The organism is uncultured Duncaniella sp. (genome assembly GCF_910578445.1).
Taxonomy (GTDB): Bacteria; Bacteroidota; Bacteroidia; order Bacteroidales; family Muribaculaceae; genus Duncaniella.
Genome location: NZ_CAJTQC010000006.1, coordinates 57944 through 100616 on the forward strand (window position 1 = coordinate 57944; position 42673 = coordinate 100616).

The following is a 42673-nucleotide window of genomic DNA, read 5'->3' on the forward strand; positions in this document are numbered from 1 at the left end:
TTTCCCACATGCTTTGCAGGGATGTCCCGCTATAGACATCGAAACGCTCACCCCAGAAACCTCCGGTCCATTTTACAGAACCGATCGGAGTATTTACCATAACTGCATGCTTGCTTTCTGACATGTCAGTAAGTCCACCCCCTTGGGCAAATGCGCTCAATGAAATCGCCGCACAGGAAACAATGGTATTAAATCTATGAAACATAAATAGTTGGATTAGATGTAAGAATTGAGATTACAAAGTTAAAGAAATAATATCATACTTCCAACTTTCGGCCTCTTTTAATTTAAATTTTACAATAAGTAGCCGCTTTTCACTATCAATATTCCACAAATATCAAGACTTTCATATCTATCAGCAGATAAGGCACGTCAATGCGGCCGAAATCTCCTGCCACACCGCCGCAAAGCCGTCCCTATACATATATATTAATATACAAGAACGTGCCATCCGTCAATTCCTATTCCTGTCAATTACAAAAATTAAATTATTTCATAAACATCCAGTCCTCGTATGTCAGGCAGGTGACATGTTCCGTCTTATACCTTTCCGTCGCGCAACAATAGACCTCCGGGGATGTATGATGATAGACGAATCCACATTTTTCCTGCACTTTGCGCGACTGTTCGTTTCCATCGAAATAGCCACACCAGAGAGCCTTGAGCCCAAGCTCGCCGAAAGCATATCCAATAATTTCTTTCACTGCCTCCGGGACAATGCCTGCGCCCCAGTGTGGCACTCCGAGCCAATAAGAGATTTCGCCCTCACTGTCAGGCAAAGGAAAATTGCTTTTCGCGCCACATATCAACCCGACACAGCCTATAGCCTCATCCTCTCCGTTAAGCGTGATTGCAAACACCCCGTCCTGAGAGAAAATGTTCCTGATTACATCAAGGCTCTCCTCCTCGCTTCTGTGAGGAGGCCACCCTGCCACAGTCCCTACCCTTTCATCTTTGGCATATTTAAACAAGCTTCCGGCATCCGACTCATGCCAAGGACGCAGAGTCAGTCTTTCTGTTTTTAATATCATATTATTTTCAATGTTTTATAAACCGGTGCAAAATTACAATTTTCCAACCCTTGATGACTGGAAAAACCGAAGCCTTATCGGTACTTTCTTTAACCGACACGACTTTTATAAAAGTATTTTTCGTATGTTTGCACTCAAAACCGGGACTTTTACACACACTTCACCAAATGGAAATCACAATCACCGAAATACGCGCCGACATGCTCGACAGCCATCCGCAGAAACTGCCATACCTTTCATTGTTCGTGTGTACGGACGGTAATGCAAATGTCAGCGTGAACCTTAAGGAGTATGAACTTACTCCATCAGACTTCATGGTGCTCTACGAAGATTCTCTCACAATCTTCACAAAGGCATCCGACGATTTCAGACTTGTGTGTTTTCTCATCGACAAGGAGCTGGCCTCAGAGATAGGCCATAAACTTCCGGGACGATTGTTTTCGTTTCTCGCCCTTAATCCTGTGTTCAATCTGAATGCCGACGACAGAGCCGCACTCACGTCATGGCTTGACATCGCACTGTTTGCCTCACGGTCAAATCCGCCACTCAGATATCAGCTTGTATGCAATCACTTCCAGATTTTTTTCCTGTATATGTCAGGAAGGCTGTCAAACCGTATGGCCGACGACTCTGCTACCGACCGTTTCAGCAGAAAAGAAAATCTGTGCTGGGAACTATGGGAACTAATATGCAGGCACTATAAGACCAGACGCGAAGTGACATACTACGCCAGCCGGCTTTGCGTGACCCCGGCCTATCTTTCCCAGATAACCCGCAGCTTCCTCAACGAAACGCCTAAAAGCCTCATAGAGCGCCAAGTCGTCGCTGAAATAAAAAAACTGTTGCTGACAACCGACATGACAGTCAGTGAGATCGCCGACCATCTGAACTTCACTGACCCGTCATATATGTGCCGATTTTTCAAGCGTACCACAGGGATGGCACTGACCGAATATAAAACCGAAAGAAAGAGACTGACAGCCGAAAATCTGACTCAGAAACCAATACAGAGGTTGGAAACGTCTTGATTTTGTCGTCAATCCGGCTACGTTCTTGTTTCATTCCAAAAATATTCTTAATTTTACGCCAACCGACATCACCAGCTCAAACCAATCAGAATGAAACGCACCATTATTCTAATATCATGCCTGCTGACAGCGTTGTGCCAGATACAGCTGTCGGCAGCAGGGACTGATGTGACATACACTCCTTCGGCCGAAGTCATGAATTCACGTAATGAATTCGCAGCCGACCGTTTCGGCATCTTCATCCACTGGGGCATCTACAGCATGTTTGCCCGTGGAGAATGGTATCTCAACTATGGTCCAAAAGCCGACGAATATGCCAAAGCGGCCAAAGGGTTCTACCCGGCCGACTTCGATGCTGCCGCATGGATCTCGGCGATAAAGGATTCGGGAGCACGCTACATATGTTTCACTACACGCCACCACGATGGCTTTTCAATGTTCCACACCGCCGAATCGGACTATAATATAGTAGATGCGACACCATTCAAGCGCGATGTGCTCAAGGAGCTTTCTGACGAATGCCGGCGTCAGGACGTCAAACTCCACCTTTATTATTCACATATTGACTGGACACGCGACGACTATCCGTGGGGACGCACAGGCAGGACCACAGGCAAAGACTCTCTCAAGGCAGACTGGCCTCACTACTATGCGTTTATGAACCGTCAGCTGCGCGAGCTACTGACGAACTACGGTCCGATACGCGCAGTGTGGTTCGACGGATGGTGGGACCATGACGAAGACAAGACTCCGTTTGACTGGGAACTCCCTGAGCAATACCGCATGATCCACGAGCTGCAACCTGCATGTCTTATCGGCAACAACCATCACCAGACACCGTTTGAAGGCGAAGACATTCAGATTTTCGAACGAGACCTTCCGGGCGAAAACACTGCCGGGCTTTCCGGGCAGGCAATCAGCCGTCTGCCACTCGAAACATGCAATACGATGAACGGAATGTGGGGCTACAAAATCGAAGACACCAACTACAAAGACACGCGCACGCTCATCCACTATCTCGTGAAAACAGCCGGAATGGGGGCAAACCTGCTCCTGAACATAGGCCCGCAGCCAAATGGCGAGCTTCCGGCAGCCTCTCTCGACCGTCTCAGAGAGATGGGCAAATGGATGCGTGTTAACGGCGAAACCATCTATGGCACTTCGGCCGGGCCGTTCCCGGCTCAGGAATGGGGCACATGTACCGCCAAGGGGTCACGGCTTTTCGTACATCTTCTCACCCCCTCGTCGACGGACATTCTTCTCCCTGCCGACCTGAAAATCAAGAAAGCCGTAAACTTTGCCGACGGCTCGAAAGTGAAATTCTCCAAAAATGCCGACGGCATCACTCTTCATCTCGACTCTCTTCCCGAAAGCATTGACCACATCATTGAACTTGAGCTGAAATAACCGACAGCAAATGAGCGAGACAATCAACAACACGGACACAACCACATCAGAGACATCTCCACTGCTCGAAGTCTGCTGCGGAGACATCGCCAGCGTCCATGCGGCCATAGCCGGAGGGGCGCGACGCATCGAGCTTTGCAGCGCTCTGTCAGAAGGAGGTGTCACACCGTCGGCCGGACTAATCGCCCGTGCCGTCGGTTCGGGCATACAGACCGTCCATGTACTCATACGTCCGCGCGGAGGCGATTTCCTCTATGACGAGGACGAAATAAGCATAATGGAAACAGACATCCGACAGGCTGTCAGCGCCGGAGCACACGGAGTGGTCATCGGAGCTCTCACCACCGACGGGGCTATCGACACCACGGCCTGCCGACGTCTCATCAAAGCTGCCGAGGGACGTTCAGTCACCTTCCACCGCGCCTTTGACCTCTGTCGCGACCCTTACAAAGCCCTCGAAGACATAATCGCACTCGGCTGCGACCGCATACTCACCTCCGGGCTTGCCCCTTCGGCTCTCGAAGGAGCTGAAACACTCAGAAAACTCAACCGACAGGCCGACGGCCGCATCATCATCCTTGCCGGAGGAGGAGTCACGCCGAAAAATGCCCGTGAAATTCTTTCTGCATCCGGGGTGACAGAACTCCATGCCTCCGCCAAGACCACAGTCGGAAGCGGGATGCACTTCCGGCGCGACGCTGTCAGCATGGGCGTCCCCGACCGCGACGAGTACTCGCGTCAGGTAACAAACGCCGGAATTGTCGCAGAAATAATAAAAGTGATTTCCGAATGACGCGACCTTCCAACCGCCATTCTCAAACAATACCTTTCTGACATCATGAACACAAAAATCATATTTTCAATGCTTCTGGCGGCTGCCGGTGCGTCTCCGATTACATCCTTCGCGACCCCAAAGCCTGTCGACCCGATTGTCAGCAGCGATTTCAACTCCAAAGAGGCCTCTATAGGCGACGAATCGATAAACCGCTGGCTCTCATCAGCCCGGCTTAGTGCCGACGAAGAGGAAGCCATGAAATTTCTCTATGCCTACATGGTGCTTGCCGACCGCAACGGCTACACGCCTGAATTTTTCCTCACCAACGTCCGCTCGTCGCTCCGCGCCGCCGATGAGATGCCGTGGGGCAAGACCGTCCCAGAGAGAGAGTTCCACCACTTTGTGCTGCCGGTACGTGTCAACAACGAAAGCCTCGACCTCTCGCGTCCTGCTTTCTATGAAGAGCTGAAAGACCGCGTGAAAGGCCTGAGCATGAAGGAAGCCATACTCGAAGTCAACCACTGGTGTCATGAAAAAGCCACCTACCAGCCATCGGACGCACGCACAAGCAATCCGCTCAGCACCGTCAGTCAGGCCATCGGACGCTGCGGAGAGGAATCGACATTCACTGTGGCAGCACTGCGCTCGGTCGGCATCCCCGCGCGTCAGGTCTACACTCCGCGCTGGGCACATACTGACGACAACCACGCTTGGGTAGAGGCTTGGGCAAACGGAAAATGGTATTTCATCGGGGCGTGCGAACCTGAACCAATATTAAACCTCGCATGGTTCAACTCTCCGGCATCGCGCGGAATGCTCATGAACACCAAGGTTTTCGGCCGTTACGATGGGCCGGAGGAAGTGCTCGAGCGCAAACCGACCACCACTATTATAAATGTGACAGAAAACTATGCCCCGACACGCACGGTCAATGTCATCGTAAAAAACATCGACGGACGTCCGGTCGAGAACGCCACGGTCAACTTCTCGCTCTATAATTATGCCGAATTCTATCCCGTAGCCGTCAAAAAATCCGATTCCAACGGACACGCAAGCCTCAAAGGAGGCATCGGCGACTTCGTCATCTGGGCTTCTGACGGCAAAAACTTCGGCATAGCCAAAGCCGAAGGCTCAGACAAAAATGTGCAGGAAATCATACTTGACAAGAATTCCGACTGGACCGGTACTCTCGAACTGGACATCACACCGCCTGCCGCATCGGCCTCGCTCCCCTCGCCCACCCCGGAACAGCGTAGCCACAACGACCGCCTGACAGCCAAAGAGGACTCCATCCGCATGGCCTACGTAGCCACATTCGCCACGCCCGAAAGCGCATCAGCCTTGGCCGAACGCCTCGGCATTGACAAGAACAAGACTACGGAAATCCTGACACAATCACGCGGCAACCACTCAAACATCAGCAAATTTCTGACAGATATTCCTGCAAATCAGCGCAACAAGGCCCTGCGTCTGCTCCTCGCTGTTTCTGAGAAAGACCGCCGTGACATATCGGCCGAAGTACTCGCCGACCATCTCGCCACCCCCGACACGGACACGCCTCTCTTTGACCGCTACGTGATGAATCCGAGAGTCGAAAACGAGCCTTTGACACCATACAAGGCATTTTTCCGTTCAAAAATCCGACAGGAGGATGCACGCCACTATCGCTCCAACCCACAGGCATGGGTCGCATGGTGTCGCGACAACATTGCCACCGATACGGTCTGGAATCAACTCGGCATACCGATGTCGCCTGCGGCGGTATGGAATCTACGCACGGCCGACCGCCGTTCTCTCGACATATTCTTTGTAGCCTCGGCACGCAGCATGGGCATCCCCTCGCGTATCGACCCGGTGACAGGCAAAACGCAATATGCCGACGGCAACGGCAAATGGATTGACGTAAAATTGGCTGAAGAAGTCATTGCACCCTCCACCCCTAAAGGCCGGCTCGCTCTATCATTCACACCTTTAGGCCGTACCGTAGATCCAAAATATTACTCACAGTTCACCCTGTCGAAAATTGAAAACGGACTTCCCCGCCTGCTGGAATATGAGGAGACCGACACTTACAAATCCATCACCGACAACGGCCTCGAACTTGACGAGGGTCGCTATGCGCTCATCACCGGCCAGCGCATGGCCGATGGCGGTGTGCTCGCACGAGTCGACATTTTCAACATAAATGCCGGAACTACAGCCGAACGCCAACTTAAAATCCGTCAGGACAGCACCGAAGTTCAGGTAATCGGCTCGTTCAATTCCGAAAACCTCTACCACGACCTCGAATCCGACACAGACAAGAGCCTGCTCTCGACGACCGGACGCGGCTACTACATACTCGGTCTCATCCAGCCAAACCACGAACCGACAGCCCACAACCTCAACGACATTTCAGCACTTGCAGCCGAATTTGAGAAACAAGGCAACAAAATGGTGCTTCTGTTTGCCGACGAAAACGAAGCCGGGCGCTTCGACAAGAGCCGCTTCCCGTCGCTTCCGTCAAACGTGGTTCTCGGCACAGACCTCAACGGCACAATACTCCGTGAGGTCACCGCCAACCTGAATCTCCCGACCTCCGAACGTCCGATATTCATCATCGCCGACACATTCAACCGCGTGGTATTCCTCTCACAAGGCTACACCATCGGCCTCGGCGAAACTCTCACCGACATCCTCCACCGCATAGACTGATTCCCCACCTCCACTGAAATATCATCCAAGAGGCAGTCTAAAAGCCGCTATAGTTCAGAAGTTTAAATTGATTAACCCGAAGTTTTACAAAACATCCTCCGATTGCCCTACTTACAGGACATTTTATATTCTGCCGGTCCGATGCCATGTCTTTTTTTGAAAACCCTCTGAAAATACCGGGCATCTGAATAGCCGCACATAGCTGCAATTTCAGCCACGGATCTGTCACGCATATCATTGCTTCGCAACAGCTGGTCGGCCCGCTGCATCCGGGCTTCGATCAGCAGTTGTGCAGCCGAAACTCCAAGTTGCGACCGCAAGTGACGGTTAAGTGTCGAACGACTGGACGCGGCAGCCGCCGCCATCTCGTCAATGTTTGCGTCGGGATTGGCGATATTCTCCTCTATGTAGCGGCGCACCCGGTTGAGAAAGACCGCGTCCTCAGCTTTTTGACCCGGTGATATCGGCCGGATTTCCTCTTCCTGACATTCAACACTTCCATCGGTTGCATCACGCTCATTGAGCAGAGCCATATACTTGTCAAACAGCTCGGCACGTTGCAATCTCACATTTCTGACATAAAGCCAAATGGCTACACCACCGCCTGTTATCGCAATGGCCAAAAGGGCAAAAAGAGTCCGCGCCCACCATGTCTCATGCCAATACGGCTCGACTGTCACCAAGATTCTACCGGTATTTTCAACCCAGCGTCCATAACGGTCGGTAGACTGGACTTCAAGTTCGTGTGTCCCGGACGACATGTTAAAAAGAGTCACACTGCGATTGCGGTCAGCCGGAGTCCAAGGCGAACCGTCGACACGTGTACGGTAAAGAATTCCGCTATTGTCAACATAGTCTATGGCTGCAAAACCGACCGTGACGTTACGTTCAGACGCCTGAAGTTCGACAACCTTACGCCGCGCAAGACAAAATTCATCCGCGCCTCCGTTTACAGCGAGAGTGGTAAACACGACAGGCGGAATATAGCCCCGGGTATTGACCTGCTGAGGAGTGACCTGAAATGCGCCCTCGTCTGCGCCAAGAACCCAAGTTCCGTCTTCAAGAATCACAGGCGTTGTCTCCGCAAACCGACAGGTGTCAGCCCAAAAAGCATTGCCGAAATTCACCGTCTGTCCCGATTGCGGATTATAGGCCATGACATTGTCGCTCCCGACAATCATCAGCAGCGTATCTGCGACAAAAGTCATTGCGTTGCAGACATCCGACGGCAATGTCGACTCCTGACGGTTAAGATGGACAAACACGGGATGTTCGGAAAAAAGCGATTCCTCGCTTATAACGTCAACTCCCGAACTCCGTGTGCCGACATATATGTTTCCCGCCCCATCTTGAGCGAGACTCATTGTCGCATCACAACACAGGCTTCCGGCATCGTTGCCATCCCTACGGACACTTCGCAATTGTGTCTTCGAATAGTCCTGACTGTCAATATGCCCTATCATAAGCCCATCGTCAGTGGCGGCGACAAGATTTCCGGCCTCGGTGATAAGCAGTTTCCTGACCTTGCATCCGCCAAAAGACTCCGACAGATGCGGCCTGTCGGCATGCGGGTCAGGACAACATTTCACTCCCTCACCGAATGTAGCGACCCAAAGCCGCCCCTGACGGTCCTCCTTGATGTCATAAACAGCATTATCGGTAATGCTCTCTCCCCCTATCCGAAACAATGCACCCGGCTTACAACCGACCCACACATCGCCCTGCCCTGTCTGGAAGATGCAATATGGCGCTGAACGCAGAGGAATCACCTGCGACAGACTTCCATCTTCAGAATATACCCTTATCTCACGACTTTTGCGAAGCCCCACCCATAACCGTCCGTCATTACCGACGAGCAGCGAACGCGGATGACCGCCCTCTGTTCCTTCAATCACATGTGCAGGATGATGCGGTGAATAGCACTTGTATAGCCCGTAGAGGTCAGCCGTCCACCTGTTGCCCTGCCTATCGGTCAACCCATGCCATTTACGGCCCATCACTTTACGGAGTGAGTCAATGGCATGTGGCTCAATGTCATGAAACGTATATGTCGAAAGGTCAAATTCATGAATTCCTTCATCTGTCCGGCAGATGATATTTCCTCGCTCCGACAGCAGAATGTCGCGCAGGTGATTGGTGGAAATCGATGCGCCGTCGCCCGGACGGATTTTGACCCAATGGAAATCATAGCCGTCATAACAGTTCAGACCATTCCATGTGGCAAGCCACAGAAGTCCGCAACTGTCCGTCACCCCTCCGCCAACGAGGGTTGAGGCAAGTCCGCTGCGGTCGTCATAGCGCACCGTCAGCCGTTCCTGACCGGACAATATGAAACCAACGGTCAAGAGTACAGTAATAAGGATGGAGCGCATGAAAATCATTGGTGATATCAGGGTTATTTTGATTCAAAGATAGCGAATTTTTCCGATTCACGTCACTTTTGACCCGATTTTCATCTCGTTTGACCCGATTTTCAGCCATCATCGGACCAAGATACCATAACTTTGCATCATTAGAATCAACAAGAATTTTCTAACAGCATCCAACACCAAACCTTAAATTCAATCAAATTGAAACAGCAATGAAAATTACAAGAACCCTGCTGCTTCCGGCGCTGGCGGCTATGAGCCATCTTGCACTCGCGGCGGCCGACCAGACCACCGTAGCCCATTGGGAATTCACCACCGGCTACAATGAAACTAAAAACGGCACTACCGCCGTATATGTTCCCAATGACGCAGGCTGGACCGCTTCCGCCAACCAGAATTGGTCGAAGATTCAACCTTTTTTCCAGCCCAACACATGCGCCATGCTACCCGACAATTGCCTCGTCACACTTCACACAAGCGACGGTAAATGGCAACTGACATCAAGCGGATCGACCCCAAACTATCTGCTGCGCCTAAACACTGCATCGACCACAAACTTCACAGCCAAGGAGGACTACACAGACGGCACAAAACACGACCAGTTCTTTGAAATCTCCATGCCGACAGTCTCTCTCACCAACGTCAAACTAAATTTCGCTATCGGTGACGGTTCGGGGTCTTCGACAAAATTCGGCGTGGTCTATTCAACCGACGGCGGTAACACATGGACTATCCTTGACGACTACACTGCGGCAAACCACTGGAACAAGTATGAGGATGCGACCTACAGCCTCGATGCCGACAACCGCGAAAGTCTGATAGTGCGTATGCTCATCCAGTCAGCCACCAAAACGAGCAACTACAATCTGAAATATGTAAACATCCTTGCCGACGACTTCCAAGCCCCGAAGCTGGTCAGCATTACCCCTGCCAACGGCGAGACAGATGTCGTCACAACCGGCAAAGTGACACTGCTCTTCAACGAAAGCGTGACAGCCAAGGGCAACGCCAAAGGATCGCTCATCAACAATTCCACCAAAGTTTCTCAGGACATCATCCCGACAATCAGCAACAACAAGGTGACATACGCTTTCGATGAGCTTGACCTCACGACATCATATACGTTCAGCGTCGCCGCCAACTCGTTTGCCGACCTTGCCGGAAACGTATGCGACACACCGTTCAGCACCACGTTCACCACATCATCGTCGCGCCCGGTAGCGCCACCGGTGCTCAACAGCAAGAACCGTCTTTGGTACAACCGACCCGCCGCCTACTGGGAAGAAGCCCTGCCTCTCGGCAACGGACGTCTCGGAGCAATGGTGAGCGGCAGCGTCGCCATCGATACTCTCCAGCTCAATGAAGACACATTCTGGGGACAGTCGCCCAACTCAAACCATAACGACAAAGCACGCAACGTACTCTCGCAGGTGCAGGAATTAATCTTCAACAAGGACTACGCTTCCGCTCAGAAACTCGCAATCCCCAACTGGATGTCGAAAGGCTCACACGGCGCTCAGTATCAGGCTGCCGGATGTGTACTCGTAGGCTTCCCCGGACACCGTTATAATGATGACGAGTGGGGAGCCACACCCGACGCCAAAGATGTCCAAGGCTATGTACGCGACCTTGATCTTTCAAGAGCCGTTGCGACTACGACTTATGTGGCCGACGGCGTGACATATACACGAGAGGTATTCACATCATTCGCCGACAATGTGACAATAATGCGCATCGAGGCTTCCGAACCGGGCAAACTCGACTTTAACATCTGTTTCGCAGCCCCCATCAAGACAAACATGGAGAAACTCGGAGTCAATGAAATCACCCCCGACGGCATGATCAAGGCTTCGTTGATTCCGGCAAAGACACAGAGCGAAAACGTCGACAACAAGCTCAAATGCTATACATTCATCAAGGTTATAAACGAAGACGGAACCCAGAGCGCCACAACTAAGAGCAACGTGCTCCAACAGGGAATCGTGGCAGGCAACAAGGCCGCTCCTACCATCGAGGTCAAGAACGCCACAAGTGCCACTGTCATCATCTCGTCGGCGACAAATTTTGTCAACTACAATGACATCAGTGGCGATGCCGAAGCGACAGCCCTCGGATATATCACCGACTATCTCGCAAAGCACAAGGATTATGAGAGCTCACTTGCAAACCATTCCGACAAGTATGCCGACCAGTTTGCACGCGTCAGCCTCGATCTGGGTGAAAATCCTGAAAAAGAAATCAAGGACACCGAAAAGCGCATCAAAGAATTCTATACCGACGGCAATGACCCCGGACTGATTTCCAACTACTTCCAGTTTGGCCGCTACCTGCTCATCTGCTCGTCGCAACCCGGCACACAACCGGCCAACCTGCAGGGAATATGGAATCCTAATGCCCGCCAATATCCGGCATGGGATTCCAAATACACCTCTAACATCAATGTCGAGATGAACTACTGGGCGGCAGAAGTGGCAAACCTCACCGAATGCCATGAACCCTTCATTGAAATGGTCAAGGATGTATCGGTAACCGGCGCTGAGACAGCCGAAAAAATGTATGGCTCACGCGGATGGGTACTCCACCATAACACAGACATCTGGCGCACCACCGGTGCGGTCGACAATGGCCCTGTCGGCGTATGGCCTACATGCAACGCATGGTTCTGCTCTCATCTATGGGAAAAATATCTCTTCTCTGGCGACAAATCATATCTCGCCGAAATCTACCCTGTGCTCAAAGGATGCTCACAGTTCTTTCAGGACTTCCTTGTGAAAGACCCCAACACCGGCTACATGGTAGTGTGTCCCTCGAACTCACCGGAAAATCATCCGGGACTCGACTCATATATCAACGATGCAGGGTCGAAAGTCAACTGCGCCATGTTTGGCGGAGTCGCAATGGACAACCAGATGGTCTACGACGTTCTCAAAAACACCGCGGAAGCAGCGCGCATACTTGGTAAGGATGCTGAATTTGCCGATGAGCTTGATGCGCTCAAGACCCGGCTCACACCTTATAAGATAGGCAAATACGGTCAAATTCAGGAATGGCAGGAGGACTGGGACCGCGAATCGACTTCACACCGCCATCTCTCCCACCTCTGGGGCGCATATCCCGGCAATCAGGTGTCGCCCTATGAAAATCCGGTGTTATATCAGGGAGTTCACAAATCACTCGTAGGCCGTGGCGATGCCGCACGCGGATGGTCTATGGGCTGGAAAGTCTGCGAATGGGCGCGTATGCTTGACGGAGACCACGCTCTCTCCATCATCAAAAACCAGCTTCGTCTCGTATCGCCAAACATTACGATGTCTGACCCCAACGGCGGCACATATGCCAACATGTTCGATGCCCACGCTCCCTTCCAGATCGACGGCAATTTCGGCTGTTGCGCGGGCATAGCAGAAATGCTTCTTCAGTCCCATGCCGGATTCATCCATCTGCTCCCTGCCCTGCCGTCAAAATGGTCTGAAGGACAGGTCTGCGGTCTGCGCGCCCGCGGCGGATTTGAAATCACGGAACTGACATGGTTTAACGGCAAAGTCCAGACCGTAAAAATCAAATCGACAATCGGCGGAAATCTCCGTCTGCGTTCCAACACTCAGCTCATCATGGCAGATGGATCTACTCTGACCCCGGCGGAGGGCACAAACTCAAACGAGATAACCCGTCCCTACAACATGCCTGATCCGATTGTGGCCGACATGAAAAAAATACCGGAAACCATTCTGCCTCAGACATGGCTCTATGATATTCCTACAGTTGCCGGTCAGGAAATAACGCTCCGGCAAGGAACTTCTGGCATAGAAGAAGTAAGCGCCGAAAAGATGACAGCCAACAGCGACTGCTACAACATCCTCGGCCAGAAAATCTCCACCGAAACCAAGGGACTTGTCATAAGCAAAGGCAACAAGCACATCAAACGTTGATAGATGAAAACCCAAACTGTTGAATCAAGGCAAACTTACGATATAGACGCCTAAAACAGTCTCTAAACAATCAGGGCGTGGCCGATTCAAAATATCGGCCACGCCCTGATTGTTTATTTTTCATATACATGAGGGTTAATCCCGGTCATGCAATGAAATGTAATCTGCGTGATATATGATTTTATATGTCACTCCTCTATTGGCTTTTGACGGAGTGGTTTACTTTTTCTTCTTTGCAGGATCGCAGGTGAGACCTACGCCGAGTTTCTTGAAAATCTTATGGTCGACTTCGCCGAGCATCACTGTCGAGTGGACCTGACAGCCGTTGAGTTCGGGAAGTTTTTCAAGCGCGCGACGGCAATTCTCATCCTCTGTGCTCAATACTGACAGGGCGACAAGCACCTCGTCGGTGTGGAGACGCGGATTGCGGCTGCGCAGATAGTTGATTTTCGTATTCTGTATCGGTTCAATCATAGCCTGCGGGATGAGCTTGATCGAATGGTCAATTCCGGCAAGATATTTCACGGCATTGAGTATCAGAGCTGCACTCGGTCCGAGCAGCGAGCTTGTCTCGGCCGTGATGATAGTCCCGTCGGCAAGCTCGATGGCCGAACTTGGCACACCGCTGCGCTCGGCGCGCTCGCGGGCTGCAACTGTCGGGCGGCGATATGAGGTGTCAATCTTGGCCTGCTTGAACAGAAGAGCTATCTTGTTGACCTCAGCCTCATTGTCCTCGCCCTGTGCGAAACGGTTGAGAGCCGTGTAGTAGCGACGGATAATCTCATCTTTCGAAGCCCGGCAGCACACCTCATCGTCATTGATGCAGAAACCGACCATATTGACTCCCATATCAGTCGGCGACTTATAGGGGTTTTCGCCATAGATACCTTCGAAAAGCGCATTGAGCACAGGGAAAATCTCGATGTCGCGGTTATAGTTGATGGCCGTCTTGCCGTAGGCATCAAGATGGAAGGGGTCGATCATGTTGACATCGTTGAGATCGGCGGTCGCAGCCTCATAGGCGATGTTGACGGGATGCTTAAGAGGCAGACTCCACACAGGGAATGTCTCAAACTTTGCATAGCCGGCCTCGATGCCACGCTTGTGTTCATTGTAAAGCTGGCTCAGGCACACAGCCATCTTTCCGCTACCGGGACCGGGAGCAGTGACAATCACAAGCGGACGCGAGGTCTCGACATAGTCGTTGCGTCCGAAACCGTCGTCAGAGTCGATGAGATCGACGTTGGTCGGATAGCCCTCGATGGTGTAGTGATAATAGGTGGTGATGCCGAGTCGTTCGAGTCGCTGACGGAAAGCATCGGCGCTGCTCTGTCCGTTGTAGTGGGTGATGACTACCGACCCCACGAGGAAACCTCGTTTCTGGAACTCCTCGCGCAGGCGGAGCACGTCCATGTCGTAGGTGATGCCAAGGTCATTGCGCACCTTGTTTTTTTCGATGTCAAGGGCGCTGATGACTATCACAATCTCGGCCTGATCGCTGAGCTGGCTGAGCATACGGAGCTTGCTGTCAGGCTGAAAACCCGGAAGCACACGGCTCGCATGGTGATCATCAAACAATTTTCCTCCAAGTTCGAGGTAAAGCTTGTTGCCGAACTGAGCTATACGCTCTTTGATGTGTTCGGACTGAATCTTGAGATATTTCTCGTTGTCAAAACCGTATTTCATAACGGATTACAAAATTACGATATTTCAACGAACCGACAAAATTCCGACCAATCAAAATTATCCTAACCTATTTCCGCTCTCGTTCGCTGACGTGCCGCCTGCTTTGACTTTCGGCGAGCCAAGCGCCTGTCCTCACGCTCGATACGGCGTCGCTCGCTGCGGTTGAGCGTATTGACAGCCAAGCATCCGTTCTTATCATCACTACCTCTCAGACTCGATATTTTTTCGGCTTTTTCATTGCTGTGACCTTTCGACACCCTACGCTTGCGCGCCGCAGCCGAACGCGACATCACCTTGTCGATTTCAGAGCGCAACAATGTGAAAATCAACATCACTTCTGTTTCACAAGCCTGTCCGGAAAACTTATTTTCAAGTATATACCCGTCAATCACAGCCATCGCCCGGCCGAACAGTGACGGTTTGCCGATAAGACCACACGTATCCGCAACCCTTGTCCGCAAATCTTCATAAAACTTTTTCGATACCGGGAGTACATTGTCAGATTTTTTCGAACGACTGAGATGGCTTTTCATAGTTTGTGGAGTTCTGTATGTTGTGTTTGACATTAATTTTTCGCCTGAAGCTATTTTACTGCAAAGATAATAGCCACACCCCACCCCAAAAGTGCGATAATACAAAACTCCACCCCGACAAAAAAAGAAAAATCAGACAGTTAACTACTTATTAATCAAATGTGCAAGTTATTCATCAATTTAGTCAAACTCGACAGAAAGATTTTTAAGCGATTCGATTTATCTGGTGAGTAGCGTTTTTTCAACGTACTTTTTCTGAATATGCCTTTCGTAATAGCGCTTATATTTTAATTCGACACTACAATCAACCGCAGATATAGACTTCGTCAGAATAGATGCCACTTCCCGACAACCACAATCGCAAAATTTATTGGCCATACACAGTCTACAGTCCTCAGGTTGATAATTCCGACCTGTAAAGAGATTCCAATATTCGACATCTGTTATCAACGAAGGCTCAAAAATACTCCCTACCACTCTTGGCGAATGATTGCACACTCTTATGTGTCCGGATGCATCTACTACCATAAAATTACTTGCAGCCCCACATCTATATCCAATATTTAAATGCTTGTATTTCTGAGGGTCATCTATTGCGCAATATGGTATTTCAGTACCTGTATAACCTATGCGCCCTGAACGCTCAAGCACTTCCTCCGCAATATCCAGCATCTCATTAATCTCACTGACACTCAGACATAATTCTGACATATATTGCAGTCCACGTCCTCCCGGAAGAAAACGATTCAGCAATATATCATCCGCTCCATTAAGCAATGCCAACGCAATTGTCTCAAACAGTTCTGAGAGATTCTTTTTTGTAACTGTTATGTTGGCTGTGGTATGCAATCCAACTTTATTTGCCTTCTCAAACCATTCAAGCACATTATCCGCACCATCGACTCCCGTGTGCCATTCAAATGTCTCATAACCCGGTAGACTCATGCTCAGATGCACACCAAGTTCTTTAAATAATAATATCGACTCATCAGACATCAATCGTCCGTTGGATATAATTACAATCGGGTTATTCAATCCATGCTCTTTACCTTTTACACGTATATGACGCACAATTTCTTCCCAACCATCCTTTAACATAGCTTCTCCTCCTGACACAGAGAAGTATTCACATCCTTTTAAATAAAGCCTGTTTATTGTCTCTTTCCATTGGTGGACTGTCAGTTCTTTCCCTTTTTTATAAGTCGAAGATGGCGCATCCCAAGGGCAAAAACAGAATTTGCACTTATGATTGCATTTATATGTAAGTTCAAGAATTACGCTTTTGGGAAGATTTACCATTTTATTCAACTTTTATCCCTGTAAGATACTCAATAGCTTCAAAATCAAATTTTCCTGAATCTTTTATATCTTCAGGAAGTGTATATTCATGCTTTTCCCATTCTTCAAGAAAATCATATAAATTCTTCAGGTCGGATAGAAGAACCTGTTGTTTATCAATCACCGGATGCAGACTAAGATAGCTTTTTTCTTCACCTCGCTTACTATAAAAAATTGTAAATAGAGAATTCTTGTCTGCAACCTTGTCAAAATAATTTTTAGCAGCTTCGCTTATTCCCGTACATCTTGATTTTATAATGGATTTGATACAATCACCACATAAATATTGGATATCCATATCATATCCGAGCCTGTTTATTTTACAAATTTCTTCTGTTATTGATTTATATTCTCTTAATGTGACAATTATTTGGGGATGTGGTTCAGAACGACCATGATTCTCATAGTCCTCACAACTCCAAGACACAGTCTCTCCGTCTATTTTCACTGGGTCCATGGGTTCATAGCACGAGACAATTGCTATTCTATCTCTTATATCTCTGGCTTTCCTCTTTAAACCATTCAAAGCATCTTTTAATATATTTCTTGATAATTTATATTTAGTTCCCATTATAAACGATTATTTATTGGAATTTTTTTGGCTTATTGCCAATTTGACGAAATTCTCACACTTCGCTCTGTAGTCACTTTCGCTATAGAGATTTTCGACATAATAGGTCGGAATATTCTTATAGCCGAACTTGGCGCCAAGTATCGAGCAGGCAATTGCAGCGTTGGTGTCGGCATCTCCTCCCTCATTGACTACTGCAAGCAATCCATCCTCAAATGACGTGGAGTGCCAGTAGCACCACAAGGCACAGGCGAGTGTTCTTAACGTATAGCCTATTCCATGCGGTTCATCAAGACACAAGTCATCCAAACTGCCATTTTTAGCAAGTTCAATCCACTCACCAATGCGTGAATCATATCTTTCTGCGATTTTCAGAATTTCATCATAAGACAACTCTCTGTTATGCCAAACCAAATGATTGATAACTTGCGATGCGATTACACATGAACCAATGCAACGTGGATCATAATGAGTAACCATGCACGCAGTTGTAGCATTACTGTCAACATCGTCTTTCCACAGCCCAATCACAGAAGTTCTCATTATTGCGCCATTGGGCGCAGATTCACGATGAGATAATTCCCAATGTTCTTTAGCGACTTCAATAGGCTTGGCCGTATAATCTTGATGAGTAAGCACCTGATAGACAAGATTGCCACATCCGAAGCCATCGGTTTCAAGCCAATTTAAGAGACGTCGCGCCAAACTTTTATCTTCAATTTTACCGTTGGCAATCAGCTCATCCAAAAGACATAGCATCTGTTTGGTGTCATCATCCTGCCAGACCCCTAAACCCGACGGATAAAACTGATTGTAATAGCGCAACATTGGAGAAAAACGCTCTGAGACTTCCTTCTTGCTCATAAATTCGCTACATAATCCCAACGCATCTCCGATAGCCTGTCCATAAAGACAGCCCATCGTTCGGTCGTATATCTCTTCTTTGCTCATAATCCTATTATAAAAATTGCAGATAAAGATACCACTTTTATTTAAAAGGTAAAACGATTATCGGCTGGTATTTTTGTGATTCTTGGCTCTGTGGGTTGATCTGTGGTTTGATAACCACTGTTCGGCTTCCTCGTCAGAGGGCAATGAGACATAATAATCCTGTTCTTCCTTAGTGAGTTCGCCGCCAACAGCATAATTCAAATCTTCCCACATTTGGGCGATTCCCTTGTCATATTCCTCATTCTGTCGCTCGTATTCCGGAGTGCCCTCTTCAGGAAGTTCTACTTCAAGATGATGCTCACGAATCCAACGATTCATCTGTTTAAATGATACTGACATAAATTTTCATAAAAAACGTACCTTTTCCTGATTGGTCCTATAAAGTTGACTTTTTCAAGAAAAAGTACAAAAAGTACGGCCATTAAAAATCATCGATTTTTTAATGCCAAATTTATTGAAATGGCAAATGTGATAAAACACGCAATTGTGTTATCCCAATCAATGCCTGAAGATATTGGTAAAAATCTAACAAACAAATAGCAGACAAATGGCACGCTAAATCCAGACCATGTAATTTTATCGGTATATTTTTCATTTGCAAACACTGCGCATATTAAAGTCCCTATCCAACAAATTATATTATATATTATAATACGTGTGTGGAATATTTCACGTAAAGTCATCAATTGGATAATTTGAATAATATATGTCAGTGACTATTGCTCCGCACCCGACATATATGACAATCGCTAAAATAAATGCAACTATAATCATATTTAGATTTTCCTATTTAAAATTTATTCTAACTGTCTCTGAACCTTGTCTTTGTACTACAGTCACAAGATATATGCTATTCGTTTGAGCACTCCTATAGGCGGTAATTGACACATTTTTCCCTGAGATGCTTTTTGAAGCAGAATATGTGTCACCATTTCGTTTTTGTAAGGTTAATTCATCTCCACCCCAATTGATTACTACAAAGTTTTTCCTATCTGAAAGAAAAATTGATTGACAATCAAAAGAATGTGAAGTATAAGAACTTGAACCAGTTGTAATTGTGGCTTCTTTAGGCTTAAATACTTGTTGGGTATAAGATGATTGAACTTGAATTCTTAAAGGGACAACATCTAATTTTCGTTTAATTTGAGAATTAGTTTTATGCTGATTCGCCATAATATTATGAGACGAATAATGCGTATTATATTCATCAATATTCACACGATCAACTTCTAATAATATATCCCATGCTTTCCTTACTCTATTGTAGGCCGTAGTCAAATCTATGTTCTGTTCTCTACATTTGTTTTTAGCACTCGTATTACTCATATAGAAACTTAAATCATAAAGATGCAAATTTTTAGAGTTCAATCCGATAGTTAAAAAATCGCCAATGCTAAACTGAGGATTATAGAGTACGTTTAGAAAAAAATCATTATTTGCTGAAAATGAAGATGAATTTGATTGCGCCGATAAATCTTGACGTGGGAAAATTATCGCTACAAAAAATGATATTAAAACAAAAAGACGTTTCATATTTATATTTATTCAGTAGAAAATTCTATGTAATCACCATTTTTTATCATATAGTCAATCGCTCCATCAATAAAGGTTGCCACGTACCCCATTGCATCGAATTTGCCAGGCGTATTTTTAAGTGTCCCAGAACTATCGTTCAAAACTCGCCGTAAGTCCCTCCGAACAGTCCCTTTGGCAATCTGTTTTACTGCAATGGAATACGCTTCCATGAAAGCATCACGGTTTTTACCTTTTATCATTGTTTTCGCATACCCATTAACATTGTGCTCAAGCATCCTAATAAGCCTATTATTATCTAAGACATAGTATCCTGCGACAAATTCAGTTTTCGTTGAATATCTCGACTGAGCAGCGACAGACATAATCGACTGCAGGAAACAAAATAGGAATATGATTTTTTTCATAAACATATGTTTTTATAATTGTATTACTTTCTTTTTAATTCATAACAATATTTTTTCATATTGTAAATACTTTTAAGTATTTGTTCTGAATTAATAATTGTATCATAAATGTATATTATAGCACCTTTATCTCCTTTTAAATAACCAACTACTATTTGTTGAGTTGGATGGGTATCAAGTTCTCCCATAACTAAAATCATATTCTCTCCGTCATCACTCCATGTGAGATTTTTTACCACCTGAGCATTTTTTACGTTTTCATTCTCAAAAAGTACAAAAAGAATTTTTGAATCATGCTTCATAAATGCTAATTCATAATTATTCATTTTCGTGCCATCTTTTAATGATAGATCACTGAACAAAGTTATAACCTCTGCTGCCTCAGTTGTCATTACCGTCATAATTATCGCAATAAATATGCAAATTTTTGCTCTGAAGTTTGCCATATTTTTATTATTTAATTGACATTCTATTTAGACACAACGGCGACACCGAATAATATGGCCGCTATTATCATTATTATCATGCACCCACAGCCTTCATCTTTTTTTCCATTTTCGTCTTTTAAATTAAAATATCCGATAATGGATATTACTAACAGAATGATTAATCCGATTAATCCAACTTCTGGTGAAATCCAACTTCCCCCATCTTCATCAATTAATCTTCCATGGTCTTGTGGAGCGGCCAAAAGGATGGACGGTATTAAACTTGAAAGAATCAGGCTTGATAATCTCATTCCCATAATAATTAAACGTCGAATTCTCTCATCCTCCTTTGAGATTTAAGGTATAGACATAAAAAAGGTGTGAGGAATGTATCTTGTTTTATCTCATTATCAGGTCTTGGCGTACCTATGCAGTGGATAAAACAATAGCCCCACACCGATAGAGCTATATAAACTGTCAGTCACGACAGGGTATATGCTACCGATGCAGGTGCTATTGCCAACTTTATCTTCACTGCATTATAAAACCGCCAAGTTTGATAATGATAGATAAAATTTCAATAACACCTTTTATTAAAAATAAAATGTTGAACCGTCGGTGACTCTTCACCCTGATTCTCCGCAAAGATACATAAAAAATGTTATTGTCGGGGGCTTTTCATAAAAAATTTAAACAACTAATATTTTTCAGAATCTTCCCTATTCTAACATTTGATTAAACACAAATACAAAATCTGAAAATTATAGACAGATTTCACTATCTCATGAACACACCAACAATCACCACATCAAAACTCCTCCCCGACAAAAAAAGAAAAATCAGACAGTTAGAATCTACTAACTATCTGATTTTCAATAAGAGCGGCAAACGAGGCTCGAACTCGCGACCCTCAGCTTGGGAAGCTGATGCTCTACCAACTGAGCTACTGCCGCATATATTTTCAACCTTTATCACGAGGGCTGCTGACACGATGTCCGGTGTCCCGAACCAAATCAATGACGCAACCGACTATCGGCTGTTTGTGAGTGCAAATTTAAGCGTTTTTTCTGTTTTATGAAAATTATTTTCAATTTTATTTTTAATCAACCGACACGAATTATATCTATTGTTTCAGCCAAATAACTTAACTTTGCACCATGCTTGTCAGGCGCGTATGGCCAATTCCCCACCCCGAGGCCAAGCCCTGACGATGAATAACTCCACTTGTGACACAGCAAAACTAATGAACCGAAGACACTTTTGCAAGATAGCATCGCTCGCGGTCGGAGCTTTAGGCATCAACGGCGCGTCGGCTTTCGCAGCCGGACGACACGACAGAAGCCAGACGGCCACGCAGGCGACCGTTGCCCGCAGATGCCGGGTGACGGTGTTGCGACGCGAATGCCATCTTGACCTTCAGGCTCTGTTTCTCGACGACCCGGACTCCGGGCCTTGCGAACTGTTCAGATCAGGCGACGACTTCACATTTCAGGCCGGTCAAAACTGTCCTGCCGGCTTCTGTCCGCGACTATGGGAAATGATATGCTCGGCAATGGCAAGCGACCACAAATGCGCCATGCCCAACGACCGGTCGACTGTGATATTATCATGCCCCGACGGGACGCGACCGGTGATCGTGAGAGTCGACAGCCTTTAGCGGTCTCTCATCAAAGCCCTGTCAGAAAGACAATAAACCCCACAAATTTCAACTATATCGAAAAATGAAGAAAATCTCAATCCTCGCAGCGTCAGCCGCAATGTCATTATTGGCCATAGCCTCCTCGTGTACAAACGATAAAACATGCCAGCAGACTTCATCGTCGACCGATGATGCTATCGCCAACATCATGACACGCACAAGTGTCCGCGACTACACCTCCACACCTATTTCAGAAGCTACAATCGACACCCTTCTCCGCGCCGGAATGGCCGCGCCAACAGCCCGCAACAAACAACCGTGGAAATTCATTGTCGTCAACCAGCGCGAACTGCTCGACAGCATCGCCAAAGGCAACTGGCGACCCGCCGCCAAAGCACAGGCTGCTATTGTGGTGTGCGGCGACATCAGCGACCCGCTGCCCGGTGAAGGCAAGGACTACTGGGTGCAGGACTGCTCGGCTGCGACCGAAAACATCCTCCTCGCCGCCCATGCCGTCGGGCTCGGCGCAGTATGGTGTGGATGCTATCCCATCAGCGAACGCGTGGAAATGGTCAAGACCACATTCGCCATCCCCGACTCCATCATTCCGCTCAGTGTCGTGATGCTCGGCTACCCGACAGGCCCGCAAGAACCAAAAGACAAATACAAGCCTGAAAACATCCACTACAACAAGTGGTAAGCCGACATATATTCCAAAATCTTACCGCCGGATTATGACCCTGTGGCCGACAGGCACAGAGAGCCATAATCCGGCTTCTTTTTGCTCACAATCCATTCAAGTGTGTAAAGTTAGGATTTTCGGGAAATATTTACTACTTTTGCAAAAATTTTAGCTAACCATACCTACAAAATATAAATATTGTCTCGAAATGTCAAAGAGATTCCCTGAATATAACGGCTTGAAGCTGCCAGAAATCAATGATTCTGTCCTTGAACAGTGGGGAAACGAGAACGTGTTTGCCCGCACGATGTCCGAACGTGAGGGCTGTTCCTCGTTCGTATTCTTCGAAGGTCCTCCATCGGCCAACGGCAAACCCGGCATCCACCACGTGCTTGCCCGCACAATCAAGGATATTTTCTGCCGCTACAAGACCATGCAGGGCTTTCAGGTGAAGCGTAAAGCCGGATGGGACACCCACGGTCTGCCCGTCGAGCTTGGCGTCGAAAAAAACCTCGGCATCACCAAGGAAGACATCGGCAAGAAAATCTCGGTTGACGAATATAACGCCGCATGCCGTCGAGAAGTGATGAAATATACCGGCGAATGGGAGGATCTCACACGCCGCATGGGCTACTGGGTCGATATGCCAAACGCCTACATCACATACGACAACCGATATATCGAGACCGTATGGTGGCTGCTCGGCCAACTTTATGAAAAAGGTTATCTCTATAAAGGTTACACCATCCAGCCCTACTCGCCCGCAGCCGGCACAGGCCTCAGCTCACACGAGCTCAACCAGCCCGGATGTTACCGCGACGTGAAGGACACCACATGCGTGGCACAGTTCCGTGTAGTCGACAACGACAACCCGTCGCTCGCACCCTACCGCGAACTTCTGTTCAAATGGGGAACTCCCTATTTCCTCGCATGGACCACTACTCCGTGGACACTCCCCTCAAACACCGCACTTGCCGTAGGCCCGGAAATCACATATAACATCGTCCGCACCTACAATCCATATTCAGGCAAACCCATCACTGTTGTCGCTGCCGACGCTCTCATGGGCTCGCTCTTCAACCCGAAAGCCAAGGGACTGGCTCTCGACAGCTATTCGAAAGGCGACAAACTGATTCCCTATGAAGTTGTCGCTCAGGTAAAGGGCCTTGACCTTGTAGGCATCGACTACGAGCAGCTTCTCCCGTGGGTCAACCCCGGCGAAGGCGCATTCCGTGTAATCCCGGGCGACTACGTGACCACTGAAGACGGTACGGGTATCGTCCACATTGCAGGCACATTCGGTGCTGACGACCTCCGTGTGTCGCGCCAGAACAACATCCCGCCGCTCCACCTCATTGACCGCGACGGCAATATCCGTCCGATGGTCGACCTGACAGGCCGTTTCTATCTCCTTTCGGACCTCGATCCGAAATTCGTAGAGGAAATGGTCGATGTGGAAGCCTACACCCCTTGGCAGGGACAATATGTCAAGAACGCCTACGATTCCGAAGCGACTGCAGAGACCGAGACTCTCGACGTGAAAATCTGCATGGAGCTCAAGGCCACCGACAAGGTGTTCAAGATTGAAAAGCATACCCACAACTATCCCCACTGCTGGCGTACCGACAAACCGGTGCTCTACTATCCGCTCGACTCTTGGTTCATCAAGACCACAGCCGTGCGCGAACGTCTCATGGAGCTCAACGAAGGCATCAAGTGGAAACCCGCCTCTACCGGAAGCGGACGTTTCGGCAAATGGCTTGAAAACCTTCAGGACTGGAACCTCTCGCGTAGCCGCTACTGGGGTACACCGCTCCCGATCTGGCGCACCGAGGATGCCAAGGAAGAACTTTGCATCTCGTCTGTCGAACAGCTTTTCAATGAAATCGAACGTGCGGTTGCAGCCGGCGTCATGACAGAGAACCCCTATCGCAAAGCCGGATTCGAACCCGGCAAGTTCGATAAGGAAAACTACGAGAAGATTGACCTTCACCGTCCTTATGTCGACGACATCGTCCTCGTGTCACCCTCCGGCAAGCCCATGCGTCGCGAAAAAGACCTCATCGACGTGTGGTTTGACTCAGGCTCGATGCCCTACGCACAGATCCACTATCCGTTCGAAAACAAGGACGCGTTTGACAACCGCGAAGTATATCCCGCCGATTTCATCGCCGAAGGCGTCGACCAGACCCGCGGATGGTTCTTCACCCTCCATGCTATCGCAGGAATGGTGTTTGACTCCATCTCCTACAAGACTGTCATATCCAACGGACTTGTCCTCGACAAATATGGCAACAAGATGTCAAAGCGTCTGGGCAACGCCGTCGATCCCTTCGGACAGATCAGCCAGTATGGCGCTGACCCTGTGCGCTGGTACATGATTTCCAACTCATCGCCGTGGGACAACCTGAAATATGACGAAAAGGGCGTGCTTGAAACCTCGCGCAAGCTTTTCTCCACATTATATAATACATACAGTTTCTTCGCCCTCTATGCCAATGTTGACGGCTTCGACGCAGAAGCTCCGCAAGTGCCGGTGAGCGAACGTCCAGAAATTGACCGCTGGATTCTCTCGCTCCTCAATTCGCTCGTCAAGGAAGTTTCTGAAGCACTTGACGACTACGAACCGACACGCGCCGCACGCGCCATCGGCGACTTCGTCGGCGACAACCTCTCCAACTGGTATGTACGCCTCAACCGCAAACGCTTCTGGGGTGGCGAAATGACCACTGACAAGCTTGCTGCCTATCAGACACTCTACACCTGCCTGAAGACAGTAGCGCTCCTCATGGCCCCCTTCGCACCCTTCTATGCCGACCGTCTTTACCGCGACCTCACCGGCTCGACAGAGTCAGTCCACCTCGACCGCTTCCCCGTGGCCGACGACTCACTCATCGACAACGAACTTGAAGCGCGCCAGAAACTCGCTCAGGACATCACATCAATGGCTCTCGCACTCCGCCGCAAGGTCAATCTCAAAGTGCGCCAGCCACTGCAGACCATCATGGTCCCCGTGGCCGACGAAAACCGTCGCAAAGCACTCGAAGCCATCATGGAACTCGTCAAGAGCGAAATCAATGTCAAGGATCTTAAAATTGTTGGCAACGACGAAGGCATCCTCGTCAAGAGCGTCAAACCCGACTTCAAAAAACTCGGTCCGAAGTTCGGAAAGCAGATGAAGGCCGCAGCCGAAATCATCAAGAATCTTGATGCCAAGGCAATAGCCACACTCGAACGCGACGGTCGACTGACATTTGACCTCAACGGCACTCCCGCCGACCTTGACATTGCCGATGTCGAGATAATCTCCGAAGATATCCCCGGCTGGCTCGTGGCCAACGAAGGCAACCTCACCATTGCCCTCGATGTCACCGTCACTCCCGAACTTCGACGCGAAGGCATCGCCCGCGACATCGTCAACCGTATTCAGAATATCCGCAAGTCGCGCGACTATGACATCACCGACCGCATCGCCCTCACCTTCGCACCCGCCGAAGCCACCGACGACGCTATCCGTGACTTCGCCGACTACATCTCGCGTCAGGTACTCGCGACTTCACTCGAAATCGCGCCCATAGCCGACGGCGACGAAGGCGTAGAGGAACTGAACATGGACGACATCACCGCCAAGGTCAAAATTACACTTGCTACATCTTGAACACAACGCCTAAATAAAAACTACAACCATGAGCGACAAGACCCGCTATTCCGACGAGGAGCTCCAGGAATTCAAGGAGCTTATCCTCCAGAAACTCGATAAAGCTCAGAAGGAATACGACTCCCTCCGCGGCCTTATCAACAACACTGACGGCAACGACACAGCCGATACATCGCCGACTTTCAAAATACTCGAAGAGGGTGCGAGCACCCTTTCAAAAGAAGAAGCCGGCCAGCTCGCGCAGCGCCAGAAAAAGTTCATCCAGCATCTCCAGAACGCGCTGATCCGTATCGAAAACAAGACCTACGGCATCTGCTGCGAAACAGGTGAACTGATTCCGAAGGAACGTCTGCGCGCTGTCCCCCATGCAACCCGCAGTGTCGAAGCGAAAAACGCCCAGAAAAAGAAATAAGATAAAATCCCGCCTGTCAACCGACAGCAAAAAAACATATCACAACTGACCGAATAATGCGTAGCAGAGCTACACTCGTCCTCGTCATCACAATCCTCGTGGTGATTCTCGACCAAGCATCGAAAATCTGGATTAAGACCCATTTCTATCTCGGGGAAGATGTCAAAATCTTCTCGTGGTTCTATCTGTATTTCATCGAAAACAACGGAATGGCCTTCGGGATGGAACTTGGAAGCAAACTTGCGCTGACCCTGTTCAGAATAGTCGCCGTCGGATTCCTGATATGGTACGTAGTCAAAATCTATGCACTGCGCACCATCCCGCGCGGCTATCTCGTCTGCTTGGCATTCATCATCGCAGGCGCAGCGGGCAACATATTCGATTGTGTCTTCTACGGACTCATCTTCGATAATCCCGCGCCTCCGCAGGTGGCCTCTCTCTTTCCTGCCGGCGGAGGCTACGCCCCGATTTTCCTCGGACGCGTGGTCGACATGCTCTACTTTCCTCTGTTCAGTTTTATATGGCCATCGTGGATGCCTTGGGTCGGCGGACAGCAATTCCTTTTCTTCCAGCCGATTTTCAACCTTGCCGATGCCGCTATTTCGTGTGGAATCATAGCTTTGATAATATTTTACCACAGCTACATCCTTCCGCCCAAGGCTCTCGCGGAGCTTCCGGAAAGATGAATACTGTTGTTCTAACACGCAGCCCCAGATTGCCACACCAAACATCCTGATATCCTATGCGCCGTCTTTTCCCTGTCATAGCCACAATGATTATTCTTGCCGCCTGCAGCAAGACACCCGGCTATGTCATTTCCGAAGGCAAGATGGCCGAAATCATGGCCGACCTCCACACAGGCGAAGCAGTGGTCGACGCCAACGGCTCGACATATCGTAAGGATTCTGTAAAACAAGCTTTCATGCAGTCGATATGTATGCGCCACGGAGTCACCACCCAGCAGCTCGACACATCGCTTTACTGGTACGGACAGAATCTACAGGAATATATAAAGGTGTACGACAAGACCATCTCCATCCTTGAGTCGCGCATAGCCGAAACCGAAAAAGCAGGCGGAAAGAGCAGCGACCGTCCGCAGAGCATCAGTCTCGACGGCGACTCCGTCAATCTATGGCACGGACCGGCTTCTCTCCGCAACAGCGCCAACAATCCGTCGGAATTCCTCACCTTCACATTCAACACCGACAAGAACTGGGAACGCGGCGACCGATACACAGTGTCGGCAACACCGATCAATCCACATTCGGCTATTTTCATGACAATTGTGGCCACCTACAATGACGGCACTGCCGAGTATGTCACACTCAGTGAAGGCTCTGAAGGCAAAAAGAGCCTCACACTCGTGCTCGACTCCGCAAAGGCCGCCACTACTGTCTACGGAACAATACACTATGCACCCAAGAAGGGTGAAATCTCATATCTCGACTCAATATCGGTTGTCCGTACCCGCGGACGCAACGACAACGCCGCAGCCCGCCGAGGACAGCAGACAATAAAAATGAGATGATTGCTTCATCTCATTTTTTCCTCCCCCCCACTTCTGTTTTAACTGTTTTACACGACACACACCTCCCACACCTTTATAAAAATATTAGTTGTAAAAATAATGGAATCCCAAGTCTCAGTGCGTGCCCACGCCGTGATTTTCGACAAGCAGGTCTACCGCAACTGCATCGTCAGCTACTCCCCCGCCGACAATACATCAGCTCCGCGCATCATTCCATTCTCGACCGAGGTACATTCGACCACATCCTACAACGGCATCATCATCTTCGCCCCACTCGGTTTCACGCTCCCACCCGAACTCGACATGCCACATGCCATCGCTGCGCCAGGTGGATATACAGACCTACTCAACCGTCTGGCTGAAGCCATCCCCGTCTGCGGTCAATCCGCCCACTCGGTCATTCTTCTTCCGCTCTGAAACAAGCATCCACACAATTTTTCACGGCCTATGACGTTATTATATCGTAGAATAAGGGGCTGTTTTAATTAACAGTCTCCAAGATAATAACCGAATCACATGCAAGGCCGTAGCTACCGTCATATATCCCTTCTGTTCTTTCTTTCGCCCCTGCTTGCCCTCATAGGCTACTCACAGGTGAAAATCCACGGTAAAATCACCGATGCCCAAGGCGAACCCGTCGAGTTTGCAACCGTACGCATAGACGGGACTGCCATAGGCACAACCTCAGGGCTCGACGGCGACTATTCGCTCTCGTGTCCGGCCTCAGACACAATCACAATCCACTTCTCGTGTATCGGTTTCCGGGAAGAGACACGCAGGCTGATCGACGCATCAGGCGACGTGACACTCAACATGCGCCTGCAACTCACCACCGAAATGCTCCAGCAGGTCGAAGTCACCGAACTGAAAAAACAGACAGGCTCGATCGCCACCATCGATGCCTCCGAACTGCGCAAGAACCCCGATGCGTCGGGCGGTAGTGTCGAATCGCTCATCACGACAATGGCCGGTGTGACCGGTTCGAATGAAATGTCGTCGCAATACTCCGTCCGTGGCGGCTCGTATGATGAAAACTCGGTCTACATCAATGGCATAGAGGTCTATCGTCCGCTCCTTGTTTCCTCTGGCCAGCAGGAAGGGCTCAGCATCATCAACCCCGACCTTGTCGGAGCTATCGGATTCTCGACAGGCGGTTTCCCGGCTGAATATGGCGACAAAATGTCGTCGGTCCTTGACATCACCTACCGCCAGCCCGAAGCTTTCGAAGGCTCTCTGTCAGCAAGTCTCATGGGAGCGACTCTCGCTATCGGCCAAGGCTCTAAAAAATTCTCTCAGCTTCATGGTGTACGCTACAAACGCAACTCATCCCTCCTTAGCTCAATGGACACAAAGGGCGAGTATGACCCCACATTTTTTGACTACCAGACCAGCCTCAACTGGCAGCTCTCGCCGAAATTCAAGCTGTCGTTTCTCGGCAATATAGCCCTCAACAACTACAAATTCACTCCTCAGAACCGCACCACGACCTTCGGCACATCAATGGATGCGAAGCAGTTCACTGTCTATTTCGACGGACATGAAAAAGACCGCTTCGACACATATTTCGGAGCCGTCTCGCTTGACTACCGTGTCAGCCGCTCGACAAATCTCGGCCTTGTAGCCTCGGCCTATCTGACTGACGAACTCGTGGCCTACGACATTTCGGGCGAATACTGGCTCGATCAGGCAGGCGACTCGAACGTCGGCGGCGAACTCGGCGTCGGGCGCTATCACGAACATGCCCGTAACCGCCTCAAAGCATCAGTGCTTTCTCTGGCGTTCAAAGGAGAGACAGCCTTAAACCAGCGCCACACTCTCACCTACGGACTTTCCGTGCAGGGCGAAAACATAATGGACCGCTCCCGCGAATGGGAACTCAGGGATTCAGCCGGCTTCTCGCTGCCGTCCGACGGCATAAACCTGCGGATGATCTACAACCTTGACTCGCATCACGACCTTTCGTCAACACGCTTCGCAGCGTTCGCTCAGGACGCATGGAAATTCAATACGTCAGCCGGATTCCTGACACTCAACGCCGGACTCCGCCTCAGCTACTGGAGTTTCAACAAAGAACTTCTGCTCAGTCCGCGCGTAACTGTCGGATTCGTTCCTGAAAAACACCCATCGTGGGCACTCCGGTTTGCCACCGGACTCTACTATCAAAGCCCCTTCTACAAAGAATACCGCATGCCTGTCAGCGATGAGAACGGCAATCAGACCATCAATCTCAACACCGACATCAAATCGCAGCGCAGTTTCCACCTCATAGCAGGCACGGATTATACATTCCGTGCACTCAGCCGTCCGTTCAAACTATCCGGAGAGATTTACTACAAGGCTCTTTCCGATCTTGTACCTTACGAAATAGACAATCTGAAAATCGTCTATTCAGGGCTCAATGAAAGTTCGGGCTATGCGGCAGGTATAGACCTCAAGCTGTTCGGACAGTTCGTGCCGGGGAGTGATTCGTGGGTCAGCTTCTCGCTGATGAAAACGAGCGAGACAATCCACGGAGTCAAAGTCCCGCGCCCGACTGACCGCGGCTATAGCCTCGGTCTTTTCTTCACGGACTACTTTCCGAAATTCCCCAAACTTAAATTCGCGCTCAGAGGCATATTCATGGACGGACTCCCTGCCACAGCCCCCCGGTCGACACGCGACAAGGGATATTTCCGCATGCCCCCCTACAAGCGAGTCGACATAGGCCTTTCCTATGCCCTACTCTCACCGCTCAAAGAGGGTGAAAGCCGAAGCGGTTTTGCCAGACACTTCAAAAGTGTGTGGCTCGGCGTCGACGTGTTCAACCTCCTCGACATTTCAAACGTAGCCTCCTACTACTGGGTGACCGATGTCAACGAAATCCAGTATGCCGTCCCCAACTATCTCACGCGCCGTCAGCTCAACGTCCGTCTGACAGTCGATTTCTAATCCGACAATATTCCTCCCCACCTCCCATAATATTTGCCGAACAATGAAAATCAACAGCCCACGTTTACTTTCGCAAGTGACCTTTATGCTCCTGCTCTTCATGTCGCTCTCAACAACAGCCTCAGCACAGACGCAGGATATCGAAGAGCGCATAGAGTACATTAATTCCTATGTCAACACCAATCCCGACAGCGCACTGATACTCTGCGAAGAAGCCCTTGCCGGAAAACTCGGAAAAGAAAACGAGGCTCGTACAGCACTCCTCACCATAAGCGGCAACGCATATTTCACCCTCGGCGATAATGCAAACGCCATCCGTTATTTCAACCGTGCCGTCGATACGGCCATCGGGGGAAATGACACCATCGGCTGTGTCAACGCACTTTCGGATCTTGGTGTGGCCTATAGGGTCAACCAGCAGCCTGATTCAGCACTCATTTGCTACAACCGCGCACTGTCGCTGCTCGAAAACAGCGACGACCCTTTTCTCGAATCAAATATCCTGATATCCATTTCAATCCTCTTCGGCCATCAGCGCCGTTATGGCGAAGCAATCTCGTTTGCTGAAAAAGGCGTAGCGAAAGCCATGATGACCGACGACATCGAAACCCAGATATATGCCGTCTCCACTCTGGGGACAGCACTGTTTCTCGACGGGCAGAAAGACCGCGGACTCGCCGAACAGCGCAAAATCATACAGGTCGCCGAGCGCAAAGGAGTCCCGCGCTACATACTCAAGACATATGCTTCCATCATATCCATGCACCACAGGCTCGGAAACCAAGACTCGGTCAGATATTATATCAGACGCGGCGAGGCGCTGATGCCTAAAGTCCCGGCCGCCTCGGTCGAATCAATCGGATTCATGGAACAGAGTTTCATGCTCCTGACATCAATGGGAAGATATAAGGAAAGCCTCGACATACAGAAAAAGATTCTTGAGATGAACGATTCGAGGCCGTTCCTTCCGCTCAACCGTCTATGGCAACGCATAGCGCTCAACTACAAGGGACTCGGCGACATCGAAAACACGGCCGATGCCTATGAACGGTCCATAGCCTTTACCGACAGCATCTACGACACACGCCTCGACGAGCAGATGGCAGAATTCAATGTCAGATACCAGACGGCCGAGAAAGAACTTCAGATTTCGCGTCTGGAAACAGCGAAAGCACGTCGCGACACCATTCTCACAATCATAGCCGCCGTCCTGACGATAGGCGCAATCGCGTTCTACGTATGGTCGCGCAACCGCCGTCGCAAAATCGAACTCCAGACAGTCCGCGCACAGCTCGACGGCATCGAGCAGGAGCGCGCACGTCTTGCCCACGAGCTCCACGACGGTGTCTGCAACGACCTTCTCGGCCTTGAGCTGATGACGGCCGCCAAAAACTATGACCATGACGAATTCACCTCCATGCTCAAAACAGTGCGCAAGGAAGTAAGATCGATTTCCCACGAACTCCTTCCTCCGCGCTTCAACGGACTGTCGCTATCACAGCTGCTCTATGCCTACGTCCAGCAGAGCGACGGGCTGATGACATTGGAGACATCTGTCGGAGAGACCGAACTGTCACCGCTTCAGTCAGTCAATCTCTACCGTATCGTACAGGAATGGACAGGAAATCTACGGACACACAACAATCCGACATACATCGAGATTAAACTCGACAGCGACCCTAACCTGACCACACTTGAAATCACCGACAACGGAACGCCGTTTGACCCGGATTGCAACCAAAGCAGAGGACTCGGAATTGAAAACATCAAACACCGAATAAAAGCACTGAACGGCATCTGGACAGTCCGACGTGAGGGTTCAACCAATGTAATGACCGTAAAAATATCGACAAATCAAAGCTAAAAACACACCGCATCACGGAAATCCGTGATTTATATCTCATCATCATTGCCTAATTTTGTGGTGTGAATCCTCATTCCCCCCGACCAATGGCAAAATCTGATTTAAATATCCTCCTTGTCGATGACCACGAAATAGTGCTTCGAGGCATGCGCCACCTCATTGAGGACATTCTGGATTCAGAATGCCGGGTCGATTGTGCGAAGACCGCGGCCGAGGCGCTGTCGGCCACCTCTGCGCAGCACTATGACCTCTGCCTGCTCGACATCGAGCTCCCTGACTCGCCGGGCATAGAACTATTGCATAAAATCAGGGAAAAATCACCCGGCATCAAGATTATAGTCAACACCATCCATGAAGAATTGTGGGTAATGAAGGATTATTTTGATGCCAACGTTGAAGGCATACTTTTCAAAGACGTCCTTTCATCTGAAATCGCACAGGCAATCCACGTCGTCACCGACGGTGGAACCTATTTCTGCAACCGTGCCAACCGTCTCAAGCTTTCTCTCGACAGGAGCGACTTACCCACTCCGAAGGAACTTGAGGTACTCCACATGCTCGCCAACGGCAAAAAGACCGACGATATCGCTGCCGAAATGCACCTTAGCACCAATACTATCGAAACACACCGTCGCCACCTCTTGAGCAAGCTAAATGCAAGGAATTCAGCCGAACTGGTGCTGAAAGCAGTGAAACAGGGACTGATACAGACTACACGAAAATAAAAAATAGCACACCGGCTTGGGAATAATGCCTGTGCGAACGATTATATCTATATATTTATTCAATCATTATCATTCATCATTATGAAAAAGCTATTTTTCACACTGATGCTTACCTGCATCACATGTCTGTCATTCGTAGCATGTGGCGGCTCTTCGTGGAACAGAGATCGCGCCAACGAACTTGCTGAAATCCCTCTTGACCAACTCACCAAAGAGAACTTTGACGAAATGCTCTCTCAACTCACTGCCGGATTGGAAATAATAAAGAATATCCCTGTCACCGAAGGAGATCTCCCGGAAGAAATGAAACCCGACAACGAGGCATTGGCAGATCTCTTGGGTAAAATGCAACAGGCTTCATTCATGAAGAAAAAAATCGGTCTCACAGACGACCAGCTCGCCGAATTTGACAAAATCATGCGTAATATCCAAGATATATTACAGGAAAAAATGCAGGAGATGAAGGAACAGCGCAAGTAACCATTGCCACTCCATCCCGATTTTATTGCCACATATCTACTATATACGTCTTAAATTCGTAAGGAATCATGAAATTTTTCAACCGACTGTCCAAACTTCTCTTTCCCTGCGCGTTAATGATGACTGCCTCGACCGCACTCGCACAGATTAATCTCGCCGGTGTCTACGAAGCCAATGTTTCACGGAAACAGATATATCTTTCTGCCGATTTCATCAACGGCACTAAAGACTTCACTCAAGTGTTTTCAGGCAAGACTGCCTCATTCCAGACACTTCCTGAAGACTTCATGAATGCCAAGAAGCTAAAAAAGAACTTTCAGGGCACAACCGCCCCGGCATTCGCACGATATAAGGAAAAAACGCTGTTCACTCTTACTGAAGAACTAAGGATAACAAATCCGGTACTCACCGACGGAGTACTTACCGCCGACTGGGAAAGCACCGACCGCAAAAAAGGTAAATGCTACATAATCGTCATGCCCGACAGAAGCATGAGGATTCTCGGCCTTACAGGACTTGAACGCTCGCTCAGCCCTGACGATGTCACTCTCGCCCTCGTCGAAGACCGCCTGCCGGCCGGGACTACACCCTATATCACACCGCAGGACAAATACGACTTCATTATGGACGAATACAAGCGTAAGTTCCTCAACCCGCCGTCATGTGATTCACGCAACGGTATCCCCGGTGTGAAAGTCGCCATCGCTCCTGAAAGAATCCGCCGATGCGGCAACGATATCGTATTCTATCCTGTGTGGACAAACCGCAACACGAAGGAATGCACCATATCTGTCGACGGAAACCCGTTTGACACAAACACCTATGCCGCCATCGACGGCGACGGCGACGGCAGCTACTCGGCAAACATGGACAAATATACGTTTAATTTGCCGACAGGAAACGAGGCTGTGGCCAACTTTATATATATCAGCAAAGTGCCCCTTACGGCAAAGATGATTACGTCGCTCAAGGTGACAGGCCGTGCCCCATCCTCGCCCAAATCAACCACACAGAACCCCTACGGAAAATTTGACTATATCTTCACTAATATTCCTATTCCTGAACTTCCCGAATCGAACATCCCCGGATGTGTGTTCACCGACTCCGAAATCATACTGGAAATCCTGAGCGTGGAGAAAGAAGGAAAAGACCTCGTTGTCGAATTCACGCTGCTCAACAACGGGAAAAAAGATAAAATCTTCTACGCCGACAATTTCGGCAAGGGTTCTGCACGCACAACCGACGGCGAAGAACTCAAATCGCAGACCTCACTGCCGGAGTCGCTTCCTGCCGGTGAAAAAGCGAAAGGAAGACTTGTTGTGGCCGGAGGCGCGGCAGAGCAATTCTCAACCATCCGTCAGTCCTTCTCTATCAGAGAGCGTGGAATGAACTACGACAGTCAACTCATACTCCGTAACCTACCACAGAAATAAATCATGAAAACATTAAGATTACTGGCAAGCGCTGTCATAGCCATGACTGTTGCAACACTCCTCTACTCATGCGGTGAGAGCTACCCCACGGCCTATGTCGCCGTCGGCTATCCCGGAACTGAGATAAAAGAAGAAGCCTCGGCCGAAGCCCCCGATGTGGCTCACGCAAACTACGGCGAAATCTTCAAAATCATCAGCAAGCCGGCCGACGGATTCGTGAAAGTGAGGAATATCGCCACCGGAGTGGAAGGATTTCTCGACACACTCCAGATTTCACATCAAATCGATTCACTCCGCACTCCTGAGCTCCTTGAAGCCGAGCCTGACGAGGCATACCTGATCCACATCGAAACCAACGATGAATGGGAAAACACCACAGGCTGGGCATTATGGCTCGACGGCCAACAAGTGAAGGCCATGAAGACAGCTTCGATGATCTACGCCACAGGTATGATGCGCGACTATCAGACCTATTACAAGGGAGAGGCCAAAGAAGGCTACATACTCCTTACCGAACAAATTGAACCCGGTGAAGAATCCGGCATCAGGCTGGATGTCCCGATAATCATCTGGGAGGACATCGCCAACACGGCAGGAATCTTTGAAAACGGATTTCTATTCACACCCGGAGGGCAGCTCTTTGCCGGCGATGACTCCGAGTGGGGCATCTGACAATTTCTTTCAGGCATCCTCTCTACCGGTGTCTGAAACATTCACCTCATCCATTACCTGACTTTTAGTTGCTTTTTCCGTGATTCTTCCCTGCCGGCTTGGATGCAGGGAAGAATTTTTTATGCAAACGCCTACCCGGCAAACCAATAGACACCAAGGAGCGTTCTGATTAATAGACACGTGTTGTGATTATGTCACAACACGTCTGATTTTTTCTTATTTTTGCAGCGTAGAAACGAAAATGTCATAATGAGAATCATAATTGCAGGCGACGGAGAGACGGGAACACACCTTGCCAACACACTCTCTGTCGAAAACCAGGACATAGTATTGATGGGCACGGACAGCGAACATCTTGCCGAACTTGATGCCGTCAGCAACTTCATCACGTTTGAAGGAAGCCCGATGTCGGTCACAAACCTGATGCAATGCGGCGTCGACAAGGCCGACCTTTTTATCGCCGTCACCCCCGACGAGACCGTAAACCTGATAGCCTGTGAACTTGCCAAAGATTGCGGCGCACGAAAATGTGTCGCCCGCGTCGACAATCCGGAATTCGACACGGAAAAAGTGAGGACAATGTTCCGCAACCGAGGGGTCGACATGACGATTTTTCCCGAAAAACTCGCAGCCGCAGAAATCGCAGGCTTCATCGACCACAACTGGGTCAGCGAATGGTCGCGGTTCAACAAAGGCGAACTGTTTGTGGTAGGCGTGCGCATGGAGGCAGGTGGCGAACTGTGTGACAAACATCTCTACGAAGTGCCCAACACCCCACGCCTGTTTCACGTATCGGCAATCAAGCGCGGAAACGAAATCATAATCCCGCGAGGCAGTGACCTGCTTCTCGAAGGCGACACCATATATTTCTCAGTGCTTCCCCACAACATTGACCTGCTGCCGGCATTGTGCGGTAAGAATGTCACCCATGTGAAACGCATCATGATTTCAGGTGCGGGACGCGTGACCGAACATCTCCTTGAACTCATCGAAGCGGACTACGATATCACCGTCATCGATCCCGACAAAGAGCGATGCCGGACGATAGCGTCGCGTTTCCCGAAAACAGTGGTGATAAACGCCACTGCCAACGATGTCGTCACACTCAAGGAAGAAGGCATCGACAGCTGCAATATGTTTCTCGCCCTTACGGGAAGTTCCGAGAAGAATATCGTGTCATGTATGGTCGCGCGCGAACACAAAGTCGCCAAGACACTTGCCCGAATCGAGGAACTGCAATATGTGCCCGAAGCCAAGAGCCTGTCGATTGACAAGATTATCAACAAGAAACTCCTCAATGCAGGAAGGATTCTCAGTCTGCTTCTCGACACCGACGCCGACGCCACGCAAAGCTTTGCGTTTGACAATGCCGAAATCGCCTGCATGACAGCTCCGGCGGAATCTAAAATCGTATCCCGCCCCATCTATCAGCTATCACTCCCGCGCGAACTTACCGTAGGCGGAGTCATACGCGACGGAGAGGGAATGCTCGTCGAGGGACGCACCCAGATTCAGCCGGGCGACAACGTTGTGGTGTTCTTCATTCCGGGCGCTCTCGGCAAAGTGGAACGTCTGTTCAGATAAAAAAAAACGGCATGCACATGAAAAATACGCTTAAAATAAAGCCTATTGTCAGGATAATGGGCCGTCTGGTCCTGATTGAATCGCTCATGCTACTTATCCCACTTGCAGTCTGCCTCTGTTATGGAGAGAGCGAGTGGAAAGGATTTGCAATCGCAGCCGTGGCAGCCGCTGTGGCCGGAGGCATAGCGGAGCGGTCCACGCGCCATGTCTCGACAGCCATCCATGCCCGCGAAGGTTTCATCATCACCGCGCTCATCTGGATCGTATTCGGTCTTTTCGGCCTCATTCCCTTCATGACCGCCACCCACCCGATAGGATTCACCGACGCTATGTTCGAGACCATCTCAGGCTTCACGACGACAGGCGCAAGCATGATAACAGATGTCGAGCAACAGTCACACGGCATACTTTTCTGGCGTGCCTTCACCCAATGGATAGGCGGTCTCGGCATAATACTCTTCATGCTTGCAGTGCTCCCCGAGCTAAACAAGGCTGTCGGCATCTCGATGTTCAACGCCGAAGCGACCGGCATCACCCACAGCAAACTCCATCCCCGCATCCGGCAGACGGCCCTGTCGCTTTGGGGCATATACGTGATACTCACCGTAGTCTCGATAATCCTTCTGTGGTGCGGACCGATGAATTTTTTCGACAGCGTGTGCCAGACATTCGCAGCTGTGGCCACGGGAGGATTCACGACACGCAATGCCGGACTTGCCTACTGGGACTCCGACTATGTGCTCGTGGTACTTACCGCAGTGATGTTCATCGCGGGAATCAATTTCATGCTGCTCCACACGGCATGGAAAAACGGTATCCGCGAGCTCCTGTCAAATGATGTGCTGAAAGCATTCGTCGCCATAGTACTTGTCGCCTATCTCCTGCTCCTGCTTTCGTCACTGCTCCAAGGCGGCAATACAGGCATCGACCGTCTGCTCGTCTATCCGCTTTTCCACATAATGTCGGCCATCACATCGACAGGCTTTTCAATCACCGGCGCAGAAGGCTGGGGATCATTTTCGCTGTTCCTGACAATACTTCTCATGCTCTGCGGTGCTTGCACAGGCTCGACGTCGGGCGGAATCAAAATCGACCGACTCATCGTGTTGCGACGCAATTTCCGCAATGAAATCAACAAGACGGTGTTTCCGAAGCGCACCTATGTCGTGAATCTCAACGGCAGTTCCCTTCAGAGCAGCCTCGTTTCGCGCATTTCAGCGTTCGTCACGCTCTATATGCTGACGGTAGTGATTTCGACAGCCGTCATCACGCTCTTCGGTTACTCCTTCACGGACTCCCTTTTCATGACATGTTCCTGCATCGGCTGCAACGGTCTCGGATATGGAGCGACCGGAGCTGAAGGGTCATTCATAATGCTTCCAGAAGCTGTCAAATGGCTGCTGATACTGAACATGCTTGTCGGGCGTCTCGAACTTTTCACCTTCCTCGTGTTCCTTCTGCCGTCATTCTGGAAACGCTGATTCCAAGACTTCACATCATCTCGAAATTATTGTTAAAGATGCTCTTAAGCCCCATGATTACCTATAGCAAAATGCAAGCATTTTAAAGCTGCTAACGGAATATTGTCATTAAAATTCAGTGGTTTAAGTTTTTTTAACCCATGATTGGTTTTCTTATCAATTTTAGTTGGTAAATTTGCATGCTATATAACATAGTTGCACGGCACAGGTCATGATTAAAAGTACAATTGATAAAATCCTTACCGAAGAACTCACGGAAATCTGGACGCTCCTCTCAAATGAAGAAAAGCGCCAGATTATTGATAATTTTACCATCCATAAATACAAAAAAAACAAGATTATCTACGCCGAAGGCGACGAGCCTGAATTCCTATGGGCCCTCATCGACGGCAAGGTGAAAAAATTCAAAGACGGAGTCGGTGGCCGTGTGCAGATTCTCCGTCTCATCAATCCGGGACAGTATTTCGGTTACCGCGCACATTTTGCAGGCGAACGCTACGTGTCGAGCGCAGCGACTCTTGAAGAATCCGTACTCGGAACTATCCCCATGACGCTTGTCGACGAGATGATTACCAAAAATAACCGTCTCGCCTTGTTTTTCATCCACGAGCTTTCACACAATCTCGGAAATTCCGACACCAAAATCGTCAACCTCACCCAGAAACATATCCGTGCTCGCCTCGCGGAAGCCCTGCTCGTGTTGCGCGACAACTATGGCTATGAGGAAGACGACAATATGACGCTCAAAATCTATATGGCACGCGAGGATCTCGCAAACCTCTCCAACATGACCACATCGAACGCCATAAGGACTCTGTCGAATTTCGGAAGCGAGAAAATCATCGTTGTCGACGGACGAAAAATAAAGATTCTCAACGAACCGCTGTTACGTAAAATTTCAAAATTCGGATAACATGCCTGCCCGGGCGACATCCATAATGTCGCGTGCCGAAAAGATTCCGACAGAAAAATGCGCTGCAATGTGAGGCTCTAATTCCCCTCCCACCGACTATGAGATAGTATAATCCAGACCATCTGCCGAACTTTTCATTTGTAATCAACACTTACACATCCGAACAAATGCCATTTCCGGTTTGTTCACATTTTGGCTTAACCGTCGCCTCTCTTTCAGCTAACGTACATAATGTAATGGATTTTAATACATGTCACAAAAAGTAAAATTCGGTTCTAAGATAGGATTGATCGCCGCGACAGTCGGTTCGGCTGTCGGCCTCGGCAACATATGGCGCTTCCCGGCTGAAACTCAGGCCAACGGAGGCGCAGTCTTTTTACTCATATACATTGCCTGCGTATTCATTCTCGGCATACCTGTGATGACAGCGGAGTTCTCGCTCGGACGCGGAGGAAATTCCGATGCGACAGGAGCATTCCGCAACGTCACTCCCGACAAAAAAGGCTGGTGGCTTGTCGGAGCGCTTGCCATACTCGCATCCTATCTCATCCTTTCGTTCTACATGGTGGTCTCCGGCTGGACGCTTGAATATATGATTCAGTCAATCACAGGCAACCTCTATGCCCCGACAGCCGAAGCCAATACAGCGACACTGACCGGCGAGGAAGCTCTTTTCAGTCAGAAAATGGCCTCATATGTCACGGGGACTTACCGTCCGCTTGTGATGACATTCATCATGATAGCCGCCAACCTGCTTGTGCTGCTAAAAGGGGTGCAGAAAGGGATTGAGAAAATGTCAAACATCATGATGCCACTGCTGTTTGTGCTCCTGCTGGTTTTCTGTGCGGTCTCCCTCACTCTCCCGAAGGCTGCCGACGGAATCGAATACTTCCTCAAACCTGACTTTTCGGCAATGACACCAAAGACTGTGGTCAACGCGCTCGGTCAGGCATTCTTCTCGCTCAGCCTCGCAATGGGCATACTCGTCACTTATTCCAGCTATTATCCCGCCGACACCAAACTTACACGCACCGCCGTCACGGTTTCACTCCTAGACTTGGGCACAGCCATACTGATGGGTCTCATCATATTCCCGGCCGTGATGACCTTCGGTCTCGCCGACCACAATCTTGCAGGCTCGGCCCTCGTCTTCATCACCCTTCCTGAAATTTTCGCACAGATGGGCGGCACACTGTTCTGGTCGACGCTCTTCTTCCTGCTTCTTTCAGTTGCGGCTTTCACCTCGACAATCTCTCTGGCCGAAGTGTCGGTAGCCTTTATGGAATGCCACTTCCGCATGTCGCGCAAGCGTGCGGTGGTCACAGTCGTGACACCTCTTTTCCTCCTTAGTTCAATATGCTCACTTTCGGTCGGGCCATGGAGCGATTTCAAAATAATGGGGCTGACAATCTTCGACTTCCTTGACACGATGGCCACAAATATCATGCTCCCTATAGGCGGAATCCTCCTCTGCATCTATATGGGATGGGTAGCGCCACGCTCATTTTTCCGCAACGAGCTGACCAACAACGGGACACTGACCTCGCACGTTTTCGGCCTCATCGCTTTCATTGTCAAGTGGGTCGCACCTGCGCTCATCGCACTGGTGCTCGTAGGGCAGTTTATCTGACCGTGAGCCAACCATCAGGGAATGGTCTATCCGATAAGATGCCGGAGGATGGAATAGAACATGGCCATATCTTTCCCGATTCGTAGTTTCATGGGAGTTTTGATAAATTTCGTATCTCGGTTTAGGGTATCATGGACCACGTGTTTATTGTACACAACTTCGATTAATCCTTTCTCAATAGGACGGATATCGGCTGCCTGCATGACAATACCATGCAGGAAAATGATTGTAATTATAAGAATAGTCCTCATAAAATGGTTATTATGTGTGAGGATTGAAACTGTTAAGATATTTCATATCTATTCGTGAGGATAATCTGTCTCCTGACTGTCGTATTGAGATTGTGATGACATTGATTGAGAAC

General features: G+C 49.2%; 35 protein-coding genes and 1 tRNA gene (1 of these 36 only partly in view). 22 read left to right on the forward strand and 14 right to left on the reverse strand.

What is annotated here, in order from left to right:
* Together QZ311_RS04405 and QZ311_RS04410 are read right to left on the reverse strand one after the other, a co-directional pair.
* Positions 1-205, reverse strand: the start of a protein-coding gene (locus tag QZ311_RS04405; RefSeq protein WP_297064490.1) for a glycoside hydrolase family 127 protein. Its footprint begins 1883 nt before the window's first position; 205 of the gene's 2088 nt are visible here — the first part of the coding sequence; it begins with the start codon at positions 203-205; its stop codon lies beyond the left edge, outside the window.
* A 283-nt stretch (positions 206-488) separates the two neighbouring features.
* Entirely contained in the window at positions 489-1031 is a 543-nt protein-coding gene (locus tag QZ311_RS04410; RefSeq protein WP_297064493.1) for a GNAT family N-acetyltransferase, read from the reverse strand.
* A 167-nt stretch (positions 1032-1198) separates the two neighbouring features.
* Here QZ311_RS04410 and QZ311_RS04415 point away from each other — a divergent pair, with 167 nt between their 5' ends.
* The 4 genes from QZ311_RS04415 (at position 1199) to QZ311_RS04430 (ending at position 6935) form a co-directional block, all read left to right on the forward strand.
* Positions 1199-2059 carry a helix-turn-helix transcriptional regulator gene (locus QZ311_RS04415; RefSeq protein WP_297064496.1) on the forward strand — a complete coding sequence of 287 codons (861 nt, stop codon included), beginning with the start codon at positions 1199-1201 and terminating at the stop codon, positions 2057-2059.
* A gap of 90 nt (positions 2060-2149) precedes the next feature.
* Positions 2150-3466 carry an alpha-L-fucosidase gene (locus tag QZ311_RS04420; RefSeq protein WP_297064499.1) on the forward strand — a complete coding sequence of 439 codons (1317 nt, stop codon included), beginning with the start codon at positions 2150-2152 and terminating at the stop codon, positions 3464-3466.
* 10 nt (positions 3467-3476) lie between these two features.
* The gene (locus QZ311_RS04425) at positions 3477-4259 is read left to right on the forward strand and encodes a copper homeostasis protein CutC (protein WP_297064502.1); all 783 of its coding nucleotides are present in this window, start codon (positions 3477-3479) and stop codon (positions 4257-4259) included.
* A gap of 45 nt (positions 4260-4304) precedes the next feature.
* The gene (locus QZ311_RS04430; RefSeq protein ID WP_297064505.1) at positions 4305-6935 is read left to right on the forward strand and encodes a transglutaminase domain-containing protein; all 2631 of its coding nucleotides are present in this window, start codon (positions 4305-4307) and stop codon (positions 6933-6935) included.
* A 107-nt stretch (positions 6936-7042) separates the two neighbouring features.
* Here the strand turns inward: QZ311_RS04430 and QZ311_RS04435 are convergent, their stop codons facing one another.
* On the reverse strand, positions 7043-9316 hold the full coding sequence (locus QZ311_RS04435) for a helix-turn-helix domain-containing protein (RefSeq protein WP_297064507.1): 2274 nt from the start codon (positions 9314-9316) through the stop codon (positions 7043-7045).
* 200 nt (positions 9317-9516) lie between these two features.
* Here QZ311_RS04435 and QZ311_RS04440 point away from each other — a divergent pair, with 200 nt between their 5' ends.
* Complete coding sequence (locus tag QZ311_RS04440) at positions 9517-13233, forward strand: glycoside hydrolase N-terminal domain-containing protein (RefSeq protein ID WP_297064510.1); 3717 nt, start codon at positions 9517-9519, stop codon at positions 13231-13233.
* Positions 13234-13452: 219 nt separating this feature from the next.
* Here the strand turns inward: QZ311_RS04440 and QZ311_RS04445 are convergent, their stop codons facing one another.
* The 11 genes from QZ311_RS04445 to QZ311_RS04495 form a co-directional block, all read right to left on the reverse strand.
* Positions 13453-14919 carry a DUF1846 domain-containing protein gene (locus QZ311_RS04445; protein ID WP_297064513.1) on the reverse strand — a complete coding sequence of 489 codons (1467 nt, stop codon included), beginning with the start codon at positions 14917-14919 and terminating at the stop codon, positions 13453-13455.
* Between the two features lie 62 nt (positions 14920-14981).
* Positions 14982-15452, reverse strand: a complete 471-nt coding sequence (locus QZ311_RS04450) for a hypothetical protein (RefSeq protein ID WP_297064516.1) — start codon at positions 15450-15452, stop codon at positions 14982-14984.
* A gap of 219 nt (positions 15453-15671) precedes the next feature.
* A complete protein-coding gene (locus QZ311_RS04455; RefSeq protein ID WP_297064519.1) occupies positions 15672-16751 on the reverse strand; it encodes a radical SAM protein in 1080 nt (359 codons plus the stop codon).
* 1 nt (position 16752) lies between these two features.
* Positions 16753-17361 (reverse strand): hypothetical protein, encoded by a 609-nt coding sequence (locus QZ311_RS04460; RefSeq protein ID WP_297064522.1) that lies wholly within the window; start codon positions 17359-17361, stop codon positions 16753-16755.
* 9 nt (positions 17362-17370) lie between these two features.
* Positions 17371-18312, reverse strand: a complete 942-nt coding sequence (locus QZ311_RS04465; RefSeq protein WP_297064524.1) for an ADP-ribosylglycohydrolase family protein — start codon at positions 18310-18312, stop codon at positions 17371-17373.
* Between the two features lie 57 nt (positions 18313-18369).
* Entirely contained in the window at positions 18370-18630 is a 261-nt protein-coding gene (locus QZ311_RS04470; protein WP_297064528.1) for a hypothetical protein, read from the reverse strand.
* A gap of 468 nt (positions 18631-19098) precedes the next feature.
* Positions 19099-19845, reverse strand: a complete 747-nt coding sequence (locus QZ311_RS04475) for a hypothetical protein (protein WP_297064531.1) — start codon at positions 19843-19845, stop codon at positions 19099-19101.
* A gap of 8 nt (positions 19846-19853) precedes the next feature.
* Positions 19854-20252, reverse strand: coding sequence for a hypothetical protein (locus tag QZ311_RS04480; RefSeq protein ID WP_297064534.1), 399 nt, complete (start codon positions 20250-20252; stop codon positions 19854-19856).
* Positions 20253-20275: 23 nt separating this feature from the next.
* Positions 20276-20698: a hypothetical protein gene (locus QZ311_RS04485; protein ID WP_297064537.1), complete on the reverse strand. Its 423-nt coding sequence runs from the start codon at positions 20696-20698 to the stop codon at positions 20276-20278.
* A gap of 23 nt (positions 20699-20721) precedes the next feature.
* The gene (locus tag QZ311_RS04490) at positions 20722-20997 is read right to left on the reverse strand and encodes a hypothetical protein (protein WP_297064540.1); all 276 of its coding nucleotides are present in this window, start codon (positions 20995-20997) and stop codon (positions 20722-20724) included.
* A 563-nt stretch (positions 20998-21560) separates the two neighbouring features.
* Positions 21561-21633, reverse strand: a tRNA-Gly gene (locus QZ311_RS04495).
* A 290-nt stretch (positions 21634-21923) separates the two neighbouring features.
* On the opposite strand from QZ311_RS04495, the gene QZ311_RS04500 reads away from it, so the two are divergent.
* The 17 genes from QZ311_RS04500 to QZ311_RS04580 all read left to right on the forward strand — a co-directional run bounded on the left by QZ311_RS04500 (position 21924) and on the right by QZ311_RS04580 (position 42309).
* Positions 21924-22337 (forward strand): TIGR04076 family protein, encoded by a 414-nt coding sequence (locus QZ311_RS04500; protein WP_297064544.1) that lies wholly within the window; start codon positions 21924-21926, stop codon positions 22335-22337.
* A gap of 64 nt (positions 22338-22401) precedes the next feature.
* A complete protein-coding gene (locus QZ311_RS04505) occupies positions 22402-23019 on the forward strand; it encodes a nitroreductase family protein (RefSeq protein WP_297064547.1) in 618 nt (205 codons plus the stop codon).
* A gap of 190 nt (positions 23020-23209) precedes the next feature.
* Positions 23210-26659: an isoleucine--tRNA ligase gene (ileS, locus tag QZ311_RS04510; protein ID WP_297064552.1), complete on the forward strand. Its 3450-nt coding sequence runs from the start codon at positions 23210-23212 to the stop codon at positions 26657-26659.
* A gap of 28 nt (positions 26660-26687) precedes the next feature.
* A complete protein-coding gene (locus tag QZ311_RS04515; protein WP_123613195.1) occupies positions 26688-27071 on the forward strand; it encodes a TraR/DksA family transcriptional regulator in 384 nt (127 codons plus the stop codon).
* Positions 27072-27127: 56 nt separating this feature from the next.
* The gene (locus tag QZ311_RS04520) at positions 27128-27757 is read left to right on the forward strand and encodes a lipoprotein signal peptidase (protein ID WP_297064556.1); all 630 of its coding nucleotides are present in this window, start codon (positions 27128-27130) and stop codon (positions 27755-27757) included.
* Between the two features lie 56 nt (positions 27758-27813).
* Positions 27814-28599, forward strand: a complete 786-nt coding sequence (locus tag QZ311_RS04525; RefSeq protein WP_297064560.1) for a DUF4296 domain-containing protein — start codon at positions 27814-27816, stop codon at positions 28597-28599.
* A 99-nt stretch (positions 28600-28698) separates the two neighbouring features.
* Positions 28699-29016 carry a hypothetical protein gene (locus tag QZ311_RS04530; RefSeq protein ID WP_297064563.1) on the forward strand — a complete coding sequence of 106 codons (318 nt, stop codon included), beginning with the start codon at positions 28699-28701 and terminating at the stop codon, positions 29014-29016.
* A 99-nt stretch (positions 29017-29115) separates the two neighbouring features.
* Complete coding sequence (locus QZ311_RS04535) at positions 29116-31527, forward strand: TonB-dependent receptor (protein WP_297064566.1); 2412 nt, start codon at positions 29116-29118, stop codon at positions 31525-31527.
* A gap of 43 nt (positions 31528-31570) precedes the next feature.
* Entirely contained in the window at positions 31571-33391 is a 1821-nt protein-coding gene (locus QZ311_RS04540; RefSeq protein WP_297064569.1) for a tetratricopeptide repeat protein, read from the forward strand.
* Positions 33392-33477: 86 nt separating this feature from the next.
* Positions 33478-34116 (forward strand): response regulator transcription factor, encoded by a 639-nt coding sequence (locus tag QZ311_RS04545; RefSeq protein WP_297064572.1) that lies wholly within the window; start codon positions 33478-33480, stop codon positions 34114-34116.
* An 81-nt stretch (positions 34117-34197) separates the two neighbouring features.
* On the forward strand, positions 34198-34596 hold the full coding sequence (locus QZ311_RS04550; RefSeq protein ID WP_297064576.1) for a hypothetical protein: 399 nt from the start codon (positions 34198-34200) through the stop codon (positions 34594-34596).
* A 68-nt stretch (positions 34597-34664) separates the two neighbouring features.
* Complete coding sequence (locus tag QZ311_RS04555; protein WP_297064579.1) at positions 34665-36029, forward strand: hypothetical protein; 1365 nt, start codon at positions 34665-34667, stop codon at positions 36027-36029.
* 3 nt (positions 36030-36032) lie between these two features.
* A complete protein-coding gene (locus tag QZ311_RS04560; protein ID WP_297064581.1) occupies positions 36033-36701 on the forward strand; it encodes a hypothetical protein in 669 nt (222 codons plus the stop codon).
* A gap of 249 nt (positions 36702-36950) precedes the next feature.
* Positions 36951-38285, forward strand: coding sequence for a Trk system potassium transporter TrkA (gene trkA / locus QZ311_RS04565; protein ID WP_297064584.1), 1335 nt, complete (start codon positions 36951-36953; stop codon positions 38283-38285).
* Between the two features lie 17 nt (positions 38286-38302).
* Complete coding sequence (locus tag QZ311_RS04570) at positions 38303-39766, forward strand: TrkH family potassium uptake protein (RefSeq protein WP_297064588.1); 1464 nt, start codon at positions 38303-38305, stop codon at positions 39764-39766.
* Between the two features lie 211 nt (positions 39767-39977).
* Positions 39978-40679: a Crp/Fnr family transcriptional regulator gene (locus QZ311_RS04575; protein WP_297064592.1), complete on the forward strand. Its 702-nt coding sequence runs from the start codon at positions 39978-39980 to the stop codon at positions 40677-40679.
* A 250-nt stretch (positions 40680-40929) separates the two neighbouring features.
* A complete protein-coding gene (locus QZ311_RS04580) occupies positions 40930-42309 on the forward strand; it encodes a sodium-dependent transporter (protein WP_297064595.1) in 1380 nt (459 codons plus the stop codon).
* Positions 42310-42673: the final 364 nt, after the last annotated feature.

Coding starts and splice junctions, on each gene's coding strand:
- QZ311_RS04550 (WP_297064576.1), top strand. CDS start 34,198: ATGAAAAAGCTATTTTTCACACTGATGCTTACCTGCATCACATGTCTG.
- QZ311_RS04410 (WP_297064493.1), bottom strand. CDS start 1,031: ATGATATTAAAAACAGAAAGACTGACTCTGCGTCCTTGGCATGAGTCG.
- QZ311_RS04505 (WP_297064547.1), top strand. CDS start 22,402: ATGAAGAAAATCTCAATCCTCGCAGCGTCAGCCGCAATGTCATTATTG.
- QZ311_RS04580 (WP_297064595.1), top strand. CDS start 40,930: ATGTCACAAAAAGTAAAATTCGGTTCTAAGATAGGATTGATCGCCGCG.
- QZ311_RS04540 (WP_297064569.1), top strand. CDS start 31,571: ATGAAAATCAACAGCCCACGTTTACTTTCGCAAGTGACCTTTATGCTC.
- QZ311_RS04455 (WP_297064519.1), bottom strand. CDS start 16,751: ATGGTAAATCTTCCCAAAAGCGTAATTCTTGAACTTACATATAAATGC.
- QZ311_RS04450 (WP_297064516.1), bottom strand. CDS start 15,452: ATGAAAAGCCATCTCAGTCGTTCGAAAAAATCTGACAATGTACTCCCG.
- QZ311_RS04555 (WP_297064579.1), top strand. CDS start 34,665: ATGAAATTTTTCAACCGACTGTCCAAACTTCTCTTTCCCTGCGCGTTA.
- QZ311_RS04485 (WP_297064537.1), bottom strand. CDS start 20,698: ATGGCAAACTTCAGAGCAAAAATTTGCATATTTATTGCGATAATTATG.
- QZ311_RS04425 (WP_297064502.1), top strand. CDS start 3,477: ATGAGCGAGACAATCAACAACACGGACACAACCACATCAGAGACATCT.
- ileS (WP_297064552.1), top strand. CDS start 23,210: ATGTCAAAGAGATTCCCTGAATATAACGGCTTGAAGCTGCCAGAAATC.
- QZ311_RS04415 (WP_297064496.1), top strand. CDS start 1,199: ATGGAAATCACAATCACCGAAATACGCGCCGACATGCTCGACAGCCAT.
- QZ311_RS04575 (WP_297064592.1), top strand. CDS start 39,978: ATGATTAAAAGTACAATTGATAAAATCCTTACCGAAGAACTCACGGAA.
- QZ311_RS04420 (WP_297064499.1), top strand. CDS start 2,150: ATGAAACGCACCATTATTCTAATATCATGCCTGCTGACAGCGTTGTGC.
- QZ311_RS04560 (WP_297064581.1), top strand. CDS start 36,033: ATGAAAACATTAAGATTACTGGCAAGCGCTGTCATAGCCATGACTGTT.
- QZ311_RS04545 (WP_297064572.1), top strand. CDS start 33,478: ATGGCAAAATCTGATTTAAATATCCTCCTTGTCGATGACCACGAAATA.
- QZ311_RS04525 (WP_297064560.1), top strand. CDS start 27,814: ATGCGCCGTCTTTTCCCTGTCATAGCCACAATGATTATTCTTGCCGCC.
- QZ311_RS04535 (WP_297064566.1), top strand. CDS start 29,116: ATGCAAGGCCGTAGCTACCGTCATATATCCCTTCTGTTCTTTCTTTCG.
- QZ311_RS04570 (WP_297064588.1), top strand. CDS start 38,303: ATGAAAAATACGCTTAAAATAAAGCCTATTGTCAGGATAATGGGCCGT.
- QZ311_RS04515 (WP_123613195.1), top strand. CDS start 26,688: ATGAGCGACAAGACCCGCTATTCCGACGAGGAGCTCCAGGAATTCAAG.
- QZ311_RS04470 (WP_297064528.1), bottom strand. CDS start 18,630: ATGAATCGTTGGATTCGTGAGCATCATCTTGAAGTAGAACTTCCTGAA.
- QZ311_RS04500 (WP_297064544.1), top strand. CDS start 21,924: ATGAACCGAAGACACTTTTGCAAGATAGCATCGCTCGCGGTCGGAGCT.
- QZ311_RS04490 (WP_297064540.1), bottom strand. CDS start 20,997: ATGGGAATGAGATTATCAAGCCTGATTCTTTCAAGTTTAATACCGTCC.
- QZ311_RS04440 (WP_297064510.1), top strand. CDS start 9,517: ATGAAAATTACAAGAACCCTGCTGCTTCCGGCGCTGGCGGCTATGAGC.
- QZ311_RS04430 (WP_297064505.1), top strand. CDS start 4,305: ATGAACACAAAAATCATATTTTCAATGCTTCTGGCGGCTGCCGGTGCG.
- QZ311_RS04520 (WP_297064556.1), top strand. CDS start 27,128: ATGCGTAGCAGAGCTACACTCGTCCTCGTCATCACAATCCTCGTGGTG.
- QZ311_RS04465 (WP_297064524.1), bottom strand. CDS start 18,312: ATGAGCAAAGAAGAGATATACGACCGAACGATGGGCTGTCTTTATGGA.
- QZ311_RS04530 (WP_297064563.1), top strand. CDS start 28,699: ATGGAATCCCAAGTCTCAGTGCGTGCCCACGCCGTGATTTTCGACAAG.
- trkA (WP_297064584.1), top strand. CDS start 36,951: ATGAGAATCATAATTGCAGGCGACGGAGAGACGGGAACACACCTTGCC.
- QZ311_RS04435 (WP_297064507.1), bottom strand. CDS start 9,316: ATGATTTTCATGCGCTCCATCCTTATTACTGTACTCTTGACCGTTGGT.
- QZ311_RS04460 (WP_297064522.1), bottom strand. CDS start 17,361: ATGGGAACTAAATATAAATTATCAAGAAATATATTAAAAGATGCTTTG.
- QZ311_RS04475 (WP_297064531.1), bottom strand. CDS start 19,845: ATGAAACGTCTTTTTGTTTTAATATCATTTTTTGTAGCGATAATTTTC.
- QZ311_RS04445 (WP_297064513.1), bottom strand. CDS start 14,919: ATGAAATACGGTTTTGACAACGAGAAATATCTCAAGATTCAGTCCGAA.
- QZ311_RS04480 (WP_297064534.1), bottom strand. CDS start 20,252: ATGAAAAAAATCATATTCCTATTTTGTTTCCTGCAGTCGATTATGTCT.